The organism is Sulfitobacter sp. R18_1 (genome assembly GCF_017743915.1).
Taxonomy (GTDB): Bacteria; Pseudomonadota; Alphaproteobacteria; order Rhodobacterales; family Rhodobacteraceae; genus Sulfitobacter; species Sulfitobacter faviae.
Genome location: NZ_JAGHRG010000013.1, coordinates 54877 through 109776, shown reverse-complemented (window position 1 = coordinate 109776; position 54900 = coordinate 54877). Strand labels below are relative to the sequence as shown.

Sequence of the window (54900 nt, the reverse complement as noted above, 5' to 3'; positions counted from 1 at the left end):
CCAAGGGGGAGAGCTAGGGGCCGCTAGCTGTCTTTCGCCGCCCCAAAGCGCCGGTTCAGCTTGCGCATTCCGCCGATCCAGCGGTCATAATCCTGCGCTTTGCCCTGCATATAGTCGCGCACCTGCGGATGCGGCAGCACCAGAAAGACCTCATCGCGGATCGCCTGCACGCAGGCTTCGGCCACCGGCTCAGGCTCCAACATGCCGTCAATCGCGGCGACATGATCTTCCAGCCCGCGCATCATCTCAGTCCGGACCGCCTGCGGGCAGAGCACAGAGACCTTGATCCCGTCGTCGCCATAGCTCATCGCCAGCCATTCGGCGAGGCCCACGGCGGCGTGTTTCGTGACCCCATAAGGCGCCGCGCCGACCTGATTGAGCAGCCCCGCCGCCGAGGCGGTGTTGAGCAGATAGCCACCCCCGCGCGCCCGCATCAGCGGCACCAGATGCCGCGCTGCGCGCACATGGCTCATCACGTTGATCTCCCAAATGCGCTGCCACTCGGCATCCGGCACTTCGACACCGCCCTCGACCGAGATCCCGGCGTTGGAGCAGAAAAGATCAATCGGCCCGATATCACGCTCGACGCTGTCGATCAGCGCGACGATCTCCGCCTCTCGCGCGACATCGACGCGGAAGGCCGTGCCGCCGACCTCAGCCGCCGTCGCCTCGGCCCCCGCGCTGTCGATGTCCACGCAGACGATATGCGCAGGCGCTTCCCTAGCAAAGCGCAGCGCCAAGGCCCGCCCGATGCCGCTGGCGGCCCCGGTGATGACGATGACGCGGCCCGCGAGATCCATATCAGCTGTCGCTGCCAGAGCCGCGCGCGTTCGACGCCTGAAAGGCCTTCACCTCGGCCCGGGCGATCACCTGATGGTGCACCTCATCTGGCCCATCGGCAAAGCGCAGCGCGCGCTGCCACGTGTACATGCCCGAAAGCGGGCTCCACTGGCTCATACCCGTCGCCCCATGCACCTGCATAGAGGCGTCGATGATCTCGCAGGCTTTTTCCGGCACCAGCGCCTTGATCATGCTGACCCAGATGCGGGCCTCTTTATTGCCCAAGACATCCATCGCCTTGGCCGCTTTCAACACCATCAGCCGCATCGCTTCGATGTCGATCCGCGCGCGGCTGATCGTTTCCATGTTCTTGCCGAGGTCGATGATCTTCTTGCCAAAAGCCTCGCGCCCCAGCCCGCGTTCGATCATCAGGTCCAGCGCCTTTTCCGCCGCCCCGATCGAGCGCATGCAGTGGTGAATCCGCCCCGGCCCAAGCCGCACCTGACTGATCTCGAACCCGCGCCCTTCGCCCCAAAGCACGTTTTCGCGCGGCACGCGCACATCGGTGAAGCGGATATGCATATGCCCATGCGGGGCGTCGTCATGGCCAAAGACATGCATCGGGCCGAGGATTTCCACCCCCGGCGTGTCCATGGGCACGAGGATCTGGCTCTGCTGGCGGAAAGTCTCGGCCTCGGGGGAGGTTTTCACCATGACAATCATGATCTTGCAGCGCGGATCGCCCGCGCCCGAGATATAGAACTTCTCGCCATTAATCACCCAATCGTCGCCATCCAGCACCGCGCTCGTCGAGATGTTTCGCGCATCCGAAGAGGCGACATCAGGCTCCGTCATCGCAAAGGCCGAGCGGATCTCGCCGGCCAGCAGCGGCTTCAGCCAGCGCTCTTTCTGCTCGGGCGTGCCGACACGCTCCAACACCTCCATATTGCCGGTATCCGGGGCGGAGCAGTTCAGGCTTTCCGGCGCCAGCGGGCTTTTGCCCAGTTCGGCGGCGATATAGGCGTAATCGAGGTTCGCCAGCCCCTCACCGGTTTCGGCATTGGGCAGGAAGAAGTTCCACAATCCCGCCTCCCGCGCTTTTTGCTTGGCCCCGTCGAGCAATTCCAACTGACCGGGCGCATAGGACCAGCGGTCGGCGCGGCCTTCGCCAAGGCGAAAGAACTCTTCGGTGATCGGATCGACATTCTCGCGGATGTGCTTGATGACCGCCGCCATCAGTGGCTTGGCCTTCTCCGACATTTCGAGATTGTTCATATCCAAAGTCTGATCGATCATCCTATGCTCCCGGTGATGATGGTTCGCGGTGCTGCCCGGTTCCTCCACAGGCGGCCCTTTGGGGGGAGCCTATGCAATCGCCGCGGCCTTGCCAATCGCGGGCAGGGGGCGGCAGGCTTTACGCCACGTCATTAAGCCGTTGAAACCCGCGCGCAGGCGCTTAAGTTCAGCCTATGACAGATGCATTGATCAAAGACGTCCTCACCCGCACCCGCCGCATCGCGGTGGTCGGTGTTTCCCCAAATCCGGCGCGGCCCAGCCACTATGTCGCTGAATACCTTGCACAAAAGGGGTATGACGTGGTGCCGGTAAACCCGGTGCACGCGGGCAAGGAAGTCTTTGGCAAGACCATCGTCGCCACTCTGGCCGAGATCGACCCGCCGGTGCAAATGGTTGATATTTTCCGCCGGTCCGAGGATGTGCCCCCCGTCGTGGACGAAGCGCTGGAGGCTTTTCCCGAGCTTGAGACCATCTGGATGCAAATGGGCATCACCAATGCTGAAGCGGCGGCCAAGGCCGAAGCACGCGGCGTGGATGTGATCCAAGACCGCTGCCCCAAGGTGGAAATCCCGCGCCTGCTAGGCTGATTATTTCCGCGCGGCCTTTTCGGCGATGCCGGAGGACGATTGCCGCCGGGCCAACTCATCCAGCACATCGCCTAGCGGTACATCCCGCGCGGCCAGCATCACCAACAGGTGGTAGAGCACATCGGCGGCTTCCGAGGTCAGACCTTTGCGGTCATCCTTCACCGCCTCGATGATTGCCTCGACCGCCTCTTCGCCGAACTTTTCAGCGCATTTCTCTGGCCCCTTGGCCAGCAGTTGCGCGGTCCAACTGCTTGAAGGATCAGCGTTTTTACGGCTCAGAATGGTGGCGTATAGGTCATCAAGTGTCATGAAAGCCTCATTGGAATGCCTGCGGCGGCCATATGCTGTTTGGCCTCCTGCACGGTATATTCGCCAAAGTGAAAGATGGAGGCGGCCAACACCGCCGAGGCACCACCTTCGATCACCCCATCGACAAGGTGATCCAAATTGCCGACCCCACCGGAGGCGATCACCGGCACCGACACGGCATCGGAAATGGCGCGGGTCAGCGGCAGGTTGAACCCCTGTTTGGTGCCATCGCGGTCCATCGAGGTCAGCAGGATTTCACCTGCGCCCTTTGCGGCCACGGTGCGGGCGAATTCCACGGCATCGATGCCCGTGGGCTTGCGCCCGCCATGGGTGAAAATCTCCCATTTGCCGGGGCTTACGGTCTTGGCGTCAATCGCGCAGACGATGCACTGGCTGCCAAAGTGATCCGCCGCTTCGGCGATCACATCGGGGTTCGCCACGGCGGCGGAGTTGAAGCTGACCTTATCGGCCCCCGCCAACAGCAAGGCCCGCACGTCAGCCACGGTCCGCACGCCGCCGCCCACGGTCAGCGGGATATAGCAATGCTCGGCGGTGCGGGTGACCAGATCGAACATCGTGCCGCGGTTTTCATGGGTGGCGTGGATGTCGAGAAAGCAAAGCTCATCCGCCCCCGCCGCATCATAGGCGATCGCGGCATCCACGGGGTCGCCCGCATCACGCAGGCCGACGAAGTTCACACCCTTCACCACGCGGCCATCGGCCACGTCGAGACAGGGGATGATGCGGGTCTTTAGCATGGCTCAGCCCTTCAACATCTTCATGGCGTCGGCCAGATTAATCGCGCCATCATAAAGCGCGCGCCCCGAGATCGCGCCCTCGATAACGCCCGTATCACGCAGCGCGGCGAGGTCCTCAAGCGACGAGACCCCACCCGAGGCAATCACCGGGATCGAAACGGCCCGCGCCAGATCGGCTGTCGCTTCCACATTCGGCCCGCCCATCGCGCCATCACGCATGATATCGGTGTAGATGATCGCAGCCACACCCGCGTCCTCAAAGGATTTCGCGAGGTCAGTGGCCATGACATCGGTCTCGGTCGCCCAACCCTTGGTCGCGACCTTTCCATTCCGCGCGTCGATCCCCACGGCAACCTGCCCGGGAAAGGCGCGCGCCGCCTCGCGAACCAGTTCGGGGTTCTCAACCGCCACGGTGCCCAGAATGACCCGCGCGAGGCCCTTATCCAACCAGCCCTCGATCGTCGCCATATCGCGAATGCCACCGCCCAATTGCGCAGGCACCTTGCAGGCTTTCAAAATCGCCTCCACCGGGGCGGCGTTCACCGGGGTCCCGGCAAAAGCGCCATTAAGGTCAACAAGATGCAGCCAATCACAGCCCGCTTCAACAAAGCTAAGCGCCTGTGCGGCGGGATCGTCGTTGAAAACGGTGGCGCGGTCCATGTCGCCATGCACAAGGCGCACGGCCTGACCGTCTTTGAGATCGATAGCGGGGTAAAGGATCATGGTCGGGCCCTTGTTAGAGAAGTCGCTTTCCTTTTGCACGTCGCCAGGGATTTTGCAACGCGACCCTAGGTCAGTCTTGCCCGATTGAGAGTTGTGGCTAACACTAAAGCCAGATCGGGAGGAGAGATCATGAAACAGCTTTTTGCAGCGGCCCTTCTGGGCCTTGGCCTGACCGGCGCCGCCCATGCCGCGGATCCGGCAGTCGGTACTTGGAAAACGCAAGTGGACGACGGCGCCTATGCGCATGTCAAAATGGCCCCCTGCGGCGGGGCAATCTGCGGCACCATCGCGCGCACCTTCAACGGCAGCGGCGAATATAAATCTCCCAATATCGGCAAAACGCTCGTCATCGACATGAAGCCTCAGGGCGGCGGCAAATACGCCGGTAAAGTCTGGCGCCCGTCGAACGGCAAAATCTACATCGGAAAGATGAACGTCTCAGGCAACTCGCTGAAGCTCTCGGGCTGCGTCGCGGGCGGGCTGATCTGCTCGAAACAGACCTGGGCGCGCATCAAGTAAGGGCAGTTCACGTCTGCCAAGGTCGGAAGGCGCGGGGCCAGACCTTCGCGCCTTCTTTGCGTTTTGCGTGAGGAAAGCACAGCGCAGAGGTATTTGTAAAAGGATGAAGTTGAAGAGGGTCTTTCTTCATCTTCATCCTTTCTTAAATACCTTCCGACGTTTCAATAGACGCGGCGTGGGTTAAGGCGCCCAAGTCAGGAAGTTCGAGATCAGCCGCAGGCCGGTGGTTTGGCTTTTCTCCGGGTGAAACTGCATGCCCAGCATCGTGTCGCGGCCGATGATCGCCGTGACTTCGCCGCCGTATTGGATATGGGCCAGACGTTCGGCGGGGTTGGCGACGGCCATGTGGTAGCTGTGCACGAAATAGGTGTGATCGCCGGTTTGCAGCCCTTCGAAGACCGGGTGGTCGTGGTCGATCACCAAGTCGTTCCAGCCCATATGGGGGACTTTGAGCTTCGGGTCTTTCGGGGTGATCTGGGTCACCTCGCCATCGATCCAGCCCAGACCGGGGGTGTCTTCATATTCGCGGCCCATGCTGGCCATCAGCTGCATGCCGACGCAGATGCCGAGGAAGGGGCGGCCCTTTTCCTCGACCGCCTCGACCATCGCATCATAGAGACCGCCAGCCCCTTTCAGGGCGGCCATACAGGCCGGGAAAGCGCCATCGCCGGGGAGGACTAGACGGTCGGCGCGGGCCACGACCTCGGCATCCGAGGTCACCATGACTTCGCCTGCGTCATGCTCGCGGGCCATACGCTCGAAGGCTTTATGCGCGGAGTGCAGGTTGCCGGATTCGTAGTCGATGATTGCTGTGAGCATTGGTTTACAAGGCACCCTTGGTGGAGGGGATGGCGTCCGCTTTGCGCGGGTCGGTCTCTACCGCTTCGCGCAGGGCGCGGGCAACGGATTTGAAAGTGGCTTCGGCGATGTGGTGGCTGTTGAACCCGTGGAGCGCGTCGACATGTAGGGTGATGCCGCCGTGGGTGCTCAGCGCTTGGAAGAACTCGCGGACCAGTTCAGTGTCGAACTTGCCGATGCTGCTGGTGGGGAAATCCACGTTCCAGATCAGAAAGGGCCGCGCGGAGAGGTCGAGCGCGCAGCGGATTTGTGCGTCGTCCATCGCCAGCAGGCAGGAGCCGTAGCGGCGAATGCCGCGTTTGTCGCCGAGCGCTTGGGTCAATGCTTGGCCCAGCGTGATGCCGACGTCTTCGACGGTGTGATGATCGTCGATGTGCAGATCGCCCTTGGCACGCACCTTGATGTCGATCAGCGAGTGGCGCGAGAGTTGGTCGAGCATATGGTCAAAGAAGCCGACGCCGGTTTCATTGTCATAGCTGCCGGTGCCGTCGAGGTTGATCTCGACCGTGATGTCGGTTTCGGCAGTGGTGCGGGTCAGGGTGCTGCGACGCATGGGGCATCTCCGAAGGCAATTGCTGCGCCCTTATAGCAGGGCCTGCCGCCGCGCCAAGCCCAAGCGGTGAAACGCCTTTGGGCAGGGGCAGCGCGATCGGGGATTGCGGGGGCAGGGCCCATATGTCAGCTTGAACCAAATCCCAGAAAGAGGCGCGACATGACCACCTGCGTATTCATCCAGATCCGCTGCCGACCGGGCACGACCTATCGTGTGGCCGAAGAGATCGCCCTGCGCGAAATCCATTCCGAACTTTATTCCACCTCAGGCGAATATGACCTGTTGATGAAGCTTTATATTCCCAAGGGCGAAGATGTGGGCGTCTACATCAATGACAATCTGTTGGACATCGAAGGCATCGAGCGGTCTTTGACCACGATGACGTTCAAGGTCTTTTGAGGTGGCGCGCCGGTTTATCCTGACAGCAGCCGTCTGTTCTGTTTTGTCGATCGCCGCGCTCGTGGCCTCTTCTGGTGCAGCCTCGGCGGGCACGCGGGTCTATGAGGGGCGCGAAGCCGCGGCCCTGCGCTGTGCCAATACGTTGGCGCTGACGGCGGTGGCACTTTCCGCGGCGGAGTTGATTGGCGAGGGGGAGAAGAATGTGATGCTGGGCGTGACCGTGCGCATTCTTGATCGTCATGTTGAAGGGACCTGGGCGCAGAAACGCGCCGCGATGGAGGTGATGCGCGACCGGCGCAGCGTGCCTGACACGCTTGAGGATTACCGCCGCATCGCCGAACGCTGTTTGGTGCAATTCCCCATCAACTGAATGCGAAAACCCGCCCATGAGGCGGGTTTTTCTTGAGGCGATTGCCTTGTCGTCAATGGGCGGCGGAGACGGAGGGTTTCTCGGTCGGGGGGGTGTCGAGCTTGACCTTTTGCCGCATCGCCACGCGGCGAATGGCGCGGTCGAATGTCTTTCTGACCCGCTGAGTGCGGCTGGCATTGGGCTGGATCGGCCCCCCGACGGAGAGCATCACCGCCATCGGGCTGTTGTCGTCATGGCGCAGGTCCATACCGTCCAGCTCCCCTTGGATGAGCACCTCGATCTCGGGCCAAGCGGGCAGGCTGTCACCTGTCACGATGCACAGCAGCGTGCCGGATCCGTTATGGGTCATCAGCAGTTGGGGGCAATCGACCACGCGCGAAATGGCCTCGGCCGCAGCGGCGATGGCGCGGGCGAATTCGCCGGTGTTGCAGGTCGCGTAAAGCTCATCGATATGTTCGATCTTGGCCGCGAAGACCTGACAGATATCAAGGTGTTGGCGCGAAAGCTGCGACAGGTAATTGCCCAAGGAGAAGGGCAGCACCAATTGATCGACCCCATTGATATGCACAGGATCGGCCAGCGCAAAATCGTGGACACCGGGCTCGCCCGCGTCTTTCAAATGCTGCGGATCAAGGCGCGGGGCGCGTTGGGTGTTCTCCAACATGCGCTCGGCGATATGCACGCGGGTTGCAATGTCCTTCACGTCGAAAGGTTTGGTCACATAGTCGTTGGCCCCGGCGGCAAAGGCGCTTTCGATCGCGGTCGCGTCGGCGCGCGATGTCACCATTAGGATCGGCGTGTCCTGATAGGCTTCCAGCGTGCGGATGCGGCGGCATAGGGTGATGCCGTCCATCTCGGGCATCTCGATGTCCAAGAGCAGGCAGTCGAAATGTTCTTTGGTGGTTTCAAGCAGTTCCAGAGCGGCAGTGCCGGAGGCGGCCAATGTCAAATGGGGGTACTCGGCTTCGCGGAACACAACGGGCAGCAATTCGCGGATAAATGGGTCATCGTCGACAGCAAGAATTTTCATTTTTGGCACCTCTTTCGTGGGGCAGACGGGCAGTCCGGGTGTCTTTATAATCTGTTCATATCTAGTCGTATAAACCCGGCGAAATTGTGACGCTTCTGCACCAATACCTTGTGCCGTTGCATAAATTATTAACCATATTTTGAAGCCTCGCGAAACCATTGAATTGGCGAAGAGAGATGGCCGTGGCCCCTTTTTTTCCCGCATTACGGGAGGTGATTGCGTGGAAATTGTGCAGGCTTTCAGGCGCCATCGGGCACATCCCGGTGCGAAATCGGGGCGAGAATTTGCGGTTCTTGTGATCGCGCGAATTTCGCGCTGCGACTCGCTGACCGAAATGAATGGGCGGGGGAACTTTATCGGCTGTGGTGCGTAACGCCCAGTTGACGCTTTGCCTGTCGCGCGCTCAACTGCGGCGCGATACGTGAAGAGGATCAGTTAAATGCGTTTGCCCGATGATGTTTTGGCGGAATTCTTGTTGCCCACGCGGGAGCTTAGGGAGGATCTGCCTTTCTTCACCAAAGTGCTGGGCATGCGGCTTGAGACGATCTTTCCCGCGGATGATCCTTCGGTGGCCAGTTTTTCGGGCCACGGGGTGCGCGTGAGGCTTGAGCGGGGGGCGGATGTGGCGCCGGGGCATCTGCGCCTGCTGACCGATGCGCCCGACAGCATCGCAGAGGGCGAGCGGGAACTCACCGCGCCCAATGGCACAAAGATCGAGATCCTGCCGCGTAGCCCGCGCGTGGACCAGCCCGAGACACAGCATGAGTTCGCCGTGCGGCGGCTGGCGGACGAGGCCCCTTGGGTGATCGGCCGCGCGGGGATGCATTACCGCGATCTGATCCCGTCGCGCCTCGGCGGCTCGATCATTGCCAGCCACATCCGCATCCCCGACGGCGGCCCGGTGCCGGATATGGTGCATTACCATACCGTGGGCTTCCAGCTGATCTATTGCTACCGCGGCTGGGTCGATGTGCTCTACGAGGATCAGGGCGATGTGATCCGGCTCCATGCCGGCGATTGCGTGACCCAGCCACCCGGCATCCGTCATCGTGTGGTCGAGGCCTCGCCCTCGATCGAAGTGATTGAGATCGGCGTGCCTGCGGAACATGTCACCACCATCGACCACGAGATGACCCTGCCCAATGGCAAAGGCGACCCGGCGCGCGAATGGGACGGGCAGACCTTCGTACATCACGTGAAGGAGGGGGCCGCGTGGCAGAACTTCCGCGTCCCCGGCTTCGTTGCGCGCGACACCGGGATCACCAAGGGCACCAAGGGCGTGGCCGGCATTCAGGTGGCGCGTTTCGACGGCGGCACGCCGCCGCCCGCGAAGCACGACGCCGACATTCACTTCAGCTTCGTCATGGAAGGCAGCATGACCCTGAACGCCGAAGGGCAGGAGCCGCGCAAATTGGAGGCAGGCGATGCCTTCGTCATCCCGCCGGGCATGGTGGCGCAATATAGCGACTGCTCGCCCGACCTCGAATTGCTTGAAGCCGGGCTGCGCGGCGATTTCTCGACGGCGCTCTTAGCCTAGGCGCGCGGCCACCTCGGCCTGCACCTTCTCGGCTGCGGCCTCTTTCACGGGGCCGTAGCCGCGGATTTCCATCGGCGCGGAAAGCACCGCCAGCGCCGCATCATGGGGCAGGGCGGGGGCCTTTGCCATGACCTCCTCGTACCAGCCGATCAGACCGACCTCGAGCTTGCGGTCGGCGCCGTAGCTGAATGGGTCGGCCCATGTGCCGCGCAGCGGTTTCATCGCCGCCAGAAGGTCGAAGGCGCGCCCCATCCAGGGGCCGAACTTGCGCTTGTTGGGGCGTCCGCGGCCATCTTTGCCGGTGGGCCAAGCGGGCGGGGCGAGGTGGTAATGCACCTTGTAGTCGCCCTCGAACGTATCCGCGATCCGCTCCTCGAAACCGCTCTGCCGGTGCAACCGCGCGACCTCGTATTCGTCTTTGTAAGCCATCAGCTTGAAGAGCGATTTCGCCGCCGCGCGCATCAGATCGTCGGCGCCTTCGGGCAGCTTGCCCGCCAGCGCATCGAGCTTGGCCTTGTAGCGCTGGGCGTAGGCGGCGTTCTGATAACCGCTAAGGAATTCCATACGCCGCGCGATCAGGCCTTCGACACTGTCGTCGGGCGCAGACGCGGGGGCGAAATGCGCCTCGATCGCCTGCGGGTTGCCCGCCATGACCCGGCCAAAGCCAAGGGCGGCGCGGTTCTTGTCCGGAACAACACCGTTCAATTCGATCGCCTGTTCAAGGGCCGTGAGCGAGACCGGCACCAGCCCCTTCTGCCAAGCGAACCCCAACATCATCACATTGGCAAAGACCGCGTCGCCCATCAGTTTCTCGGCCATGGCGTTGGCGTCGAAGGCGGCAAGGTTCTCGGCCCCCACGGCCTGCGCGATCACTGCCTCGCGGTCGTCGATGCGCAACTCGGCGTCGCGGTTCAGCACCAGATCGCCGGTGGGCATCTCGGCGCGGTTCAGCACGATCTGCGTCCCGCGCCGGTAGTGAGCGGATGCCTTGGGCGCGGAGCTGACAACCATGTCGCAGCCGATCACCGCATCGGCGCCGCCCTGATCGATGCGCACCTGATGCACCTCCTCGGGACGTTTCGCCAGACGGACATAGCCCAGCACCGTGCCGAACTTCTGCGCGAAGCCGGTGAAGTCGAGCACGCTGGAGCCCAACCCCTCGAGATGCGCCGCCATGGTGATGAGCGCGCCGACGGTCACCACCCCGGTGCCGCCGACGCCGGTCACCAGCAGGTTGAACGGCTGGTCGAGCTTGGGCAATTCCGGAATCGGCAACTGCGCCGAGAGCCCCGCCACGTCCAGCCCCGCGCCCGAGCGTTTGCGGCGGCTGCCGCCCTCGACGGTGACGAAGGAGGGGCAGAAGCCGTTGAGGCAGGAGTAATCCTTGTTACAGGTGGACTGGTTGATCTGCCGCTTGGTGCCGAACTCGGTCTTCTTCGGCTCGACGCTGAGACAGTTCGACTCGAGGCTGCAATCGCCACAGCCCTCGCAGACCAGATCGTTGATCATCACGAATTTCTTCGGGTCGTCCATCAGCCCGCGCTTGCGCTTGCGGCGTTTCTCGGTGGCGCAGGTCTGTTCGTAGATCAGCACGGTGACGCCGGGGATCTCGCGCAGCTCGCGTTGCACGCGGTCCAGATCGCCGCGATGGTCGAAACTGGTGCCCTCTGGGAAGTCGCCCTTTGGCAGCAGTTCGGGCCGGTCGGAGACCAGCGCGATGCGCTCCACCCCCTCGGCGCGGCAGGCCTGCGCGATGGAGGCGACGGAAACGGGGCCGTCCACTGGCTGGCCGCCGGTCATCGCCACCGCGTCGTTGTAAAGAATCTTGTAGGTGATGTTGGTCTTCGCCGCGACCGCCTGTCGGATCGCCAGCGAACCGGAGTGATACCACGTGCCCTCGCCGAGGTTTTGGAAGACGTGCTTGTTCCCGTTGAACATCGAAGTCGCGATCCACGGCACGCCTTCGCCGCCCATCTGGGCGAAACCCGCCGTCTCGCGGTCCATCCAAGACGCCATGACATGGCAGCCGATGCCGGAGTTCGCCTTCGACCCCTCTGGCAGCTTGGTGGAGGAGTTATGCGGGCAGCCCGAACAGAAATAGGGGGTGCGGGTGGCGCCCTCGACGTTCAGCAGCACGGGCGGCTGGTCGGTCAGCGCGCGGGCTTTTTCGAGCAGCTTCTCTTCGGGGAAGAAGGCATCGAGGCGCGCGGCGATGATCGGCACCAGCTTCAGCGGCGACAGCTCACCGGTCCAGGGCACCAGTTCTTCGAGGTTCTCGTCATGTTTGCCGACCATCCGCGCGGGCTTGGAGCCGGGCCAGTCGTAGAACGCCTCCTTGAACTGGCTTTCGATGATGCCGCGTTTCTCTTCGATCACAAGCACTTCGCGCTTGCCCTTCACGAAGTCGAGCGCATCGTCCAGCGCCAGCGGCCAGACCATGCCGATCTTGTAGATGTCGATGCCCAGACGGCGGCAGGCGGCCTCGTCGAGGCCCAGAAGGCGGAGCGCCTCCATCGTGTCGAGATGGCCCTTGCCGGTGGTGACGATGCCGAAGGAGGCGTCCTGCGTCTCGTAGATATGCCGATCGATCGGATTGGCGCGCATGAAGGCCTGCACGGCGTCGAGCTTATGGTGCAGCCGCGTCTCGATCTCGGGGGAGGGGAGATCGCCCAAGCGCACGTGCAGCCCGCCCGGGGGGGCGGTGTAGTCAGGTTGCTTGAACACGCGGTCCGGGGTTAGCTCGACCGAGGCGCCGCTCTCCACGGTTTCCGAGATCGCCTTGAAGCCGACCCATGTGCCCGATAAACGCGACAGCGCGATGCCGTATTCACCGAAGGCTTGGTATTCGGCGACGGAAGCCGGGTTCAGCGTTGGCATGAACCACGACATGAAGCCCACGTCGGACTGGTGCGGCATCGACGACGACACGCAGCCGTGGTCGTCGCCCGCCACCACCAGCACGCCGCCCTTGGGCGCGGAGCCATAGGCGTTGCCGTGTTTCAGCGCGTCGCCCGAGCGGTCCACCCCCGGCCCCTTGCCGTACCACATGGAGAATACGCCCTCGACTTCCGCCTGCGGGTCGAGATGGGCCTGCTGCGCGCCCAAGACCGCGGTGGCGCCGAGGTCTTCGTTCACCGCTGGCAGGAATTTCACGCCCGCCTCGGCCACGCGGTCCTTGATGCGCCAGTATTCCAGATCGAGCCCGCCCAGAGGTGAGCCACGGTAGCCCGAGACGAACCCGGCGGTGTTCAACCCAGCCGCGCGATCACGCCGGGCCTGATCCAGCATGATGCGCACCAGCGCCTGTGTCCCGGTCAGAAAGACGCGGCCTTCGGTCTGATCATAGCGGTCATCAAGTTTATAAGTGGTAAATTCGCGCGGTTGTTCTGTCATGGGGGTCTCCTCACTGAGGAGTGTACCGCAGGATGCGCGAATTTTTGCACCGGTTTTGCTGGCTTTGTCGCGGATACCCGAATAAATCATCCGCAAGAGCTTTTCATAATGAAAGATTTACCCGATGACTGGAATGGATGCGACGGACCGGCAGCTTGTCTTCCTGCTCCAGCAGGATTCGCGCCTGCCCAACGCACAACTGGCCGAAAAGCTGAACATTTCCGCTTCCGCCTGCTGGCGGCGGGTCAAGGCGTTGGAGCAGGCGGGGGTGATCAAACGCTACGCCGCCGTGGTCGACCCCAAGGCGATGGGGCTGGGGTTCGAGGCGATGGTGCATGTGCATCTGACGCGGCATGATGCCTCGGCCCTCGCCAGTTTCATCCGCGCGATCCAAAGCCGGACAGAGGTGACGGAGTGTTTCGCCACCACGGGCCAAGCGGATTATCACCTGCGCGTGCTGTGCCGCGATATCGACGCCTATAACGCCTTTTTGGAGAGCTTTCTGTTCCTGCATCCCGCGGTCAATTCGGCCACGACGAATGTGATCCTGCGGCAGATCAAAGCCGACGCGCCGATCACCGGTTGAGGCGATCAGGGCGGCGTTTTCTGCGTTGGACATTTGCCGCATGCGTGCTTCATAAAGCAGCAGAAATCACACCCGAAGGAGAGACCCATGATGAGAACCCGTGCCGCCGTTGCCGTGGAAGCCGGCAAACCGCTTGAAATCATGGAGGTGAACCTCGAAGGCCCGAAACGGGGCGAGGTCTTGGTCGAGATCAAGGCGACCGGCCTGTGCCATACCGATGAGTTCACCCGCTCGGGCGACGACCCCGAAGGCATCTTCCCTGCCATCCTCGGCCATGAGGGGGCGGGCGTCGTGCTGGAAGTGGGCGAGGGCGTCACCACGCTGGAGCCGGGCGATCACGTCATCCCGCTCTACACGCCAGAATGCCGGGAGTGCGAGTATTGCCTGAGCGGCAAAACCAACCTCTGTCAGGCGATCCGTGTGACCCAAGGCCAAGGCAAGCTGCCCGATGGCACGACGCGGTTCTCGATGCTGGATGGCACGCCGATCCACCACTACATGGGCTGTTCGACCTTCGCCAATCACACCGTGGTGCCTGAAATCGCGTTGGCCAAGGTACGCAAAGACGCGCCTTTTGACAAGATTTGCTACATCGGCTGCGGCGTCACCACAGGCATCGGCGCGGTGATCAACACCGCCAAGGTTGAGCTTGGCGCGCGTTGCGTGGTCTTTGGACTGGGCGGCATCGGGCTGAACGTCATTCAGGGGCTGCGCATGGCCGGGGCGGATCAGATCGTGGGCGTCGACCTTAATGACGACAAGGAAGAGGCCGCGCGTTACTTTGGCATGACCGATTTCGTGAACCCTTTGAAAGTTGACGGCGATCTGGTGGGGCATCTGGTCGAACTGACCAAGGGCGGCGCCGATTACTCTTTTGACGCCACGGGCAACACCAAAGTCATGCGCGACGCGCTGGAATGCGCGCATAAGGGCTGGGGCGAGAGCATCATCATCGGCGTGGCACCCGCGGGGGCCGAGATTTCGACGCGGCCATTCCAATTGGTGACGGGCCGGGTTTGGCGCGGGACCGCCTTTGGCGGGGCCAAGGGGCGGACGGATGTGCCCAAGATCGTCGACTGGTACATGAACGGCAAGATCGAGATCGACCCGATGATCACCCACAAACTGACTCTGGATCAGATCAACGAAGGCTTCGATCTGATGCACAAGGGTGAATCGATCCGCGCGGTCGTCGAGTTTTAAGCGTTGGGCTGGAGGGCTGCGCGCTCTCCAGCCTAGACCTCTGCCGTGAGGGAGAGGAACAGGTCGACATCCATATAGGTCTCGACATGATCGGCCAGCGCGTCCAGCGCCTCTTCCACGCCAGTTTCAAAGTCCAGCGATGAGGAAACGCCGAAGCCGCCAAGATAGGCACGGCGGAAGGCATCCGAGCTGAAAATCCCATGCATATAGCAGCCCTGCACCCGGCCCGAGGGGGAGGCGGCGCCCTCGGGCGTGCCGTCGAAAGTCAGCCACGCGCGGGCGCAGTCGGGGCCGGTGGTCTCGCCGATGTGGATTTCATAGCCCGTGAGATCGGTGCCGCTGGCAGGATGCTGGCCGGATTTTTCCGCCAGATGTTTCAGCGGGGCCATCGTGGTTTCCACGTCCAGATGCCCCAGCCCCGCCACCCGCGCCGCCGGGCCTTCGATCCCTTGCGGATCGGTGATGGTCTTGCCCAGCATCTGATAGCCACCGCAAAGACCCAGCACATGGCCGCCTTGCCGAATATGGGCGGCAAGGTCGATGTCCCACCCCTCGGCCCGGAAGGCTTCGAGGTCGGAGATCGTGGATTTACTGCCGACCATGAGCACCAGATCGGCCTCGGCGGGCAGGGGGCTGCCGGGCATGATCATTCGCAGGTCGACGCCCGGCTCGGCGGCCAGCGGGTCGAGGTCATCGAAATTGGCGATCCGGGGCAGGCGCGGCACGGCGATGACACAGCCCGAACCGCCCGAGCGGGCGCGGGCGGGCAGGTCCATCACGTCTTCGGCGGGCAGGCGGTGGGCTGCTTCGAACCACGGGATCACCCCAAGGCTCGGCCAGCCGGTACGCGCGGCGATGTCATCGCGCCCCGCGTCAAAGAGGCTGCGGTCACCGCGGAATTTGTTCACCGCAAAGCCGCGGATCAGCGCGTTGTCTTCGGCATCAAGCACGGCCTGTGTGCCGACGATCTGCGCGATCACCCCGCCGCGGTCAATGTCGCCCATCAGCACCACCGACACCCCGGCGGCGCGGGCAAAGCCCATATTGGCGATGTCGCCCGCTCGCAGGTTAGTCTCAGCCGGAGAGCCCGCGCCCTCGATCACGATCAGGTCGCAGCTTTCGGCCAAACGGTGAAAAGATTGCAGCACCGCGGGCATCAGGCTGGCTTTGTTGCGGCCAAATTCCCGCGCCTCTTGCTGACCTGCGATCCTGCCTTGCACCACCACCTGCGCGCCGGTGGCGCTCTGGGGTTTCAGCAGCACCGGGTTCATATCCGTATGCGGGGCCACGCCCGCCGCGCGGGCCTGCAACGCCTGCGCGCGGCCAATCTCGCCCCCGTCTTCAGTGACGGCGGCGTTGTTGGACATGTTCTGCGGTTTGAATGGGCGCACCCGCAGGCCACGCCGGGTGCAGGCGCGGATCAATCCGGCGACGATCATCGACTTGCCGACATTGCTGCCGGTGCCTTGGATCATGATGGCTTTGGTCATGTCTGCTCGCCCTTGGTTTCGCGCAAATTGGCGCAAATCAGGGGCAGGGGAAAGCCCATCGCCGAGGGGCAGACACAAAAAAACGCAGCCCGAAGGCTGCGTCAATTGCGCCGCTTGGCGAATATGTCTTAGGCGGCTTCGGCCTGAAGCGCGGCATTGCGGCGCTCGGATTCTTCACGCGACAGGGCGACGGAGGTCCGCACGCCTTTGCCGACGAATTCCATCAAACCTTCGACGACCCGCTCGTTGGGGTCGATACCGGCACAGCTCAGAACCTCGCGGCCATCGCGCGAGCGGGCCCAGCGGGCGATCTGTTCCGGGCCGTTGCCATATTTCTTGTCGTCGGCAATTGCGTCATCCAAAGCAGCTAGCACCACAGCAGCAAAGAGCTTGCGTGCGCGGTTGCCTTGCTCGTTGTTGAAAGCGGTGCCATCAACGAAATCTTTCATCTCGTCGTCCTTTCGATTATTCTTGCTCTTGTCATTCGGGCGTGGAGGCCCTTATGACGGATATCTTTTGATTCGGATACCTCTATTTAGCATATCTCCCATGCAGCTTGCGCATATCTAGTTGGTGTGGCAGCAGAGAATAACGCCTGCTTGCAGGGAACCATCCCTCCCGATATAGACCCGAACATCATATCATCAACCTTATGTCGTGGTTTTGTCACATGCCCAAGATTAACGGAAACGAGATCCGCCCCGGAAACGTCCTTGAACATAACGGTGGCCTCTGGGCGGCTGTGAAGGTCGATCACGTGAAGCCCGGCAAGGGCGGCGCCTTTGCCCAAGTCGAGATGCGCAACCTGCGCAACGGCTCCAAATTGAACGAACGCTTCCGGTCCGCCGATAAGGTCGAGCGCGTGCGTTTGGAGCAAAAAGACCAGCAATTTCTGTATGAAGACGATGGTATGCTGGTGGTGATGGACACTGAAACCTATGAGCAGGTGCAGCTGCCTGCCGAGCTTTTGGGAGAGCGTCGCCCCTTCTTGCAGGACGGCATGATGATCGTGGTCGAGTATCACGAGGAAGAGGCGCTGAACGCCTCCCTGCCGCAGAAGGTGACCTGCAAAGTGGCCGAAACTGAGCCGGTGGTGAAGGGCCAGACAGCGGCGAATTCCTTCAAGCCTGCCGTGCTCGACAACGGTGTGAAGATCACCGTGCCGCCCTTCGTGGGCCAAGACGAAGACATCGTCGTGAACACGGAAACCATGGAATATGTCGAACGCGCCTGACGCAACGTCATCTTTGGTAAAGGAGATCAGCCCCGGTTTTGCCGGGGCTTTTTGTTTCGTGGGGGCCTTTTAGCGGCGCGCGGTTCTCAGGTCGCGGGGCCGGGCCAAGTGACCTCTGCACCTTCGGCCTGCATCGGGCCTTTGGCGCGGTCGAACCGCAGATGCGCCAAAGCCTGACCGCCCGCTTGGGTGTAAAGCGTGCCCGCGGGTTTCCCCTCTGCCGTGATTGCCGTGCCGGGGGCGGCGCTGCCGCTGACCTCGACCCGGGTCAGCCCTTTGCGCAACTCGGTCTTGTGTTTCATCCGGGCGGTGACCTCTTGGCCGACATAGCAGCCTTTGCGGAAATCCAACCCGTTGATCCGATCAAACCCCGCCTCAAGGATAAAGGTATCGGGGGTGAGTTCGATCCCCGTCTCAGGGATCAGATGGGCCACGCGCAGAGCGTCCCAATCGGTCGCGTCCTCGGTTTGCGGCATGTCGCGATAGGCCCGCCAGCCCATCTCAGGATGCCGCGGATCGGCTAAGGCGTCGTCGGGCGCAGGCCCGGTGCCGCGTTGCAGGTGCAGATCGGTGGGCGCGATTGTTACCTTCGCGCGCAGTTTGTACATCGACAGCCGCTGGGTCAGCATGTCGCCAAGGCTTTCATCCACGTCCAGCAGAACGTCTTCGCCATCGGCGATCAGAAAGAAATCGGCCATATATTTGCCCTGCGGCGTCAGCAGGGCGGCATAGACCGGGCCTTGGTCCAGTTTGCCGACATCATTGGTCACGATTCCTTGCAAAAAGTCGTGGGTGTCGGGGCCGGAGAGGCGCAGAATGCGGCGCGGGGTCATGCGGGTGTCCTTTGATTGCTGGCCATGACATATAACCTGTCAAAGCCATCCAAAAGGGGCAACCATGCGCGCGCCGATCTCTGTCGTCATTCCCATCCTCAACGCGGCCACGGCGCTGCCCGCTTGCCTCGCCGCGCTCGTCGAAGGCTTGCAGGCCGGGTTGATCCGCGAGGTGATCTTGAGCGATGGCGGCTCCACGGATGGCACGCGTGCGCTGGCCGAAGGCTGGGGGGCTGAGGTCGTCTCGGGCGCGCCTTCGCGGGGGGGGCAGTTGCGGCGTGGGTGCGACGCGGCGCAGGGCGCATGGCTCTTGGTGCTGCACGCCGACACGGTGCTTGCCTCGGGCTGGAGCGATGCGGTGCAGGACCACATGGCGCGCAGGGCCGATGGGGCGGGGTGGTTCCGCCTGCGCTTCGATCAGCGCGGTCTGGCGCCGCGCTTGATGGCGGGCTGGGCGAACCTGCGCAGCGGTCTTGGCCTGCCCTATGGCGATCAGGGGTTGCTGTTGCCCCGCGCGCTTTATGACGCAGTGGGCGGCTATCCCGATCAGCCGCTGATGGAGGATGTGGCGCTGGCCCGCGCCCTGCGCGGCCGCTTGACCCGGCTCAATGGCGTCGCCGTGACCAGTGCTGAGAAATACCGCCGTCAGGGCTGGCTGCGCCGGGGCGGGCGCAACCTCTGGACACTGACCCGCTATGCGATGGGGGCCAGCCCCGAGGCGCTCGCCGAAAGCTACCGGCGTTCGTGAAAGGGGCGCGGCTTTGCCCACGCCCCGCGCATTCAGTTAAAGAGCGCCGCCCCGATCCGTTGGAGCAGATTGGGCTGGCGCGCCCTTTCGCGGCGTTTCTTCGCGGAGAGGGCACTGAGGCCGCGGGCATCCGATACGGTCTTTCCGTCGCGATATTGCAGGCGGTAGAGATCGGCATAGATGCCGCCGCGTTCCATCAGCTCGTCATGGGTGCCCTCATCGGTGACGCGGCCCCGGTCCATCACCACGATCTTATCCGCGCTGCGGATGGTCGACAGCCGGTGCGCGATGACGATGGTGGTGCGGCCCTTGGCGAGGCGATCAAGCGCATCCTGCACGACCTGTTCCGATTGCGCATCGAGCGCGCTGGTGGCCTCATCCAACAGCAAGATCGGCGTGTCGCGCAGCAGGGCGCGGGCAATCACCACGCGCTGGCGCTGCCCGCCCGACAGGGCCGAGCCGCGCGGGCCGACGCGGGTTTCCAGCCCCTGTTCCAACTGCGGCAGGAAGTCCGCCACATGGGCGGCTTTCAGCACCCGGTCAAGCTCTTCATCGGTGACATTCTCTCGGCCCAGCACGATGTTTTCGCGCAGGGTTTCATCGAACAAAAGCGCTTCCTGCGTCACGACAGAGAAGAGGCCGCGCAGGTCCGGTATGGTCATTGCACTGGTGTCGATCCCGCCGATCCGCACGCTGCCGCTTTGAGGGTCCACCAGCCGGGTGAGCAGGTTGAAGATGGTCGATTTCCCCGCCCCCGAGGCCCCGACCAGCGCGGTCGTCTGGCCCGCTTTCGCGGTCAGGTCCAAGCCGTTCAACACCTTCGTGTCGCCATAGGAGAGCGAGACATCCGTCAGGGTCACATCGGGCGGGCCATCGGGCGCGGCCTGCGCTTTGTCCGGGCTGCGCAGGTGCAGGGGCGCGTCGAGCAATTCCTTGATCCGTTCCAGCGCGGCGGCGGCCATCTGCCATAGGCCGCTGATCGCACCAAGTCGGCGCAGGGGAGAGAACATGAACCCCAGCGAGGTGAAGAAGGTCATAAACTCACCAATGGTCTTATTGCCCGCGATGATCTCGGACCCGCCGTAGACGATCACGGCCATGAAGCCGATGCCCGACATGATGTCGATCATCGCCGGGATCGCGGAGTTGCCAAAGGCGGCGCGGACTTCGGTGCGGATAAAGGTGCGCGTCAACTCGCGGTATTGCCGGGCTTGGTAGTCCTCTAGCGCGTTGAGCTTGATCTGCACGATGCCGTGAAAAACCTCGTCCAGCCGGGTCGAAAGGCTGGCCCCGATGTCGCGCGCCTCGCGCGAGCGGGCGCGGACGAAACGCTGGGCGATGGCGGCGGGCAGCACCATCAGCGGCACGCCGACCATCGCCAGAAGCGCCCAAATCGGGTCAATCGCGATGGCCACGCCCATGAGGATCACCAGCCCCACCAGATCGCGCCCCGCGCCGGTTATGAACGCCCGCCAAACATTACCTACCGCATTCACATCCGATTGCACGCGTTGCACCAGAAAGCCGGGCGGGTGGTTTTGGTGAAAGGCGCCGTCTTGCTGCATCATCCGGTCAAGCAGGTCGATGCGCAGGTCCGCCGCCGTGCGCTGTGCCACGCGGGTCAGCAGCACCTTTTGCACCACCGTGGCGAGCGCCCGCAGCGCAAAGATCGCCACCAGCACCAGCCCGACCCAGACCAGCGCCCCGCGGTCGCCGCCGACGAAGACGCGGTCGAACATCGGCTCCATCAGTTTCGCCAGCACGCCCAAGGTCGAGCCTTCGATGATCATGAAGATCACCGCGATGGCCATCAGACCGGTGTGTTTCTTTAGATAGTCCCGCCAAAGCCAGCGCATCAACTGCGCAGAGGTGTAACTGTCATCATTCATACCGGTGCCTGATCCTTTTGGGCAGTCGGATCCCGTGTACGAAAGCCGCGCAGGCAGGGCAAGCCATCGCGCAGGTCGGGCAAGGCGGGCAGGGGGAGGCCTGCGCGCCTGGAAGGGGGGCTCGGGCGCGCACCTTACCTAAGGTCCGATCGCGTGTTGACCCCGGCCTGCCGGGCAGTAAGCTGCGCCCGACCGTCCCCCGGTCACGCATTTTCAAAACGGCAGCCAATATCATGACAAAGCAGAATAAACTCGCCCCCGGTCGTTCGTACCTCGCCATTCCCGGCCCCTCGGTCATGCCCGACGCGGTGCTGAGCGCGATGCACCGCGCCGCTCCCAATATCTATGAGGGTGAGTTGGTTGAGATGATGCCGGCACTGGCGGCTGATTTGAAACGTGTGGCGCGTACAGATCGTCATGTGGCGATGTATATCAGCAACGGCCACGGCGCTTGGGAAGCTGCGCTGAGCAATGTCATAGCCCCCGGCGACCGGGTGCTGGTGCTGGCCACGGGGCGTTTCGGCCATGGCTGGGCCGAAATGGCAACGGGGCTGGGGGCGGAGGTGGATATCCTCGACTTTGGCCGCAACGCGCCGGTTGATCTGACGCAGGTGGCCGAGCGTTTGAAGGCCGACAGCGGCCACCAGATCAAGGCGGTGATGGCGGTTCATGTGGACACCTCAAGCTCGGTCCGCAACGATGTGCCGGGCCTGCGCCGTCTGTTGGATGAGGCGGGCCATCCCGCGCTCTTGATGGCCGATTGCATCGCGTCATTGGGCTGTGAGCGCTTTGAGATGGACGCCTGGGGCGTCGATGTCATGGTCACCGCTTCGCAAAAGGGGCTGATGGTGCCGCCGGGCATGGCCTTCGTCTTTTTCAACGACCGGGCCGAGGAAGCCCGTGCGCGTCTGCCCCGCGTGAGCCGCTATTGGGATTGGTCGCCGCGCGCCCATGCGCAAGAGTTTTATCAATACCACGGCGGCACGGCACCGACGCATCACCTTTATGGCCTGCGCGCCGCCCTCGATATCCTCCATGAGGAGGGGATCGAGCAGGTCTGGCAGCGCCATGAAACGCTGGCCCGCGCGGTCTGGGCGGCCTGTGAGGCGTGGTCGGCTGAGGGCAGCCTACGGTTCAACATCGAAGACCGCGCCCTGCGCAGCCATGCCGTCACCGCGCTGCGGCTGCAAGCCCCCCATGCGACCGAGTTGCGCGATTGGGTGCAGAGCAATCTGGGGCTGACACTGGGCGTGGGGCTGGGCATGGCCTTGCCGGGGGAGCCTGCGTGGCACGGGTTCTTCCGCCTTGGCCATATGGGCCATGTGAACGGCCATATGATCATGGGGCTGCTTGGCGGGATCGAAGCCGGGCTTTCGGCGCTGAAGATCGACCACGGCCCGGGCGCCTTACAAGCGGCGGCGGAGGTGATCGGCGGGGCTTAGGCCCCGCGCGCGTGCGTTAAGGCCTCGGGCAAGGCGGCGGCGAAGTGATCCAGCTCCTCCGCCGTGCTGCAACTGATGCGGATGCAGCGATTTTGCGGCGCAGCGAAGGGCATCCGCACGAAGATCCCCCGCGCCACCAGTGCATCGAGAACCGCCTTGGCGAAGGCACCATCGCGGCCACAGTCGACCGCAACGAAATTGGCGGCAGAGGGGAGGGTGCTCAGCCCGTTTTCTTCGGCGATTTGGGCGATCCGGCGGCGCGCCTCGGCGATCTTGGTCTGAACCTCTTTCAGGTAGCTCTGATCTTGCACCGCCGCCAAAGCCCCCGCCTGCGCCGCGCGGTTCAGGCCAAAGTGATTGCGGACCTTGTGAAAGGCGGTGATCAACTCGGGCGCGGCGATGGCATAGCCGATCCGCGCCCCGGCAAGGCCGTAGGCTTTGGAGAAGGTCCGCATCCGGATCACCCGTGGGTCTTCGGCGGAAAGCGCGGGCGCGGTGCCCTCGGGGGCGCATTCGATATAGGCTTCATCCAGCAACAGCAGGCTGCCTTGGGGCAGGTCGTCGAGCGCGCGTGCCAGTTCCGCGCCCTCATGCCAAGTGCCCATCGGGTTGTCGGGGTTGGCGAGGTAGACGAGTTTGGCGTCGACCTCTGCCGCTTTGGCGAAAAGCGCTGCCGGGTCTTCGTGATCGTCGCGGTAGGGCACTTTGTGCAGCACGCCGCCAAAGCCCGCAACATGGTAGTTGAAGGTTGGGTAAGCGCCTTCCGAGGTTACCACCGCATCGCCTTCGTCCACCAGCAGGCGTACGAGATAGCCCAGCAGCCCGTCGATGCCTTCGCCGACGATGATATTGTCGGGCGTCACGCCATGCAATTCGGCCAATGCCGCGCGCAGCTCCACGCTTTCTGAATCGCCATATTTCCACATCTCCGTATCAGCCATAGCCGCGATGGCGCGAGGCGAAGGGCCAAAGACGTTTTCATTGGCACCAAGCCGCGCTTTGAACGGGCGGCCAAGGACGCGCTCCTGCGCTTCGGGGCCCACGAAGGGGACATTGGCGGGCAGGCGTTGGGCGAGGGGGGTGAGGCGTGCATATGTCATGCGCCAAGGTGTAGGGGCGGGCCCGTGAGAGGGCAAGTGCCGCAGCGCCTGCCGCCACGTTTTGCTGGTGCCGCGCGGTGATCTGCGGTGAACTGCGCCAAACATTCAGGAGAACAGCCATGCCCCGCGTCACCACCCGGATCGAAGACCATATCGCCCATGTGACCCTCACGCGCGCCGACAAGATGAACGCGGTGGATGATGAGATGATCGAGGCGATCATCGCAGCAGGGCAGGAGGTTGCGGCCTCGGACGCCCGGGTGGTGCTGCTCTCGGGTGAGGGCAAAGGCTTTTGCGCGGGCATTGATATTGGCGGGCTGTCGGGGATGCTGGGGCAGGATGTCGAGGCGTTGATCATGCCCCGCAGCCATGGCGAGGGCACGACGAACAAATGGCAAGAGGTGTCGATGGTTTGGCACCGTTTGGAAATCCCGGTCATCGCGGCGCTGCATGGGGTGGTTTTTGGCGCCGGGATGCAGCTGGCGCTTGGGGCGGATATTCGGATTGCCGCGCCGGATACGAAGCTCGCGGTGATGGAGATGAAATGGGGCATCGTGCCGGATATGGGCGGTATGGTGTTGCTGCCGCGGTTGGTGCGGTCGGACGTGTTGCGGCGGCTGACCTATACCGCCGCGCCCGTGGATGCCGCGCAGGCCGAGCGTTGGGGGTTGGTGACGGAGGTCGCCGAAGACCCGCAGGCGGCGGCGCTGGAACTGGCGCAGGTGATCGCGGGCAAGGGGCCGAATGCGATCCGCACGGCGAAGCGGTTGATCGGATATGCGGAGACGGGGGCGTCGGATGCGGATGTGCTCTTGGCCGAGTCGCGTGAACAGGCGGCGCTGCTGGGCAGGCCCGAGCAGATGGAGGTGATCGCGGCGGAGTTCGGCAAGCGGCCCGCGGTGTTCAAGTAAGCCGGCAAGCGCGGCATTGGCCTTGCGCCTGACAGCCCGGAATCAAGGCCGCAGGCCGCCGGGCAGCGCCAGACCGCCCGAACGGGCTGGCGCTTTGGCAATCGAAGTGCATTCCTGCGAACTTGGCGTAGGCGCGGCGGGGATAAAATGCCTAGCTGAATTGATAGAGGCGCCACCCCGCGGTCTGGCACTCCCTGGCTTGCGCGCCGATTGCCTGTCTCGCAACAGCCCGGAATCAAGGCCGCAGGCCGCCGGGCAGCGCCAGGCCGCCCGAACGGGCTGGCGCTTTGGCAATCGGAGTGCCGTCCTGTGAACTTGGCGTAGGCGCGGCAGAGATAAACTGCCCAACTGCCCCCTATGCAGCGCCATCCCGCGGTCTGGCGCTGCCCGGCTTTGTTGGTCTCAGCCCAGTTCCGCCAGCCGGTCCAGTGCGGCCTGCAATTGGTCCGCCTCTTCCTGACGTGCCGCGAGGTTCGCCTGCGCTTCAGCCACCACCTCTTCCGGCGCAGAGGCCGCGAACTTGGGGTTATTCAAACGCCCCTTCAGCCCACCGATCTCCTTGCCCAGCTTGTCGAGCGATTTCTGCAGACGCGCCTTCTCAGCATCAATGTCGATGAGACCGGCCAAGGGCAGGCCGAAGCTCGCCCCCGGGGCCGCGATCGAGACCGTGCCTTTCGGGAAGCTGTCGCTCCGCTCAAGGCTCTCGACCCGCGCCAGACGCTTGATCATCACCTCGTTGCGGTCCCATGCACCTTGTGCCGCCTCGTCCATCTCGGTCACCAGCATCGGCACCTTCAGCCCGGCGGGCACATGCATCTGTTGACGCGCGGAGCGGATGCTCTCGATCAGGCCGATCACCCAGTTAAGCTCCCGGTCTGCGTCGGCATCGAGCAGATCGGCGGTGGTGTAGGCGGGCCAATCGGTGAGGGCCAGAAGCTCATCGCGCTTGGCGGTGGTCTGCCACAGCTCCTCGGTGATGAAGGGCATGATCGGGTGCAGCAGCACCAGACATTGCTCCAACACCCAAGCCATGGTGGCGCGGGTTTCCGCAGCCTCGGGCGCGTCGTCCTGCAACAGCGGCTTGGAAAGCTCCACATACCAGTCGCAGACCTTGCCCCAGACAAAAGCGTAAAGCGCATTGGCCGCATCATTGAACCGGAAATTGCCAAGTGCGGCGTCCACTTCCTCGCGGATGCGGGCGGTCTCACCCACGATCCATTTGTTCAGCGTTGCTTGCGGTTTGGGCATCGCGGCGGGCATCGCCTCGAAGACGCCGTTCATCTCGGCAAAGCGATGCGCGTTCCACAGCTTGGTGCCGAAGTTGCGATAGCCCGCGATGCGCTGCGTGGAAAGCTTCAGGTCGCGGCCCATGGCGGCCATCGAAGTCAGGGTGAAGCGCACCGCGTCGGCGCCGTAGTCGTCGATCAGCTCCAGCGGGTCGAGCACATTGCCCAAGGATTTAGACATCTTCTTGCCCTTCTCGTCGCGCACCAGCGCGTGGACATAGACGGTGTCGAAGGGTTTTTGGTCGACCACGGCATATTGCATCATCATCATCCGGGCGACCCAGAAGAAGATGATGTCGAAACCGGTGACCAGCACGGAAGTGGGGAAGTATTTCTCCAGCTCCGCGGTTTGCTCGGGCCAGCCCAGCGTGCCGATGGGCCAAAGGCCGGAGGAGAACCACGTGTCGAGCACATCCGGGTCACGGCGCAACTCGACGACTACCGAACCGGGATCGTACGGTTCTCTGGCACTCTCTGGTTCCACGCCAATTGTAACCTGTTCACCGTAGAAACTCTGTGCAAGCTTTACGGCCTCTGCTTCGGAAGAAGCGCAGAAGGTTTCGCTTTCCCTATAATCGTAAGAGCCGTCTTTTTTCTTTGGCCCATACCACACTGGGATCTGGTGCCCCCACCACAACTGGCGCGAGATGCACCACGGCTCGATGTTCTCCAGCCAGTGGAAATAGACCTTGCGGTCCTGTTCGGGCAGGATCGTCACTTCGCCCGAGCGCACGGCGTCGATGGCGGGCTGCACGATCTTGTCGGTGGCGACGAACCACTGGTCGGTCAGCATCGGCTCGATCACCACCTTGGAGCGGTCGCCGAAGGGCTGCATGATCTTCTTGGCTTCGACGAGCGGCACGAGGTTCTCTTCCTCGGTGCGCATCTCGCCGCCCTCGCCGGGTTCGACGGGGGCCTTCTTGGCGGCGCGGCCAAGGCGGGGATCGGTCGCCTCGGTCATCACGGCGAGCCCCTCGGCGGTCACGTCCTCAACCACGCGCTTGCGGGCTTCGAAACGGTCGAGGCCGCGGTAGGCGTCCGGCACGAGGTTGATTTCGGTCGCATCCTCGGGCGCGGCTTCGGAACCATCGGCGATGGCCTGAGCGCGGGCGGCGGCCTGATCGTAGGGCAGGCCATCGGTGCGCATCCGGCCTTGGGTGTCCATCAGCGCGTAAAGCGGGATGCCGTTACGCTTGGCCACACCATAGTCGTTGAAGTCATGCGCGCCGGTGATTTTCACAGCACCGGAGCCGAAATTCTTGTCCGGGTATTCGTCGCTGATGATCGGAATGAGGCGGCGCTGCGCCTTCGGGCCAACCGGGATTTCGCAAAGTTTCCCGACGATTGAGGCGTAACGTTCATCCGATGGATGAACTGCAACAGCACCGTCGCCCAGCATGGTCTCGGGCCGGGTGGTGGCGATGGAGATATAATCGCGCTCTTCCTCGAAGAGCACGTTGCCGTCCTCGTCGCGCTCGACATAGGTATAGGTTTCACCCCCCGCCAGCGGGTATTTAAAATGCCACATGTGGCCGTCGACCTCGGTGCTCTCGACCTCAAGGTCAGAGATCGCGGTCTCGAAATGCGGGTCCCAGTTGACCAGCCGCTTGCCGCGGTAGATCAGCCCCTTGTTGTACATATCCACGAAGACCTTGATGACGGCGTCGTGGAAATTACCCTCTTCCCCCTCGGGCGCACCGGGGGCGCCGGACATGGTGAAGGCGTTGCGCGACCAGTCGCAGGAGGCACCCAGACGGCGCAGCTGGTCGATGATCGTGCCGCCGGATTTCTGCTTTTGCTCCCAGACCTTGGCGGTAAACGCCTCGCGGCCCAGCTCGCGGCGGCCCGGCTGGCCGGTGGCGGCCAACTCGCGTTCCACCACCATCTGCGTGGCAATGCCCGCGTGGTCTTGTCCCGGCTGCCACAGCGTGTCGAAACCCTGCATCCGGTGCCAGCGCACGAGGATGTCTTGTAGCGTGTTGTTGAAGGCATGCCCCATGTGCAGCGAGCCGGTGACATTCGGCGGCGGGATCATCACCGAGAAATGCTCATCCCGCTGCGCATTCGCGCCCGCTTTGAACGCGCCCTTGGTCTCCCAATCGGCGTAGATGCGGCTTTCCGCCTCGGCGGCGTTGAAGGTCTTTTCGAGTGCCATGGTCATGATCCCTTTTGTTGCGCCCCGTTTAGCGCTCTGGCGCGGTAAGGGAAAGACCCCTGACAGGCGCTTGAGGCGCGGGGGCAGGGCTCAGCCGCTGCGGTCGATCTTGGTGCTGAGGTGGATCAGGCTCTCACTGCCCTTGACGCCGCGGGTCTCGCCGATGCGGTCTAGGGTCTCGTCCAACTCCTGCGTGGTTTGCGCCGCGATCTGCACCAGTAGGTCAAAGCGGCCCGAGGTGGTGTGCACCACCTGCACCGCAGGAAGGCTGCGCAGCCGTGCTAAGACGGCGGGGCCCGCGCGCAACTCGATATTGACCAGCGCCGTGGCATGCAGCGGCGCGCGGGCCGCTTCGCCCAAACGCAGCGTATAGCCGAGGATGGCGCCGCAGCGTTCCAACCGTTCCAGCCGGGCTTGAACGGTGGTGCGGGCAAGACCCAGACCGCGCGCCAGATCGGCGACCGGCTGGCGAGCATTGGATTGCAGCGCCGCGATCAAAGCGCGGTCGGTATCGTCAAGTTGTGCTGTCATATCGTCACTTTGCCCAAATTTCGCATCACTTTAGGCGGTATGACACGATGAATCGACCAAAATCCGCGCTTCACTGGAGAAAAGCAGTGAAGAGGCCCCCATGCAGCATATCGCCCCCCTTTCCGACAGTCCCGCCGCCTATTTGGCGAAATACAGCCCCGATAAGCCGGTGTTGTTTCTGGCCCCTTCGGTGCTGCAAGCCACTGCGCGGCGGTTTCAGGCGGATTTCGACGGGCTGGTGACTTATGCGGTCAAGGCGAACGACCGGGCGGAGGTGCTGTCGAACCTTGTCGCGGCAGGGATCACCACCTTTGATGTCGCCTCCCCGGCAGAGATGGCGGCGGTGCGGGCGGTCTGCCCGCAGGCGGTGCTGCATTACAACAACCCCGTGCGCTCGACCTCAGAGGTGGAGGCCGGGATCGCGGCGCGGGTCTATAGCTGGTCGATCGACGATATGTCGGAACTGGCCAAGCTGCGCGACGTGCCGCGCGACAATGAAGTTGCGGTGCGCTTTGCCTTGCCGGTGAAGGGTGCGGCCTATGATTTCGGGTCAAAATTCGGCGCGGCCCCTGAGCAGGCGGCGGATCTGTTGCGCGCGGTGGCTGAGATGGGGTTCACTCCGTCCATGTGTTTCCACCCCGGCACGCAGTGCAATGATCCGCAGGCTTGGGTGCAATATGTCCATGCGGCGGCTGATATTCTGCGGATGGCCGATGTCTCGATCGACCGGTTGAACATCGGCGGTGGTTTTGCCGTAGACCGTGGATTTGACGCGCCAGACCACCGGGCCGTCTTCGCCGCCGTCAAAGCGGCGCTGGATGAAAGTTTTGGCGCGGATGCGCCTGCGCTGCTCTGCGAGCCTGGCCGGGCGATGGTGGCCGATGCCGCCGTGTTGGCCACCCGCATCAAGGGGGTGCGCAACGACGGGCGCACTGTCTTTCTGAACGATGGTATCTATGGCGGGCTGCCTGATCTGCGCGACATGGGGCTTTCGGGGCTCGTCGATGTGGTTGGCCCCGATGGCATGCGGCGTCAGGGGGCGACCAAGCCGCGCGTGGTCTTCGGCCCGACCTGCGATTCGCTGGACCGTCTGCCCGATGGCCTGCCGCTGCCCGAAGATGCGCAAACCGGGGATTACCTCTTGTTCGGCGGCATGGGGGCCTATTCCATCGCCATGTCGACCGCCTTTAATGGCTATGGGTTGGCAGGGGTGACACTGGTCTCAAGCCTTGAAGGCGCGCTTGCCCGCAAGGCGGCCTGAGCCTCTGGACACTGGCGGCGCGCCCGCTACTGTTGCACTGAAAGAGGCAGGGCAGCAGGGGCGGCGTCAAATGGAAAAGTTCGGAAAAAGCCAGCCGGTCAAACGGGTGGAAGACCACCGCTTCCTGACCGGTGCGGGCCGCTATGTCGATGATATCGCCCCCGCCGAGGCGCTGTATGGCGTCTTTTTCCGCGCGCCCGTGGCCCATGGGGTGATCACTGAGTTGGACGTAGCTGACGCCCGCGCGGCGGATGGCGTGCATCTGGTGCTGACCTGCGCCGATCTGGAAGCGGCGGGAATGAATATCGCCTTGCCGCATACGGTCGTCGACAACCGCGATGGCAGCAAAGGTACGGCGCCGCTGCGCCCGATGCTGGCCAAGGACCGCGTGCGCTATGTGGGCGAGCCGGTGGCGCTGGTGGTGGCCGAGAGTTTGCAACAGGCCCGCGACGCGGCGGAGATGATCCTTTTCGAGGCCGACGATCTGCCCGCAAAGATGGATATCGCCCCGGGCGGTGAGACCCTGCACGCAGAGGCCCCCGACAACCGCGCCTTTGACTGGCATATGGGCGATGAGGCCAAGGTTGAGGCGGCTTTTGCCAAGGCCGCTCATCGCGTCAAGCTGGAGGTGGGGGACAACCGCATCATCGTCAACTCCATGGAGCCGCGTGGCTGCTATGCCGAATGGACCGAGGGCCGGTTGCATGTGGCGCTGGGCGGGCAGGGCGTCTGGGCGCATAAGGGATTTCTGACCAAAGCCTTCGGCCTGCCCGAAGACGCGGTGCGCGTGACCAATCCCGATGTCGGCGGCGGTTTCGGCATGAAGGCGATGACCTACCCGGAGTATTTCTGCGTGGCCCAAGCCGCGCGGGCCTTGGGCCGTCCGGTGCGCTGGATGTCAGAGCGGACCGAAGCCATGCTCACCGACAACGGGGGGCGCGATCTGGTGTCTTGGGCCGAGTTTGCCTTTGACGAGAACCACAAGATCACCGCCTACCGTGTCGATACACGCTGCAACCTTGGGGCCTATAACAGCCAGTTCGGCCAGCCGATCCAGTCGCAGCTCTTCTCCAAGGTCTTGATGGGCGTCTATGACGTGCAAGACACCTATCTGCATGTCGAAGGGTTCTACACCAACACCGTGCAAGTCGACGCCTATCGCGGGGCCGGGCGGCCCGAGGCGATCTATGTGCTGGAGCGGCTGATGGACCGCGCGGCGCGAGAGTTGGGCGTCGATCCGTGGGCGTTACGGCAGATCAACTTCATCAAGCCGGAGCAATTCCCCTATACCACTGCCACGGGCGAGCTTTACGACGTGGGCGATTTCGCGCGGCTGCTGGCTCGGGTGGGGCAAGAGGCCGACCGCGACGGTTTTGCCGCGCGCCGGGCGGCGGATGCCAAACGCGGCCTGCTGCGCGGTCAGGGGCTGTGTTACTATATCGAGAGCATTCTGGGCGATCCCTCCGAAGGGGCCAAAGTGGTTTTCGAGGGCGATGGCCGGGTGACGATCTATGTCGGCACCCAAAGCAACGGGCAGGGGCATGAGACGGTCTATGCGCAGTTCCTCTCGGACCAGACTGGCATCCCCGCCGAGCGGATCGACGTGGTGCAGGGCGACAGTGATCTGATCAAGAAGGGTGGCGGCACCGGCGGCTCACGCTCGGTCACCACGCAGAACACGGCGACCTTGGCCACCGTGGCGAAGATCACCGAAGTCTTCACCGCCTTTCTGGCCGAAGAGTTGGGCGTCGCTGCTGCGGATATCAGCTTTGACGACGAACGCTTTCGCGCGGAAGGGTCGAACATCAGCCCGACCATGCTGGAGGTGGCCGAGATGGCCCGCGCTAAGGGCCGGGACGATCTGCTGAGCCACCACGAACGCGCCAGCCTGCCGGGGCGCAGCTATCCCAACGGGGCGCATGTGGCCGAGGTGGTGATCGACCCCGAGACGGGGGTGGTGACGCTCGACCGCTACACGGTGGTCGATGATTTCGGCAATCTGATTAACCCGATGCTGGCCGAGGGGCAGGTCCACGGCGGGGTGGCGCAGGGCATTGGCCAAGCAGTGCAGGAGCGGGTGGTCTATGACGAGGACGGCCAGCTTTTGACCGCCACCTTCATGGATTACGCCATGCCCCGCGCGGCGGACCTGCCGATGATCTCCTTCACCTCCGAACCGGTGCCCTCCACGGCCAATGTCATGGGCATGAAGGGCTGCGGGGAGGCGGGCACCGTCGGTGCCTTGGCGGCGGTGTCGAATGCGGTGCAGGATGCCCTGTGGGAACGCGGCGTACGGCAGGCGGATATGCCGTTCACCCCGCACCGTGTCTGGGAGATGCTGCAAGGTGCCGCAATCGCAGCCGAGTAAAACCCTGTTCCAACGGCTCTTCGGGCGTTTCTGGCGGCGGCCTGAAAGCGACTTCGGCCCGCGCCGGGGGGCGGTGACCCATGTTATCATCCTCGACGGGACCATGTCCTCGCTCGAACTGGGGCGCGAGACCAACGCGGGCATTGCCTATGGCCTCTGCCGCGAGATGGGCAGCGCCCTGTCGATCTATTACGAGCCGGGGCTGCAATGGCGCGATTGGCGCAGCGCTTTGGATGTGATCTTGGGCCGCGGGATCAACCGGCAAATCCGCCGCGCCTATGGTTATCTCGCCTCGCGCTACCGGCCCGGAGATCGGATTTTCCTGCTGGGCTATTCGCGCGGCGGCTATGCGGTACGCTCCCTCGCCGGGGTGATCGACCGGGTGGGGCTTCTGCGCGCCGAGGTGGCGACAGAGCGTAACATTCGCGATGTTTACCGCCATTATGAGGCGCATCATCTGAGCAAGGCGGGCGAACTCTTTGCCCGCGCCAACTGCCACCCCGAGGTTGAGATCGAGGCGATTGGCGTTTGGGACACGGTCAAATCGCTGGGCCTCAACGCACCGCTGTTCTGGCGGTTCTCGCAGCCGCTGCATATGTTCCACAACCACGACCTGAGCCGCAACGTGAAGAACGGCTTTCAGGCGCTGGCCCTGAACGAGACCCGCGTCGCCTATGCCCCAGTGCTATGGACCACGCCCGAGGGCTATGACGGGCGGCTGGAGCAGGTCTGGTTCCCCGGCACCCATGGCGACGTGGGTGGCCAGTTGGGCGGGTATGAGGCCGCGCGCCCCTTGGCCAATATCCCGCTGGTCTGGCTGCTGTCGCGGATGGAGGAAAGCGGCCTGCCGCTGCCCGCAGGCTGGGCCACGCGCTTCGATCAAGACCCAGCCGCCCCCTCTATCGGGCGCTGGCGCGGCTATGGCAAGATGCTGGTGACCCGCCGCCGCCGGGTGGTGGGCGCGGACCCGTCCGAGCGGTTGCACGAAAGCGTGGAGCAGCGCCGCGAACAAGCCGCGCCGCAACCGGGGCTGCTGGCCCGGATGCAGGGGGTGATTTCCAGCCTCTAACCGGGGTCGCGGTCCGAAGGGTGGTTAATGCCATCGCTATAGGGCAGCGGCTCCATCTCCCAAGGCAAGACCCCTTCGATCGCACCAAGGTTCACGCCGCATTCATCGGGGTTCGAGCGGCGGCGGTGGTGGGTGTAGATGCCGCAGGTCTTACAGAAATAGTGCTGCGCCGTATGCGTGCCCCAAGTGTAGAGCGTGAGGTTCTCGGCCCCTTCCAGCACGGTCACCGTCTCGGCCGGCGCCGTCACCGTAGCGGCGGCACGGCGGCGACAGAAGGAACAGGTGCAGCGCGAGGCCGAGGCCAGACCGCGCGGAAACAGGGCTTCGATCACCACGGCCCCGCAGTGGCAAGAGGCGCGGCGGGTTTCTGAGGTTTCGGTCAATTGCGTCTCACTTTCGGAATGCGGCTTTCGGCTAGATCATAGTCGGCGGCGGCATGGGGCGGATGGCCGTCGGTCTGCCGCCAAAAGGCAAAACCGCCCCGGCGCAGCCACAGCGGCAGGGTCAGAACCAGCCCCGCGATAAACCCGCCTGCATGGGCCCAATAGGCCACGCCGCCGGTGCCCGGTGTGGCGCCGATCTCCCCGATGAACTGCATGCCGAACCACAGGCCCAGCATGATCCAAGCCGGGATCGCGAAGATGCGGAAAAACACGATGAAGATCACCAGAATGTCGACCTTGGCGCGCGGGAAGAGCAGCAGGTAGCCCCCCATCACCCCCGCAATCGCGCCCGAGGCCCCGACCATAGGCACCCATGAGAGCGGTTCTGTCACCACTTGGCCCAGACCCGCGGCGATGCCGCAGGCAAGGTAGAACAGCAGATAGCGACCATGGCCCATCTCATCCTCGACATTGTCGCCAAATATCCACAAAAACAGCATGTTACCCGCCAGATGCATCCAGCCGCCATGCAGGAATTGCGAGGTGATGAGGCCGAAATACCCTTCCCCATGGCTCAGGCGCGCGGGCAGCAGGGCGTAGCTGTAGTAAAACTCGGCCAAGGCGCGCTCATCCGCCATCAGCGACAGGGAAGACAGGAACACCCCGATGTTGAGCGCCATCAGCGCATAGGTGACGAAGGGCGTTCGGCCCGAGGGGTTGTGATCACGGATCGGGAACATGCGGGCCAGCCTTTGCCAAGTCGTCCGCAGCGTCAAGCGGCGCGGGGGATCGTCATGACCTTAGCTGCGCCCGCGGGGGCTTCTGTCAAGCGGAACCGAGCAAATCCCGGGCGATCCGCTTAAAAATACCGGCGCCGACGGGGATCAGATCATCGGGGAAATCGTAGTCGGGATTGTGCAGCGCGGCATAGTCCACCCCCGGCCCAAGGCAGAGCATCGCCGCCTTGGCATCGCGCCCGAATAGGCCAAAATCCTCGGAGGCGCGCATCGGCAGGTTTTTCTGCCCATGCGACACGCCGAGCGCGTCCATCGCCGCGGCGGCGATCGCGTAGGCGTCGGGGTGGTTGATGGAGGCGGCGAAATGGTCCGATTCCGCGAAAGCTGCCGTCAACCCATGGGCCTCGGTCACGCGCGCGACTTCGGCGCGCAGGGCCGCTTCGATTTCGGCCAACGTCGCGTCGCGGGTGCTGCGCAGGGTGGCGTAAAACGCGGCTTCGCCCGGGGCGACGCCAAAGGTCGGCTCACCCATGCGCAGATGGGTGAGGGTGACGAGGCGGAAGTCATCATCAAGCGGCCCGCCGGGGCCGAGCGCTTGCAGCGCCGGGATCAACTCGGCCAGCGCAGGCGCAGGGGAGGTGCCGTCCTCGGGGCTGGCGGCATGGGCGGTCTTGCCGTGCAGGGTGACGGAGATGCCTTTCGAGGCGCAGTTGATCAGCGCGGGCGCGGTGTCGACATGGCCAAAGGGGCGGCCCGGCTCGACATGGATGGCAAAGGCGTAATCGGCGGCGATCTCGGCATAGTTGGGATCGTTCACCACCGCCCGCGCGCCGCTGCCGTCCTCCTCGGCCGGTTGGAACATCAGCACCACGCGGCCCTTTGCGACGGGGCGGCGCGCGATCATCCGGCCGAGCGCCAAGAGCATGGTCATATGGCCGTCGTGGCCGCAGACGTGGGACTTGCCCGGCAACTTAGAGACCCAAGGAATGTCATGTTCCTCGGGGATCGGCAGGGCGTCGAGTTCCGCGCGGAAGAGCACCGTGGGGCCGGGCGCATCGCTGTCGAAAATCGCCGCCACCCCATGCCCGCCAAGGCCGGTGAGGATGCGCGTAGGCGCGAGCTTTTCCAGTTCCGCCGCGATGGTCCGGGCGGTTTCCACTTCCTCGCCCGAGATCTCGGGGTATTGGTGGAGCGCCCTGCGAAACTGCGTCAGTTCTTCGATATCGCGGTTCGTCAGCATGGCGCTCCCCCTAATTGTGCGGCCCGTTCAGGCCATCATCCCCAAGAGCTGTGCATTGCCGCCCCAGGCGGTGGTGTCAACACAGACATGCCGCTCGGCGCGGACGCGCGCGGTGTCGGGCTTGCCGCGCAGAAGCGGGATGATCGCCCCCTCGCGGGCCGCCAGCGCCTTGTCGATCTGCCGCGCCGTCTCCTCATCGCCCCACCAGAGGACGCCGCCATAGGCCGGGCCGGTGGTGAGCGCTTCGGGGTCGATAGGGCCTGTGGCCTCAACCGCGACACCGCCGAGGGCGCGCACCGCCTTGGCCTGTGCGCTGGCCGCCTCGGCCCCCGGACCCATGCAGAGAAGGGCGGGCCGGGGCAGGGTCGACAGGCGGTTGCTCTCACCGGTCGGTCCGGGCATCGACTGGGTCTCCAACACGGATGGCTGATGCGCGGGCAGGGCGGGCAGCGTGGTCTGCTCGCTGTCCCATGCGCCCGAGGCTTCGCGATGGTCGGGGGCGGCGAAACGGGGCAGATAGTTCGGCCCGCCCGCCTTCGGCCCGGTGCCCGAGAGCCCCTCGCCGCCGAAGGGCTGGCTGCCGACGATGGCGCCGATCTGGTTGCGATTGACGTAGATGTTGCCCGCCTCGATCCGCTCGGACACATGCTGCACCCGGTCGTCGATCCGCGTGTGCAGGCCGAAGGTGAGGCCGTAGCCGGTGGCATTGATCGCGTCGATCACCGCGTCGAGCTCATGGCTCTTGAAGGTTGCCACATGCAGTACCGGGCCGAAGATTTCCCGCTTCATGTCGCTGATGCCGTTCACCCGCAGGATCGCTGGGCCGACGAAGGTGCCGCCTTCGGGCGCTTTTAGTTCGGCGATCAGCCGGCCGTCCGCGCGGGCGGCCTCGACATGGTCGACGATGGTCTGGCGCGCGGCATCATCGATCACAGGGCCCACGTCGGTCGACAGATGCCAGGGATCGCCCATGCGCAGCGCCTGCATTGCGCCCTTCAGCATGGTGATCAGGTCCTCGGCGATGTCCTCCTGCACGTAGAGGCAGCGCACGGCGGAGCAGCGCTGGCCCGCGGATTGGAAGGCGCTTTCGACGATGGCCTGCACGGCCTGCTCGGGCAGGGCGGTGCTGTCGACGATCATGGCGTTAAGACCGCCGGTCTCGGCAATCAGCGGGGTGCCGGGGGCGCAATGCTCGGCCATGTTGGCGCGGATGCGCAGGGCGGTGGCGGTGGAGCCGGTGAAGGCCACGCCGTTGATGCGGGCGTCGCCCGTGAGCGCCGCGCCCACCTCGCCGCCGCCCGGCAGCAGTTGCAGCGCCGCGCGCGGCACGCCGGCCTCGTGCAGCACCTTGACGGCAAGCTGCGCGATCAGCGGGGTCTGCTCGGCCGGTTTGGCCAGTACGGCATTGCCAGCGGCCAGTGCTGCCGTGACCTGCCCGCAGAAGATCGCCAGCGGGAAGTTCCACGGCGAGATGCAGGTGAAGATGCCCGCGGGCGGCTCGTTGGTGGCCTGTCCGGCGTAGTAGCGCAGGAAATCCACCGCCTCACGCAATTCGGCCACGCAGTCGGGCAGACCCTTGCCAGCCTCGCGGGCGAGGATGGCGAAGATCTCGCCGTAGCGGTCCTCGAGCATGTCGGCGGCGCGCAAAAGCGTGGCGCGGCGGGTGCTGAGAGGCGCGTCCCAAGGCGCGGCAGTGTCGAGCGCCGTGGCCACATCGGCCTTGGAGGCAGGGCGTACGGTCCCAGGGGAGGTGCCCCCGGTGGGATTGGCGACGGTTTCATCCGCCTCGGGCGCAGCTTCGCCCGCCAGCAGCGGAGCGGCTTCCCATGTGGCGTCCGCAAAGGGGGCGCGGGCTTCTTCGATCGCAGCGAGGGTTGGGGTATGCGCAAGATCGAAGCCCCGCGCATTGGCGCGCTGCGGTTGGAACACCTCCGGCCCTTTCGGGATCGTTGGGGCGTTGTCCTGAAGTTGGTCGAAGGGGTCGGCGGCCACAACTTCGGGCGGCACGTCCTCGTCGACGATCTGGTTCACGAAGCTGGAGTTCGCCCCATTCTCCAAGAGACGACGGACGAGATAGGCCAGCAGATCACGGTGCGCGCCGACGGGAGCGTAGATGCGGCAGCGGGTGCCGTGCTGGCGCATGACGATGTCATGCAGGGTTTCGCCCATGCCGTGCAGGCGCTGGAACTCGTAGGCCTCGGGGTCGTCGGCCATATACAGCACGGCGGCGACGGTATGGGCGTTATGGGTGGCGAACTGCGGGTAGATGCGGTCGGTCATGCCCAGCAGTTTGCGGGCATTGGCGATGTAGCTGACATCCGTGGCGGCCTTGCGGGTGAAGACGGGGAAGCCGTCGATCCCCTCGACCTGCGCTTGCTTGATTTCGGTGTCCCAATAGGCGCCTTTCACCAGCCGCACCATGATGCGGCGGTCATGGCGCTGCGCCATGTCGTAAAGCGTGTCGATCACCACGCCGGCGCGCGGGCCATAGGCCTGCACGACCACGCCGAAGCCGTCCCAACCGGCCAAGGCGGGCTCGCCCATCACCGTGTCGATGACTTCGAGCGAGAGTGCCAAACGGTCGGCCTCCTCTGCATCGATGTTGAGGCCCATTCCGGCGGATTTTGCCAAAAGCGCCAGCGCCCGGAGGCGAGGCACCAAATCGCGCATCACGGCCTCTTCCTGCGCTAGCTCGTAGCGCGGGTGCAGGGCCGAGAGCTTGACCGAAATGCCGGGGTTCTTGCGGATGTCGTCATGGGTGCAGGCATCGGCGATGGCCGAGATCGCGCGGGAGTAGCTCAGATGGTAGCGCTTGGCATCGGCCTCGGTCCGTGCGGCTTCGCCCAGCATGTCGTAGCTATAGGTGAAGCCCTTCTTCTCCATGCCGCGGGCGCGTTTCATCGCGGCCTGAATGTCCTCGCCCAAAACGAACTGGCGGCCCATCTCGCGCATGGCGCGACTGACGGCGGTGCGGATCACCGGCTCCCCCAGACGTTTGATCGCGGCCCGCAAGTGGCGCACCGGGCCGGGCTGGTCGTCGTCGAGCACGCGGCCCGTCAGCATCAGCGCCCATGTCGACGCGTTGACGAGGCTGGAGGTCGAATGCCCCATGTGGCGGCCCCAGTCCGAAGGGGCGATCTTGTCCTCGATCAGCGCGTCGATGGTCTCGGCATCCGGCACGCGCAGCAGCGCCTCGGCCAGACACATGAGCGCCACGCCTTCCTCAGTGCTAAGCCCGTATTCGGCAAGGAAGACTTCCATCATGCCGGGGGCCGAGGTGCCGCGGATGTCACGCACCAGACCCGCCGCATCGGCGGTGATCTTGGCGCGGTCCTCGGGCGAAAGATCGGCCTGCGCCTTGAGCTCGGTCAGCAGCGCGTCAGGCCCGGCATAGGTGCGCGCGTCGATGGTTTGGCGAAGGGCGGGGGCGTGATCGAGGGCCATGGCAAGCTCCAGTTGATGTTTGGACCAGAATACCGCATGTTGAGAAGGCTAATCGACTTAATACGTATGTCATGATAGTCGTTACGACTGAACTAGCGGGGAATCACATGTCAAATGAACTTTTCAATCTGGACCGGTTCGACAGTGCGATTCTATCGGTGTTGGCCGAGGACGGGCGTATCAGCATCACCGATCTTGCCCGCCGCATCGGCCTGTCGAAATCCCCCACCCAAGCGCGGCTGCGCCGGTTGGAGGAAAGCGGCGTGATCCTTGGCTATCGCGCCCTTTTGGACCCGATCCGGCTGGGGCTGGATCATGTCGCCTTTGTCGAGGTGCGCCTGAACGACACGCGCGAGGCGGCCTTGCGGGCCTTTAACCTCGCCGTGGCCAAGGTGCCCGAGATCGAACAGGCCCATATGATCGCGAGCCATTTTGACTATCTGATCAAGGTGCGCACGCGGAACATGTCGGAATATCGCCGCTTTCTGGGGGAGGTGATTTCAACCCTGCCGCATGTGGCCAGCACCTCGACCTATGTAGCGATGGAGGCGGTAAAGGAAACCATGCTGGCCGATACGGCCTGACGCATCGTGCCAGAACCATGGGGCCGGGGGCATTCGCCCATTTACACCGCCTGCGTGATGCTTATTGTGCGCCCCGATGCGGGCGTGATGGAATGGTAGACATACCAGACTTAAAATCTGTTGGGGCGTAGCCCCGTGTGGGTTCGAGTCCCACCGCCCGCACCACTGTTTTCAAAGACTTAGCTTGCCTTCGCCAGCGTCACAGGCTCTGCCAATTGCGTGGCGCCGGGGATGAAGACGGTAAAGGTCGTCCCCTGACTGAGCGTGCTTTTGACCGTGATGTCGCCACCATGGGCAAGGGCCAGTTTCTTGCAGATCGCGAGCCCCAGCCCGGTGCCGCCCTCGGCGCGGTCGTCGGCATCTTCGATCTGGGTGAAAGCCTCGAAAATGCGGTCCAGATCCTGCGCGGCGATGCCGACGCCATTGTCTTCGACCTCGAAAACAAACCCGCCCGCGTGCAGGCGCGCGCGCAGATAGATGTCCCGCGCCTTGGAGAATTTCAGCGCATTGCCGACGATATGGCCCAACAGTTGCAGGCTGCGGCGGCGGTCGGCGGTGACGGTGAGGGGCGGGGTGTCGATATGCAGCGTGGCGGTCTTGTCATGCGCGGCGCCGTGGTGCTCTTCGACCACTTCCTCCAAAAGCGCGCGGGTGTCGAAGGCGGTCTTGTCGAGCGCGAGGTCGTTCAACTCCATATTCGTATAGTCGAGGATGTCGTTGATAATGGTCAACAATTGCCCGCCCGCGAATTTGATGCGCTGGCCGTAGAGTTCCGCCTGATCGCCCATCTTGGAGAAATGCTCGGACACCGGTTTTTCATCCGGGCCCAGCTTGGCGAGGTTGTGGCGTTTGAGTTCCGACAGGAAGGTGGCGTAGCCGATCACGATGGTCAGCGGGGTGCGCAATTCGTGGCTCAGCACGCTCATGAATTCCGATTTCGCACGGCTGGCGCTTTCGGCGGCATCGCGGGCCTGACGCAGTTCTTCGACGCTTTCGTTGCGGGTGCGGTTTTCGACCACATAGCTAAAGAGCGCGGCCAGTGCGATGATGGCGGCGGTGCCGGCGATGATGAGCGCGATTAATCTATATTCAACCGGGTTGGCGTAAAGCGGCTGCGCGGCCAGCGGGGTGACCTGAAAAGCAGCCATGCCGGTGAAATGGAGCAGGATGATCGCCAGCGCCAAAAGCGCGGTCATCCACAGCACGCTGCCCTTGCCCCCACGGCCCGCTGCGCCAAGCGCGAGGGTCGCAAGGACAACCGCGATGATGACGGAGGCGGTCAGATAGCCCATGTCCCAATGGATCGCGCCCTGCACGCGATAGGCCACCATTCCAGTATAATGCATGGCGGAAATCGCCAGCCCAAAGATCGTCCCGCCCAGAACCGTGGCCCGCCGGGATTTCAGCAGCCCGGCGATGACGACGCCCAGAATCGAGCCGACGATGGCGATGATCAGCGACAGGAAAGTGAGCGAGAAATGGAACGTCGCCGGCGCGTCGAGCTGATAGGCAAGGATCGCGATGAAATGGGTGCACCAGATCGTCACCCCCGCTGTCATCGCGGTCAGATAGCACCAGATCAACGCTTGGCGACGCGGCTGTTCAAGCACATGCCGATAGAGCCGTGCCACCACCCAGCTGCCAAAGAAACAAAGAAGTGCTGCAAGCAGCACGAGCCCGAGGTCGTGATCGTGATGAATTGTATGGGCGACCCGGAACATCTTTATCCTATCTGATATTAACACTTGGTTAATTGCTGTCGGAATAGGGCGAAAATAAGTCTCTCGCAAGTTCACACTGTGCCTACATTTTTTAACTCCGTGGTAAGACCTTGCCGCTAATCCTCCCCCAAGGTCGGCAGTGGGGCGGGATGAGGCAGAGGCGGGAGATGGCAGGGTCAGGGAAAGGAGGGCGATCGTTTAACCTCTTGCGGCGCATGGTTTTTTGCCTGCGGGGCTATGTTGCTCGGATGCTGGGCTCCGCTGTGCGGTGCGGCGCGTCTGGGCCCAACGTGCCGCGTGAGAGGGGGAGCATGTCAGACGGAGATACCGCTGCTGCGGAGGACAGCCTTACCTTAGGGCAACTCCCGCTCATCTCCATCGTTTTCGCGGCAGAGCGGCGCATGTTTAGGCAGAACCTTGATGGTGGGCGCAAGGGAGGGCTTCGCGGGGCGCTTATGCCCTCTCTCGGCCCCGCGGGCGGGAAGGGGGCGGCGGGCAATCGCCTCCTATCCCCCGTCAAAGCCGATATGGCCGAAATCGACGTGGTATTCTCTCCCGATGGGCGCGTTTGCCATGCCAATGAGGCGGCCTGTGGTGTCACCTATGGGCTGGGGGATTGTCTGATCGGGCAACATATCAGCGATCTGTTCGGGCCGCGGCTTTGCGATGGGGCCGAGATCGACACGCTTTGGGCGCAGGCGCTTGAGGGGCTGGCGCCGCAGGGCGGCTTTCAGATGCACCCGGGGGAGGAGACGGCCCGCATTGTCCACGGATGGCTCACGGCGGAGCGGGATCCCGAAGGGCGGGGGCATGGCGTTCGGTTTCGGGGTGTCGAAGCGGCGGCGAATAGCGTGGGGCCAGTGCGCGCGGTCTCAGTGGGAAAGCGCGCGCGGCGCGGTTAGCGCAATGCCCGTGCCGCAAAGTGAACCAGCGGCGCATAACCCGCGCCGCTGTTCCTACATCTCTGATCAGTCGCGCGTACCGGCGAAACGTTCGGCCCAGCTTTCGCGGTCGTCATCGCTGATCTTGGCAAAAAGCACCTCGGGCACTTCAAAGCCGTGGCCGGGGGCAAGCTTGCCCAAGGTCGTGGGCACATCGTCGGGCCAAGGCATGTCTTCGACCTTCATCGCCGCCAGCATCGAGGCCGAGGCCGTGGGGATGAAGGGTGCGGAAAGCACGGCGTAGAGCGGGATCAGGTTCAGCGCCAGCCGCACCTGCGCCGCCGCGCGGTCGGGGTCGGTCTTGAAGGTGGTCCAAGGCGCTTGGGCTTGCAGATATTCGTTGCCCGCCGCCCAAATGCCGCGCAGTTCGGCGGCGGATTTGCGGACCTCCATCGCCTCCATCAACGTCTCGTAACGGGCGACGCGGGCGGTGATGTCTTCGATCAGCGCCTGTTCCGCCTCGCCGTATTCACCGGCCTCGGGCACCGCTTCGCCGAACTTCGAGCGGCAGAACTTGGTGATCCGGCTGACGAAATTGCCCAGCACGTCGGCCAAGTCCTTGTTCACCGAGGCTTGGAAGTTCTCCCAAGTGAATTCGGCATCCGAGGTCTCGGGCGCATGGCTCAAGAGCCACCAGCGCCAGTAATCCGCCGGCAGGATTTCCAGCGCCTGATCCATGAAGACGCCACGCCCACGCGAGGTGGAGAACTGACCGCCGTCATAATTGAGGTAATTGAAGGACTTGATGTAATCTACCAGCTTCCACGGCTCGCCCGAGCCCTTGATCGTGGCGGGGAAGCTAAGCGTGTGGAAGGGGACATTGTCCTTGCCCATGAATTGGGTGTACCGCACGTCTTCGGCGCCGCGGTCGGTGCGCCACCAGCTTTCCCAATCGGTGCCCTTGCCCGCATCGACCCATTCCTGCGCGCAGGCGATGTATTCGATGGGCGCGTCGAACCAGACGTAGAAGACCTTGCCCTCCATGCCCGGCCAGTCCTGATCGCCGCGTTTCACCGGCACGCCCCAGCTGAGGTCGCGGGTGATGCCGCGGTCTTGCAGCCCGTCGCCGTCATGCAGCCATTTCTTGGCGATGGAGGTGGTCAGCACCGGCCAATCGGTCTTGCTGTCGATCCAGGCGTCGAGTTCGTCCTTGAGTTGGCTTTGCTTCAAAAACAGGTGCTTGGTCTCGCGCATCTCCAGATCGGTGGCGCCCGAGATGGTCGAGCGCGGGTTGATCAGGTCCTCGGGGTCGAGTTGCTTGGTGCAATTGTCGCATTGATCGCCGCGCGCATCCTCGAAGCCGCAGTTGGGGCAGGTGCCTTCGACATAGCGGTCGGGCAGGAAGCGCCCGTCGGTGGGCGAATAAATCTGCCGTTGGGAGACCTCTTCGATCAGCCCGCGGTCGGCCAGCGCGCCCGCGAAATGCTGCGTGAGCTTGTGGTTCTGCGGGCTGGACGAGCGGCCAAAGTGATCGAAGGACAGGCCGAACCCTTCGGCGATGCGGGCCTGTGTTTCATACATCTCGGCGCAATATTCATCGACCGGCTTGCCCGCTTTCGCGGCGGCAAGCTCGGCGGGGGTGCCGTGCTCGTCCGTGGCGCAGAGGAACAGAACATCCTGCCCCCGGCCACGCTGATAGCGCGCGTAGAGGTCCGCGGGCAGCTGGCTGCCTACGAGGTTACCCAGATGTTTGATCCCGTTGATATAGGGGATGGCGGAGGTGATGAGGTGGCGTGTCATATAAATATTCCCGTGCTTGGCGCAGCCTTATCGCAAGGGCTGCGCCAGTTCCAGCAAAAGACGGGACCGGTCAGTCGCGGTCCCGCGCGCGGCCCAAGAGCCGCCCGATGAGAAAGCTGGTTCGTGGTGCGTAGACGTAGGGCGTCCGTTCGGCCAAGGTGGGGCGCGCGCGCATCCGGGCAAGGCCAAAGACCACCAGCCCCCCATGCGCCGCCGCGATCATTGCGAAAAGCGCCGCCGCGCCGAAATTATCGATCAGGACCGAGGCGAGATAGGGCGCGCCGATGGCACCCAGAGCGAAAAAGAACATCAGGGCGGCGGAAAGCTCTACCCGCTCGTCGGAACTGGCAAAGTCATGGGCATGGGCGGCAGAGACCGAATAGATTGGAAAGGTCGTGGCGCCGAAGAGCCCGGCGGAGAGCATGATCCCCGCCGTGCCATAGCCCGCGCCCATCACGGTGACCGCACAGCCGCCCATCGCAGCGACCGAGAGCCAGATCAGCACCCAGCGGCGGTCGAACTTATCGGCCAGCATCCCCATGGGGTATTGCGCCAGCGCACCGCCCAGCACGAAGGCGGCAAGGAACCACGCGATCTGCGGCGCGCTGAGGCCGACTTCTTGGCCGTAGATCGGCCCGACCATGCGGAAAGATGCGCTGGAGACGGCGGCCACGATGACCCCCGCCGCCGCCAGTGGCGAGCGGTCAAAGGCAAGGCGCGGGCGCAGCCGTGGCTGGCTCGGCGTCTCGGGCGGGCGGACCTTGGTCAACGTCAGCGGCAAGAGGGCGGCACAGCAGCCGATGGCCAGCAGGTTGTAAGAGACGTAAGACGCCGGGGCGAGCACGCCCACGATCAACTGAGCGGCGAGCGAGCCGCTCATGTCCACCACCCGGTAAACGCCCATGGTGCGCCCGCGGGTCTCATTGGTGACCTTGGCCTGCATCCATGCTTCGATCACCGTATAGCAGCCCGCCACGCACATGCCTGACGCGACGCGCATCAGCCCCCATGCGTAAGGGTCCACCACCATCATATGCGCCATCAGGCCGATTGATCCGGCAGCTGTGAAGGCGGCAAAGGCGCGGCTGTGGCCGACGCTGCCCATCAACCGAGGCGCCCACCAGCAGCCGATGAAAAACCCCAGAAAATGGGCCGAGCCAAGCATACCGATTTCCTGTCGGCTGAACCCAAGCTGCGCGCCCGACAACACGTCGATCGGCCCCACACCTCCGGTGGAGAGTTGCAGAAGGATGACCGAGAAGAACAGGGCGGCGAAGGATATGAGCAGGCGCATGGGCGCAGATTGCGTCCATTGCTGCCCAAACGGAAGGCCGAAAGCACCGAGGCCGCGCTTTTGTCGGGGTGCTAGGATCGGCGCGGGGCAATTGCCCTTGCGAAGGCCGGGCAGGCGGCTAGGTTGCGGGCAAATCACAAGCGAGGACCAGAAGATGAAGATGAAAAAGCTCGGCTCAAGCGATATCGAGGTCTCGCATTTCTGTTTGGGCTCCATGACATGGGGCACCCAGAACACCGCCAAGGAGGGCCATGCGCAGATCGACCGCGCGCTGGAGGCCGGGATCAACTTCATCGACACGGCCGAGATGTACCCCGTGAACCCGATCAGCGCCGAGACGATTGGCCGGACGGAAGAGATCATCGGCCAGTGGTTCGCCCGCGACAAGCGCCGGGACGAGGTGGTTCTGGCCAGCAAACACTCCGGCGAGGGGATGCAGCACGCCCGCGACGGCGCACCGATTTCCTCCGACACGATTCCCGGCGCCATCGAAGGCTCGCTGAAGCGCTTGCAGACGGATTACATCGACCTTTACCAATTCCACTGGCCCAACCGCGGCAGCTATATGTTCCGCAAGAACTGGCACTACGACCCGTCGAACCAGAACCGGGCCGAGACCATTGCGCATATGGAGGACACGCTCGGCGCGCTGCAACGTGAGGTCGAACGCGGGACGATCCGCGCCTTTGGCCTGAGCAACGAAAGCGCTTGGGGGCTGACCCAATGGGCCGCCGTGGCCGAACGCGTGGGCGGGCCGCGCCCGATCTCGGTGCAGAACGAATATTCGCTGATGTGCCGTCTGGCCGATACCGATGTGTCCGAGACCTGCGTCAATGAGCAGATCGATATGCTGGCCTTCTCTCCACTGGCCGCGGGGTTGCTGACCGGGAAATATCAGGGCGGGAAGAACCCCGCCGGGTCGCGTCTGTCGCTGAACGAAGACCTGGGCGGTCGGGTCACCCCCCGCGCCTTTGAGGCGGTCGCGGCCTATCTTGGCGTGGCCGAGAAACATGGGCTCGACCCGGTGCAGATGGCGCTGGCATGGTGTGCGACACGGCCCTTCATGGGCTCAGTGATCTTTGGCGCGACCAGCCTTGAGCAGCTTGACGTGGCGCTTGGCGGGGCGGAGCTGAGCCTCAGCGATGAGGTGATGGCCGACCTCGATGCGGCGCATAAAGCCCATCCGATGCCCTATTGATGGGCCGCCTTGGGATGCATTTGGCGCGGCGGGGGGCCATGTTGCTGCTCTTGGCCGCCCTCGCGGCGTGTAGCGGCGACGAGGCACCGCCCTCGCAGACCGGGTTTCGCGATGCGGAGGCTTTGATCGGGGCCACCAGCCGCTATGACGCGGCGCGTTTTGGCGGCGAGTGGCAGGTCCGGGCGGCATTCCCCGGTGACGCCGACCTGAAGGCAGTGACCTTCGCGCCGGAAGGGCCGTCCCTGATTGAACAGCGCCAGATCTGCGACAGCGCCGGATGCCGCAACACCCGTACCCTTTGGGCGTTAAGCGCAGAGGGGCCGGGCCGCTACACCATGCGCGCCGCCGTCGGCGGGGCCGAGCGGCCTTTCTGGGTGCTTTGGGTCGACGAAGGGTTCCGCACGGCGGTCATTGGCAGCCCCGATGGCGGATATGGCTGGATCCTTGACCGTCAGGCGACAGGCGGGGAGGACCGGATCGCCGCAGCACAGGAGATTTTGGCCTTCAACGGCTATGACCTCGCGGCCCTAGAGATTAGGCCCTAAGGCACTGGCCCTGCCGCCCGCCTTCGGCCTATAGGCTGTTATGGACAGTGCTTTTGCCCCCGATCTGTGGATCCTCGTCACCCTTGCCGCCGCCGTCTTTCAGACCGGGCGCTTCATGCTGCAAAAGCATCTGGCGACCGATACGCTCTCGGCAGGCGGGGCGACCTTTTCGCGGTTTCTCTATTCCGCGCCCTTCGTGGCGCTGTTGCTGCCGCTCTATCTGGCGCTGAGCGGGCAGGGAGTGCCGCCGCTTGAGGCGGGGTTCTGGCTGTATGGGGCGATGGGCGGCACGGCGCAGATCATGGCGACGGTCTGCGTGGTGCTGTTATTCAAGCAGCGCAATTTCGCGGTGGGCATCACTTTCAAGAAGACCGAGGTGATCCAGACCGTTCTGATGGGCTGGATCGTGCTGGGCGAGGGCGTCTCGGGTGCGGGCTTTGCGGCCATCGCCCTTGGTGTGCTGGGGCTGCTGTTGCTGTCCGGCGGGGCCGAGGCGCGGGGGCTGCGCCTCAGCGATCTGCGCAACCGTGCGGCGGGGCTGGGCATCGCCTCGGGTTTTCTCTTCGCAATCTCGGCAGTCTGTTATCGCGGCGCCTCGCTCGCCGTGGCCTCGGGCGATCCGCTGTTGCGTGCGGGCGTGACGCTGGCGGCGGTGGTGCTGATGCAGACGCTGATCATGGCCCTTTGGCTGCGCCTGCGCGAACCGGGGCAGTTGCGCCGGGTCTGGGCCGCGCGGCGGGTGGCGGTTTGGATTGGGCTAACCTCAATGGGCGGGTCGCTCTGTTGGTTTATCGCCTTCACCCTGCAAAACGCGGCCTATGTGAAAGCCTTGGGGCAGGTGGAACTGATGCTGAGCATCGCGGCCACGACCCTCTTCTTTCGCGAGCGGATTTCGCGCCGGGAGTGGGCGGGAATGTCGGTGCTGGCCCTGTCGATCCTGACGCTGGTTTTGGTGACCTAGCCCGTCATCGGGCGGCCATGCAGGCGCAGGAACAGGCTCTCTTCGTCGTTGTTCTTGAAAAACGGGACCGAGGCAGGCGGGCTGGTGTCACGCGCCCGGGCGGCGACCTCGGCCAATACGACCTCGGTGATGAAGGGCATGTCGAAAGACCGCGCCCGGCTCAGCGGCACCCATTGAAGATGTGACAGCTCATCACAGGCTGCGTCGAAATCATCGGGGTCGCTGGCGATGTCGTCGGCATCCACCAGAAAGAAACGCGCGTCGAAGCGGCGCGGACGGCCCGGCGGTGTCAGGGCGCGAAACACGAATTGCAGGGCGGAGGCATCGGGCAAATGGCCTGTGGCTGCAAAGCTCTGCCAGTCGGGCGGCACATCGCCCTGCCATGCGCCTTTGCGGCCCAGCACCAAACCGGTCTCTTCCCAAAGCTCACGAATGGCGGCAACGGCGATGGCATGGGCGAGCGACGGCTCGGCATCATCGCAAAGCCTGCCGTGGCAAAGCGCGTTCACCGGGGCGGCAAGGGGCACATGGGCATCGCCCGCGTCCACCGCCCCGCCGGGAAAGACGAATTTATTCGGCATGAAGGCCGCCTTCGCTCCGCGTTGCCCCATCAGGATATGCGGGGTCTCATGGCGGTCGCGTAGCACGATCACCGTGGCGGCGTTGCGGATTTTGGTCTTGTCGATGGTCATGCGGTAGCGCTCCGGCAGTCAGGGGCCGAAGGGCAGGCCGCCTTAGTTTGACCGGCCGAAGCCGCCCATCCTTTTGGCCCATTGAAAGCCGATCATGGCCCCCTTCAGTCTGGGCAGAAGGTAAAGCGACAGCGCCGTGCAGCCAACCGCAAAAATGGTGAACAGGGTCAGAGGTTCGGGCCGCCAGACCACATAGGCGATGTGCAGCCCCGGCGCCAAAAGGTGACCGACCAGCAGAATGGTCAGATAGGCCGGGCCGTCATCGGCGCGGTGGTGGTGGAACTCCTGACGGCAAACCGCGCAGTCGTCGTTCACTTTCAGATAGCCATGCAGCAGCTCTCCGCCCCCGCAGGAGGGGCATTTGCCACGCCAGCCGCGCAGCATGGCAGGCAGGCGGGGCCGCTCTTCGCTGGCGTCGGTCTCTGCGGTGTCGGGGGACAATTGCTGGGTCTGTGACATGGGGCGATCCTCTGGTTGAGGGATAGATGCAGTCTGGGGCGTGAAATGAAAAGACCGGAGGTTGCCGTTGCGGCGCCATGTCGCGCAGGGCGGGGCTTGGCCGATTTTCTCGAAAAAAGTTTGAAAACCTGCGACGGAAGTTTCGGGCCCCGCCGTTTGACCCTGTGATCGCGGCGCAAAAGCGTGAGACGATCTTTAAAAAACGAGGAGTATCAAGATGACCATTCGTACCAATATGAAGATCGCAGCCCTCAGCGGATTGTTGGCCGTGGGTGCCGTGGCCGCCACCGCTCAGCAAAGCGGGCAGGACCGGTTCCAGCAGCTTGACGCAGATGGCAACGGTGCGATCACGCAGGCAGAGTTTCAGGCCCATGCCGAGGCGCGTTTTGCCAAGGTTGATGCCGATGGCGACGGTTTCGTGACCGACGAAGAGCTGAAGGCCGCAGGCGATGCACGCCGCGCCGATCGCGCCGCCAAGATGGTTGAGCGTTTCGACACCGATGGCAACGGCAGCCTCGACGCCTCCGAATTGGAAGCCATGGGCGATAAACACGGTGGCAAGCGCGGCGGCAAAGAGGGCGGCAAGCACGGTCATAAGGGCGGTGATAAGGGCGCCCGCATGATCGAGCGTATGGACGCCAATGACGACGGCAAACTCTCGATGGAAGAGATGACGCAGCGCCACGATCCGGCCAAGATGTTCGAGCGTCTGGACAAAGACGGCAACGGCAGCATCAGCGCCGAAGAGTTCGAAGCGGCGAAAAAAATGCATGGCAAGCGGCACCATAAGGGCCACAAAATGCACCATGACAAGCCGCAGCAGGACTAAATGAAGCTTTGGGCGCGCTTGATCATGGCGCGCCCGGACCTTAGCCATGGACGGGATGCAGGATTTGCCCAACGCGCAGCAAGATGCGGATGCCGAGTTGTTGCAACGCTATGCCAATGGCGATGCGGCGGCGGCGCGGTTGCTGACCGCGCGGCTGGTGCCGCGCCTCCACGGCCATGCGCTGCGGGTGCTCGGTGACCGCGCCGAGGCCGAGGATGTGGCCCAAGAGGCGATGCTGCGGCTCTGGCGTCAGGCGCCGAAGTGGCGCAGGGGCGAGGCCAAGGTGACCACTTGGCTTTACCGTGTCGTGGCCAACCTCTGCACCGATCGTCTGCGCCGCCGGGGTTCGGGGGTGGCTGGGCTCGATGATGTGGCGGAACCTGCCGATCCGACTCCCGGTGCCGCGCAGCAGATGCAGCAGGCCGCCCGTGTGGACGCGCTGCAACAGGCGCTGGCCACTTTGCCCGACCGCCAGCGCCAAGCGGTGGTGTTGCGCCATATCGACGGTATGGCCAATCCCGAGATCGCAGAGGTGCTGGGCATCGGGGTCGAAGCGGTGGAAAGCCTGACCGCGCGGGGCAAACGGGCATTGGCCGCGCAACTGTCGGCACAACGGGACGCATTGGGGTTTGAAAATGAGTGACTTCGACGATCTGGAAGATTTCTTTGCCGCGGCCCGGGCCAATCCGCCACAGGTCTCGGCCGATTTGCAGGCGCGCGTTCTGGCCGATGCCGAAGCGCATATGCCCAAAGCGCCGCGCCAGCCGTGGTATCAAGCGCTCTGGCAACTCTTAGGCGGTGCGGCGGGGCTGAGCGGTCTTGCCACTGCCGCGGCTGTCGGGGTTTGGGTCGGCGTGGCACCGCCCGAGGGCATGCCGGATTTGGCCGGGCAGTTCGTGACCGGCACATGGGAGACCGAGACCTCGGACCTCACGGCGGCTGACACAGGCAGCGAATTCGGTGGATTTGGCTGGGACATGGAGGAAAGTTGAGATGACACAGGAACCGACACCGCGGCGCAGGCGCCTCATGCGGGTGGCCCTTGGCCTGTCACTGGCGCTGAACGTGATGATCCTCGGCGCGCTTGGCGGGGCGATGTGGCGTCACGGCGGGCCGGGGCCGCATGGCGGGGGTGATTTGCCGGGGCTGCGCAGCTATGCCTCGCCCTATGTGCAGGCGCTGCCGCCCGAAGCGCGGCGCGGGTTGCACGGGAAAATGCGCGCCAGCGGCAAGGCGCATCACCTCGACCGGGAAGCGCGGCGCGCGCTTTACGACGAAATGCTTGCCGCGCTTCGGGCCGAGCCGTTTCAGGCGGATGTGGCCGCCGCGGTGCTCGCCGCCCAAGGCGAGGCCGCCGCGGGTGTTCAGCAGGTCGCCCATGACGCTTGGTTGGCCGAGGTCAGCGCAATGGATGCCGCCGCCCGTCAAGACTATGCCGACAAGCTGCAACAGCGGCTGGAAGCGGGGCCGCCCCGCAAGAAAGGCAAACGCGACGGCAGGCCCGAACGGTGAGCGGGCCGGGTGCCGCCCAGTGCCCGGTCTTGCCCTTTGCCAGACGGCGGGCTAGGCCGAGGGCGAATGACCCCGGCAGGGGGCGGCGTTAACCGGCCCCTTGCCCCTTAGAAAGCCCGGCCCATGACCGACACCTCTCAGACGATGCATAGCGGCGCGGAAACCGTGCTGGCCACGGCCAAGGCGTCACCCGCGCGGCGGGCGGTGGGGCTGTTGTCACTGGCGGGGCTGGGGCTGCTGCTGATCTATTCCGCGCTGACCCGCTCGCCCGATCCGGCCTGGCAAACTGTGTTGGTGCTGGTGGGGCTTGGTTTCATCGCGATTGCCGAGGTGATGCGCCGCGCCACCGCCAGCGCGGTGGAGCTGACCGAAGAGGCGCTGCGCGATGCCGATGGCCGGGTGATCGTCCGCATGGACGAGATCGCGCGCATCGATCAGGGCGCTTTCGCGGTCAAACCCTCGAACGGTTTCCTGCTCAAGACCAACCGCCGCGTGGCGCGGGGCTGGCGCTTGGGCCTGTGGTGGAGCCTTGGCCGCCGGATTGGCGTGGGCGGCATGACCCCGGCCAATGAAACCAAGCTCATCGCCGAGATCATCCGCGCCAAACTGGCCGAGCGTGAGGCCGCTTAACCGTCCGACCAGACCGTGCGTGGCGCATAACGCGGGCGGGTGAAGACGAAGTTGTGAATGTCGCGCCGCTCCAGCCCGGTTTTGAACAGCGGCTCGAAATCACGCCATGTCTCGACCAGCGTGACGCGTTCGTTGTTGGGCATGACGGGCAGCTTGTCATGCCAATTGCGCACATCGTCGCTGGTCAATGGCTGGACCGTTCCGCGCACTTGTGACCAATCCGCGTGGTAACGGTCGTTCGCCTGATCATACCAGATCGAACTGACCCGAAGGGCCGTTTGCCCGGTGCCGCGGGTGAGATACTCGAAAAGCTGTTGCATCCCGCGCAGATAGTCCGCGTCAATCGCCTGCGTCTCGCGCGAGATGGCATCGCCCACGGTATAGGCCGCCGTCTGGTTAAGGTTGTACATCCGGAAGGTGTCAAAGGTCGAATACATGGCCAGATAGGCCCAGAACATCAGCGGCAACATGATCACCGTCTCGACGGCGATGGAGCCGTCTTCGCGCCCTTTGAACCGGGCCAGCAAACTGCGGAAAACGCGCATCAATTCGGCTCCTGTACGAAGGCCGCGCTTGAGACCATGGAAACACGGCCCGCGCCGTCTTTCTCAAGGGCATAGCCAAGGCCGGTGGTCGGAAAGAAGGGCTCAAACCGCGCGCAGGCGCGCAGCAGCATCAACTGATGCTCGACCCCAAGGGTCCAGCCGCGCACCGGTCTGGGGTCTTCGGAAGTGTCAACGCAATCGGGCGACTGGTCGAAACTGGCGAAATTGCGCGGGTCCACGCGGATCATCTCAAGGCGCAGGGTCTCTTCGCAGTCATCCAAAAAGATCGCGGCCTCGCAGATTTTGTCCTTGATGGTCTGATGCGTCATCGGGGTATTGGTGTTCAGCCGGATGTAGCGCACCGTCATGTCGAGCCCCCGGTCAAGGAACATGTGGCGGATGGCGTAAAAGCTCATTTCGACGGACATGAGCAGGCAGCCGAAGAGCAGCGGCGACAGGATGGCGAATTCCATCAGCATGGCCGAGCCATCCTCATCGCCGCGAAACCGGCGCCATGCCTTGATGCAGCGCTGTATCATTGCGTCAGCCTCAACTGGTTGATCTGGCGGGCGATGGCCTCGAATGCGCTGACGATCTCGACCCCTTCGACGCGGAAGAAATGGCTGTCGGAGGAGGCGCAGTTCTTCATCACCGATGCGCCATGGTCGGTCACTTCAAAGCCGATCGACCAGATCACAATGCCCTTGGCCTTGGCCGCGTCGCAAATGTTGTCGAGCAGAGCGTCGGCCTGCGATGCGCTGTATTTCGTCCAGTACCAGCGGTGACGCTCGCTTGAGCGGACATTGCGGTTCAGCCACCAGTAGAAGGGATAATCGCTCCAATGGCGGTAGTGGTCCCGGTTGGCGTAGACTTGGGGGTTGATCCGGCGGGTGGTCACGTTCACCCCGTCGGTCATCAAGATCACCGTTTTCAGCGTGTCGATATCGCCGTAATCAGCCGGGCGCCCTTGGAAAGCCGCATCGCCGCCGATGGTTTGATTGATCGCGCGGAAGGACGGGTCGAGCAGGGCCACGCCCCATTTCATGCCCAGATGAATGGCGGTGTTTGCGCGGGGCTGGAAATTGGAAATCCGGGCTTTCAGCGCGGCGGCGTTCTGCGAATAGGGCGCGACTTCTTCGTAGTCCTGCTTCGGGCAGCCGGGGTTGTAGATGTTGTCATAATGGCCGGTGTTGTCGCGGTGATAGCCGTTCCAGCTATAGCCCGCCTCGAAGTGCTGCATATGCTCATAGCTGCGGGTCTGGCTGATGGCGGTGAGGTCAAACTCGCTGTCGTCGAAATCAACGCAATGGGAGAAGGAATGCAGCTGGGTGACGTTCAACTCATCCATGATGTCCTTCCCGACGTTGACCTGCGCGGTATAGGGCACGACGGAGATTGAGATCAGGTCCGCGTTCTCGGGCTTCAGCACGGTGTCGATGAAGGCGTCGCTTGCGTCATGCAGGTTGGCCATCTTGCCGTTCTCCCGCATGGAGCCGGAGATATCGAGCACCATGGAAATCTCGACTTTGTTCACCTTTTCCTCCGCCGTGGATTTGGCAGGGACATGCAGCCGGTCTTGGCCAAATTTACTCATGAACATCGTGTTGAGCGTGCGCGAGGCATCGACGGTGACGCGGCGGTAGTTCAACCCTTCGTCGACCGTCACGCTGGATACATATTCCGCCAGCCCCGCCTTGTCGAAATAATCGCGGGCCACGGCCTCGGGGCTGAGCGTTTGGTCAAGGTCAGCCGCCGCCAGCACGGCGCGGTCGGCCACGGCCTGCACCCTTGCGCGTTCGCGCTCATGGCGCATCAGGTCCACGCCGATGCCCCCCATGAGGATCATCAGCAGGATCATCAGAATGGCAAAGACCGTGACCAGCCCGTCTTCTTCGCGCGCGAAGCGGCGCAGCAGCGCGGGCAGGGGCTGCGGGGGATTTTCCGAACTGTGAGTGCTATCGCGCATCGTCATCAACCTCTCTTCCTTTGGCGTCCTGCGGGCGCCAAAGGGAATGGGCGGCATTTGCCTTGCCCTGTAGTGCTGCGGGAAAGTGTCCAGAGTTTGGCGCGTCTGGGGCAATAGGCGGCGCTTGGGGCCGGTTTTCGGGGGCGTTTCGGGCCGATTTCCACCGGGCGGGGAGGGTGGCGCGGGCCGCCCCTACCCACGGTTGATAAAGTTTCGCAAATCGCGAGGAATTGGGTCGCGCCCCGCCATGAGGCGTCCTAC

The 54900-nt window shown here is 63.9% G+C and carries 53 protein-coding genes and 1 tRNA gene (1 of these 54 only partly in view); 26 read left to right on the top strand and 28 right to left on the bottom strand.

The window, feature by feature from the left end; translation table 11 throughout:
• Positions 1-17: the end of an acyl-CoA thioesterase II gene (locus J7392_RS21635; RefSeq protein WP_209219373.1), read on the top strand. 859 nt of this gene lie to the left of the window's left edge; only the last 17 of its 876 coding nucleotides appear in the window; the start codon falls outside the window, past its left edge; the stop codon is at positions 15-17.
• A 6-nt stretch (positions 18-23) separates the two neighbouring features.
• On the opposite strand, the gene J7392_RS21630 is transcribed toward J7392_RS21635, so the two are convergent.
• Entirely contained in the window at positions 24-800 is a 777-nt protein-coding gene (locus J7392_RS21630; RefSeq protein ID WP_209219372.1) for an SDR family oxidoreductase, read from the bottom strand.
• A gap of 1 nt (position 801) precedes the next feature.
• On the bottom strand, positions 802-2055 hold the full coding sequence (locus tag J7392_RS21625) for an acyl-CoA dehydrogenase family protein (protein ID WP_209219388.1): 1254 nt from the start codon (positions 2053-2055) through the stop codon (positions 802-804).
• 194 nt (positions 2056-2249) lie between these two features.
• Between J7392_RS21625 and J7392_RS21620 the strand changes: the two genes are divergently transcribed.
• Positions 2250-2663, top strand: coding sequence for a CoA-binding protein (locus J7392_RS21620; protein ID WP_209219371.1), 414 nt, complete (start codon positions 2250-2252; stop codon positions 2661-2663).
• On the opposite strand, the gene J7392_RS21615 is transcribed toward J7392_RS21620, so the two are convergent.
• The 3 genes from J7392_RS21615 to hisA are packed head-to-tail and all read right to left on the bottom strand — an operon-like array spanning position 2664 to position 4453.
• On the bottom strand, positions 2664-2972 hold the full coding sequence (locus J7392_RS21615) for a phosphoribosyl-ATP diphosphatase (protein WP_209219370.1): 309 nt from the start codon (positions 2970-2972) through the stop codon (positions 2664-2666).
• Positions 2969-3730 carry an imidazole glycerol phosphate synthase subunit HisF gene (gene hisF, locus J7392_RS21610; RefSeq protein WP_067265192.1) on the bottom strand — a complete coding sequence of 254 codons (762 nt, stop codon included), beginning with the start codon at positions 3728-3730 and terminating at the stop codon, positions 2969-2971. The genes J7392_RS21615 and hisF overlap by 4 nt, the downstream gene beginning before the upstream one ends.
• Positions 3731-3733: 3 nt before the next feature.
• A complete protein-coding gene (gene hisA / locus J7392_RS21605) occupies positions 3734-4453 on the bottom strand; it encodes a 1-(5-phosphoribosyl)-5-[(5-phosphoribosylamino)methylideneamino]imidazole-4-carboxamide isomerase (protein WP_209219369.1) in 720 nt (239 codons plus the stop codon).
• A gap of 129 nt (positions 4454-4582) precedes the next feature.
• Here hisA and J7392_RS21600 point away from each other — a divergent pair, with 129 nt between their 5' ends.
• Positions 4583-4972 (top strand): DUF2147 domain-containing protein, encoded by a 390-nt coding sequence (locus J7392_RS21600; protein WP_209219368.1) that lies wholly within the window; start codon positions 4583-4585, stop codon positions 4970-4972.
• Positions 4973-5152: 180 nt separating this feature from the next.
• On the opposite strand, the gene hisH is transcribed toward J7392_RS21600, so the two are convergent.
• Positions 5153-5791 carry an imidazole glycerol phosphate synthase subunit HisH gene (hisH, locus tag J7392_RS21595; RefSeq protein WP_209219367.1) on the bottom strand — a complete coding sequence of 213 codons (639 nt, stop codon included), beginning with the start codon at positions 5789-5791 and terminating at the stop codon, positions 5153-5155.
• 4 nt (positions 5792-5795) lie between these two features.
• A complete protein-coding gene (hisB, locus tag J7392_RS21590) occupies positions 5796-6383 on the bottom strand; it encodes an imidazoleglycerol-phosphate dehydratase HisB (protein ID WP_209219366.1) in 588 nt (195 codons plus the stop codon).
• Positions 6384-6542: 159 nt separating this feature from the next.
• On the opposite strand from hisB, the gene J7392_RS21585 reads away from it, so the two are divergent.
• Positions 6543-6782 carry an Lrp/AsnC family transcriptional regulator gene (locus J7392_RS21585; RefSeq protein ID WP_007120503.1) on the top strand — a complete coding sequence of 80 codons (240 nt, stop codon included), beginning with the start codon at positions 6543-6545 and terminating at the stop codon, positions 6780-6782.
• Position 6783: 1 nt separating this feature from the next.
• The gene (locus J7392_RS21580; RefSeq protein ID WP_348540723.1) at positions 6784-7152 is read left to right on the top strand and encodes a hypothetical protein; all 369 of its coding nucleotides are present in this window, start codon (positions 6784-6786) and stop codon (positions 7150-7152) included.
• Between the two features lie 52 nt (positions 7153-7204).
• Here J7392_RS21580 and J7392_RS21575 read toward each other — a convergent pair whose 3' ends face one another.
• Entirely contained in the window at positions 7205-8182 is a 978-nt protein-coding gene (locus tag J7392_RS21575) for a response regulator (RefSeq protein ID WP_209219365.1), read from the bottom strand.
• Positions 8183-8621: 439 nt separating this feature from the next.
• On the opposite strand from J7392_RS21575, the gene J7392_RS21570 reads away from it, so the two are divergent.
• On the top strand, positions 8622-9719 hold the full coding sequence (locus J7392_RS21570; protein WP_209219364.1) for a cupin domain-containing protein: 1098 nt from the start codon (positions 8622-8624) through the stop codon (positions 9717-9719).
• On the opposite strand, the gene J7392_RS21565 is transcribed toward J7392_RS21570, so the two are convergent.
• Positions 9711-13112, bottom strand: coding sequence for an indolepyruvate ferredoxin oxidoreductase family protein (locus J7392_RS21565; RefSeq protein WP_209219363.1), 3402 nt, complete (start codon positions 13110-13112; stop codon positions 9711-9713). The genes J7392_RS21570 and J7392_RS21565 overlap by 9 nt on opposite strands.
• Positions 13113-13236: 124 nt before the next feature.
• Between J7392_RS21565 and J7392_RS21560 the strand changes: the two genes are divergently transcribed.
• Both J7392_RS21560 and J7392_RS21555 read left to right on the top strand, forming a co-directional pair.
• Positions 13237-13698: an Lrp/AsnC family transcriptional regulator gene (locus J7392_RS21560; protein ID WP_209219362.1), complete on the top strand. Its 462-nt coding sequence runs from the start codon at positions 13237-13239 to the stop codon at positions 13696-13698.
• A gap of 90 nt (positions 13699-13788) precedes the next feature.
• A complete protein-coding gene (locus J7392_RS21555) occupies positions 13789-14901 on the top strand; it encodes an S-(hydroxymethyl)glutathione dehydrogenase/class III alcohol dehydrogenase (protein ID WP_209219386.1) in 1113 nt (370 codons plus the stop codon).
• A gap of 32 nt (positions 14902-14933) precedes the next feature.
• Here the strand turns inward: J7392_RS21555 and J7392_RS21550 are convergent, their stop codons facing one another.
• Positions 14934-16391 carry a cobyric acid synthase gene (locus J7392_RS21550; RefSeq protein WP_209219361.1) on the bottom strand — a complete coding sequence of 486 codons (1458 nt, stop codon included), beginning with the start codon at positions 16389-16391 and terminating at the stop codon, positions 14934-14936.
• A 128-nt stretch (positions 16392-16519) separates the two neighbouring features.
• The gene (locus J7392_RS21545) at positions 16520-16840 is read right to left on the bottom strand and encodes a DUF6280 family protein (RefSeq protein ID WP_007120494.1); all 321 of its coding nucleotides are present in this window, start codon (positions 16838-16840) and stop codon (positions 16520-16522) included.
• Positions 16841-17061: 221 nt separating this feature from the next.
• Between J7392_RS21545 and efp the strand changes: the two genes are divergently transcribed.
• Positions 17062-17625, top strand: coding sequence for an elongation factor P (efp, locus tag J7392_RS21540; protein WP_067265157.1), 564 nt, complete (start codon positions 17062-17064; stop codon positions 17623-17625).
• 86 nt (positions 17626-17711) lie between these two features.
• Here the strand turns inward: efp and J7392_RS21535 are convergent, their stop codons facing one another.
• Positions 17712-18458 carry a folate-binding protein YgfZ gene (locus tag J7392_RS21535; RefSeq protein WP_209219360.1) on the bottom strand — a complete coding sequence of 249 codons (747 nt, stop codon included), beginning with the start codon at positions 18456-18458 and terminating at the stop codon, positions 17712-17714.
• A 64-nt stretch (positions 18459-18522) separates the two neighbouring features.
• Here J7392_RS21535 and J7392_RS21530 point away from each other — a divergent pair, with 64 nt between their 5' ends.
• On the top strand, positions 18523-19206 hold the full coding sequence (locus tag J7392_RS21530) for a TIGR04283 family arsenosugar biosynthesis glycosyltransferase (RefSeq protein ID WP_209219359.1): 684 nt from the start codon (positions 18523-18525) through the stop codon (positions 19204-19206).
• A 32-nt stretch (positions 19207-19238) separates the two neighbouring features.
• On the opposite strand, the gene J7392_RS21525 is transcribed toward J7392_RS21530, so the two are convergent.
• Positions 19239-21095: an ABC transporter ATP-binding protein gene (locus J7392_RS21525; RefSeq protein WP_209219358.1), complete on the bottom strand. Its 1857-nt coding sequence runs from the start codon at positions 21093-21095 to the stop codon at positions 19239-19241.
• A 233-nt stretch (positions 21096-21328) separates the two neighbouring features.
• Here J7392_RS21525 and J7392_RS21520 point away from each other — a divergent pair, with 233 nt between their 5' ends.
• Complete coding sequence (locus tag J7392_RS21520; RefSeq protein WP_209219357.1) at positions 21329-22537, top strand: aminotransferase class V-fold PLP-dependent enzyme; 1209 nt, start codon at positions 21329-21331, stop codon at positions 22535-22537.
• Here the strand turns inward: J7392_RS21520 and J7392_RS21515 are convergent.
• Positions 22534-23637 (bottom strand): pyridoxal phosphate-dependent aminotransferase, encoded by a 1104-nt coding sequence (locus J7392_RS21515; RefSeq protein ID WP_209219356.1) that lies wholly within the window; start codon positions 23635-23637, stop codon positions 22534-22536. The two genes, J7392_RS21520 and J7392_RS21515, sit on opposite strands and share 4 nt — an antisense overlap.
• Positions 23638-23756: 119 nt before the next feature.
• Here J7392_RS21515 and J7392_RS21510 point away from each other — a divergent pair, with 119 nt between their 5' ends.
• Positions 23757-24548 carry a crotonase/enoyl-CoA hydratase family protein gene (locus J7392_RS21510; protein WP_209219355.1) on the top strand — a complete coding sequence of 264 codons (792 nt, stop codon included), beginning with the start codon at positions 23757-23759 and terminating at the stop codon, positions 24546-24548.
• Between the two features lie 402 nt (positions 24549-24950).
• Here J7392_RS21510 and J7392_RS21505 read toward each other — a convergent pair whose 3' ends face one another.
• Positions 24951-27989, bottom strand: a complete 3039-nt coding sequence (locus J7392_RS21505; protein WP_209219354.1) for a valine--tRNA ligase — start codon at positions 27987-27989, stop codon at positions 24951-24953.
• Positions 27990-28079: 90 nt separating this feature from the next.
• On the bottom strand, positions 28080-28520 hold the full coding sequence (locus J7392_RS21500; RefSeq protein ID WP_209219353.1) for an Lrp/AsnC family transcriptional regulator: 441 nt from the start codon (positions 28518-28520) through the stop codon (positions 28080-28082).
• 100 nt (positions 28521-28620) lie between these two features.
• Here J7392_RS21500 and J7392_RS21495 point away from each other — a divergent pair, with 100 nt between their 5' ends.
• From J7392_RS21495 to J7392_RS21485, 3 genes are all read left to right on the top strand, one after another.
• Positions 28621-29781, top strand: a complete 1161-nt coding sequence (locus tag J7392_RS21495) for a type III PLP-dependent enzyme (protein ID WP_209219352.1) — start codon at positions 28621-28623, stop codon at positions 29779-29781.
• 70 nt (positions 29782-29851) lie between these two features.
• Entirely contained in the window at positions 29852-32149 is a 2298-nt protein-coding gene (locus J7392_RS21490; RefSeq protein WP_209219351.1) for a xanthine dehydrogenase family protein molybdopterin-binding subunit, read from the top strand.
• A gap of 73 nt (positions 32150-32222) precedes the next feature.
• A complete protein-coding gene (locus tag J7392_RS21485; protein WP_348540724.1) occupies positions 32223-33218 on the top strand; it encodes a DUF2235 domain-containing protein in 996 nt (331 codons plus the stop codon).
• Here the strand turns inward: J7392_RS21485 and J7392_RS21480 are convergent.
• From J7392_RS21480 to putA, 4 genes are all read right to left on the bottom strand, one after another.
• Positions 33215-33601, bottom strand: coding sequence for a GFA family protein (locus J7392_RS21480; protein ID WP_209219349.1), 387 nt, complete (start codon positions 33599-33601; stop codon positions 33215-33217). The two genes, J7392_RS21485 and J7392_RS21480, sit on opposite strands and share 4 nt — an antisense overlap.
• Positions 33598-34341, bottom strand: coding sequence for a rhomboid family intramembrane serine protease (locus J7392_RS21475; RefSeq protein WP_209219348.1), 744 nt, complete (start codon positions 34339-34341; stop codon positions 33598-33600). Before J7392_RS21475 ends, J7392_RS21480 begins: the two co-directional genes overlap by 4 nt.
• An 85-nt stretch (positions 34342-34426) precedes the next feature.
• A complete protein-coding gene (locus J7392_RS21470; protein WP_209219347.1) occupies positions 34427-35578 on the bottom strand; it encodes an amidohydrolase in 1152 nt (383 codons plus the stop codon).
• Positions 35579-35605: 27 nt separating this feature from the next.
• Complete coding sequence (gene putA, locus J7392_RS21465; RefSeq protein WP_209219346.1) at positions 35606-39022, bottom strand: bifunctional proline dehydrogenase/L-glutamate gamma-semialdehyde dehydrogenase PutA; 3417 nt, start codon at positions 39020-39022, stop codon at positions 35606-35608.
• Between the two features lie 107 nt (positions 39023-39129).
• Here putA and J7392_RS21460 point away from each other — a divergent pair, with 107 nt between their 5' ends.
• Both J7392_RS21460 and J7392_RS21455 read left to right on the top strand, forming a co-directional pair.
• On the top strand, positions 39130-39606 hold the full coding sequence (locus J7392_RS21460) for an Lrp/AsnC ligand binding domain-containing protein (RefSeq protein WP_067267484.1): 477 nt from the start codon (positions 39130-39132) through the stop codon (positions 39604-39606).
• 78 nt (positions 39607-39684) lie between these two features.
• Positions 39685-39771, top strand: a tRNA-Leu gene (locus J7392_RS21455).
• 14 nt (positions 39772-39785) lie between these two features.
• On the opposite strand, the gene J7392_RS21450 is transcribed toward J7392_RS21455, so the two are convergent.
• Entirely contained in the window at positions 39786-41327 is a 1542-nt protein-coding gene (locus J7392_RS21450; RefSeq protein ID WP_209219345.1) for an MHYT domain-containing protein, read from the bottom strand.
• Between the two features lie 311 nt (positions 41328-41638).
• Between J7392_RS21450 and J7392_RS21445 the strand changes: the two genes are divergently transcribed.
• A complete protein-coding gene (locus J7392_RS21445; protein ID WP_209219344.1) occupies positions 41639-42229 on the top strand; it encodes a PAS domain-containing protein in 591 nt (196 codons plus the stop codon).
• 66 nt (positions 42230-42295) lie between these two features.
• On the opposite strand, the gene metG is transcribed toward J7392_RS21445, so the two are convergent.
• Together metG and J7392_RS21435 are read right to left on the bottom strand one after the other, a co-directional pair.
• Complete coding sequence (metG, locus tag J7392_RS21440) at positions 42296-44008, bottom strand: methionine--tRNA ligase (RefSeq protein ID WP_209219343.1); 1713 nt, start codon at positions 44006-44008, stop codon at positions 42296-42298.
• A gap of 70 nt (positions 44009-44078) precedes the next feature.
• Positions 44079-45302: an MFS transporter gene (locus J7392_RS21435; RefSeq protein WP_067267478.1), complete on the bottom strand. Its 1224-nt coding sequence runs from the start codon at positions 45300-45302 to the stop codon at positions 44079-44081.
• Between the two features lie 154 nt (positions 45303-45456).
• On the opposite strand from J7392_RS21435, the gene J7392_RS21430 reads away from it, so the two are divergent.
• From J7392_RS21430 to J7392_RS21420, 3 genes are read left to right on the top strand one after another with little or no spacing between them, the layout of a single operon-like run.
• The gene (locus tag J7392_RS21430) at positions 45457-46500 is read left to right on the top strand and encodes an aldo/keto reductase (protein ID WP_209219342.1); all 1044 of its coding nucleotides are present in this window, start codon (positions 45457-45459) and stop codon (positions 46498-46500) included.
• Between the two features lie 38 nt (positions 46501-46538).
• Entirely contained in the window at positions 46539-47045 is a 507-nt protein-coding gene (locus J7392_RS21425) for a lipocalin family protein (RefSeq protein WP_247744701.1), read from the top strand.
• A gap of 40 nt (positions 47046-47085) precedes the next feature.
• Positions 47086-48006: a DMT family transporter gene (locus tag J7392_RS21420; RefSeq protein ID WP_209219341.1), complete on the top strand. Its 921-nt coding sequence runs from the start codon at positions 47086-47088 to the stop codon at positions 48004-48006.
• On the opposite strand, the gene J7392_RS21415 is transcribed toward J7392_RS21420, so the two are convergent.
• Both J7392_RS21415 and J7392_RS21410 read right to left on the bottom strand, forming a co-directional pair.
• The gene (locus J7392_RS21415; protein WP_209219340.1) at positions 48003-48698 is read right to left on the bottom strand and encodes an NUDIX hydrolase; all 696 of its coding nucleotides are present in this window, start codon (positions 48696-48698) and stop codon (positions 48003-48005) included. The two genes, J7392_RS21420 and J7392_RS21415, sit on opposite strands and share 4 nt — an antisense overlap.
• A gap of 42 nt (positions 48699-48740) precedes the next feature.
• Positions 48741-49157, bottom strand: a complete 417-nt coding sequence (locus J7392_RS21410; RefSeq protein ID WP_247744700.1) for a DUF983 domain-containing protein — start codon at positions 49155-49157, stop codon at positions 48741-48743.
• 217 nt (positions 49158-49374) lie between these two features.
• Between J7392_RS21410 and J7392_RS21405 the strand changes: the two genes are divergently transcribed.
• From J7392_RS21405 to J7392_RS21385, 5 genes are all read left to right on the top strand, one after another.
• The gene (locus J7392_RS21405; RefSeq protein ID WP_209219339.1) at positions 49375-49986 is read left to right on the top strand and encodes a calcium sensor EFh; all 612 of its coding nucleotides are present in this window, start codon (positions 49375-49377) and stop codon (positions 49984-49986) included.
• Between the two features lie 46 nt (positions 49987-50032).
• Entirely contained in the window at positions 50033-50629 is a 597-nt protein-coding gene (locus tag J7392_RS21400; protein WP_209219338.1) for an RNA polymerase sigma factor, read from the top strand.
• The gene (locus J7392_RS21395; protein ID WP_209219337.1) at positions 50622-50978 is read left to right on the top strand and encodes a hypothetical protein; all 357 of its coding nucleotides are present in this window, start codon (positions 50622-50624) and stop codon (positions 50976-50978) included. The genes J7392_RS21400 and J7392_RS21395 overlap by 8 nt, the downstream gene beginning before the upstream one ends.
• Before the next feature lies 1 nt (position 50979).
• On the top strand, positions 50980-51498 hold the full coding sequence (locus J7392_RS21390; protein WP_209219336.1) for a periplasmic heavy metal sensor: 519 nt from the start codon (positions 50980-50982) through the stop codon (positions 51496-51498).
• A 123-nt stretch (positions 51499-51621) separates the two neighbouring features.
• Positions 51622-52128: a hypothetical protein gene (locus J7392_RS21385; protein ID WP_209219335.1), complete on the top strand. Its 507-nt coding sequence runs from the start codon at positions 51622-51624 to the stop codon at positions 52126-52128.
• Here J7392_RS21385 and J7392_RS21380 read toward each other — a convergent pair.
• From J7392_RS21380 to J7392_RS21370, 3 genes are read right to left on the bottom strand one after another with little or no spacing between them, the layout of a single operon-like run.
• Entirely contained in the window at positions 52125-52673 is a 549-nt protein-coding gene (locus tag J7392_RS21380) for a hypothetical protein (protein ID WP_209219334.1), read from the bottom strand. The two genes, J7392_RS21385 and J7392_RS21380, sit on opposite strands and share 4 nt — an antisense overlap.
• On the bottom strand, positions 52673-53212 hold the full coding sequence (locus tag J7392_RS21375) for a pilus assembly protein (protein WP_168612391.1): 540 nt from the start codon (positions 53210-53212) through the stop codon (positions 52673-52675). Before J7392_RS21375 ends, J7392_RS21380 begins: the two co-directional genes overlap by 1 nt.
• The gene (locus J7392_RS21370) at positions 53209-54645 is read right to left on the bottom strand and encodes a Tad domain-containing protein (RefSeq protein ID WP_247744699.1); all 1437 of its coding nucleotides are present in this window, start codon (positions 54643-54645) and stop codon (positions 53209-53211) included. Before J7392_RS21370 ends, J7392_RS21375 begins: the two co-directional genes overlap by 4 nt.
• Between the last annotated feature and the right edge of the window lie 255 nt (positions 54646-54900).

What these genes read in the sequence shown, in the direction of transcription:
- J7392_RS21630 (WP_209219372.1), bottom strand. Translation starts at nt 800, where the DNA reads ATGGATCTCGCGGGCCGCGTCATCGTCATCACCGGGGCCGCCAGCGGC.
- J7392_RS21625 (WP_209219388.1), bottom strand. Translation starts at nt 2,055, where the DNA reads ATGAACAATCTCGAAATGTCGGAGAAGGCCAAGCCACTGATGGCGGCG.
- J7392_RS21620 (WP_209219371.1), top strand. Translation starts at nt 2,250, where the DNA reads ATGACAGATGCATTGATCAAAGACGTCCTCACCCGCACCCGCCGCATC.
- J7392_RS21615 (WP_209219370.1), bottom strand. Translation starts at nt 2,972, where the DNA reads ATGACACTTGATGACCTATACGCCACCATTCTGAGCCGTAAAAACGCT.
- hisF (WP_067265192.1), bottom strand. Translation starts at nt 3,730, where the DNA reads ATGCTAAAGACCCGCATCATCCCCTGTCTCGACGTGGCCGATGGCCGC.
- hisA (WP_209219369.1), bottom strand. Translation starts at nt 4,453, where the DNA reads ATGATCCTTTACCCCGCTATCGATCTCAAAGACGGTCAGGCCGTGCGC.
- J7392_RS21600 (WP_209219368.1), top strand. Translation starts at nt 4,583, where the DNA reads ATGAAACAGCTTTTTGCAGCGGCCCTTCTGGGCCTTGGCCTGACCGGC.
- hisH (WP_209219367.1), bottom strand. Translation starts at nt 5,791, where the DNA reads ATGCTCACAGCAATCATCGACTACGAATCCGGCAACCTGCACTCCGCG.
- hisB (WP_209219366.1), bottom strand. Translation starts at nt 6,383, where the DNA reads ATGCGTCGCAGCACCCTGACCCGCACCACTGCCGAAACCGACATCACG.
- J7392_RS21585 (WP_007120503.1), top strand. Translation starts at nt 6,543, where the DNA reads ATGACCACCTGCGTATTCATCCAGATCCGCTGCCGACCGGGCACGACC.
- J7392_RS21575 (WP_209219365.1), bottom strand. Translation starts at nt 8,182, where the DNA reads ATGAAAATTCTTGCTGTCGACGATGACCCATTTATCCGCGAATTGCTG.
- J7392_RS21570 (WP_209219364.1), top strand. Translation starts at nt 8,622, where the DNA reads ATGCGTTTGCCCGATGATGTTTTGGCGGAATTCTTGTTGCCCACGCGG.
- J7392_RS21565 (WP_209219363.1), bottom strand. Translation starts at nt 13,112, where the DNA reads ATGACAGAACAACCGCGCGAATTTACCACTTATAAACTTGATGACCGC.
- J7392_RS21560 (WP_209219362.1), top strand. Translation starts at nt 13,237, where the DNA reads ATGACTGGAATGGATGCGACGGACCGGCAGCTTGTCTTCCTGCTCCAG.
- J7392_RS21555 (WP_209219386.1), top strand. Translation starts at nt 13,789, where the DNA reads ATGAGAACCCGTGCCGCCGTTGCCGTGGAAGCCGGCAAACCGCTTGAA.
- J7392_RS21550 (WP_209219361.1), bottom strand. Translation starts at nt 16,391, where the DNA reads ATGACCAAAGCCATCATGATCCAAGGCACCGGCAGCAATGTCGGCAAG.
- J7392_RS21545 (WP_007120494.1), bottom strand. Translation starts at nt 16,840, where the DNA reads ATGAAAGATTTCGTTGATGGCACCGCTTTCAACAACGAGCAAGGCAAC.
- efp (WP_067265157.1), top strand. Translation starts at nt 17,062, where the DNA reads ATGCCCAAGATTAACGGAAACGAGATCCGCCCCGGAAACGTCCTTGAA.
- J7392_RS21535 (WP_209219360.1), bottom strand. Translation starts at nt 18,458, where the DNA reads ATGACCCCGCGCCGCATTCTGCGCCTCTCCGGCCCCGACACCCACGAC.
- J7392_RS21530 (WP_209219359.1), top strand. Translation starts at nt 18,523, where the DNA reads ATGCGCGCGCCGATCTCTGTCGTCATTCCCATCCTCAACGCGGCCACG.
- J7392_RS21525 (WP_209219358.1), bottom strand. Translation starts at nt 21,095, where the DNA reads ATGAATGATGACAGTTACACCTCTGCGCAGTTGATGCGCTGGCTTTGG.
- J7392_RS21520 (WP_209219357.1), top strand. Translation starts at nt 21,329, where the DNA reads ATGACAAAGCAGAATAAACTCGCCCCCGGTCGTTCGTACCTCGCCATT.
- J7392_RS21515 (WP_209219356.1), bottom strand. Translation starts at nt 23,637, where the DNA reads ATGACATATGCACGCCTCACCCCCCTCGCCCAACGCCTGCCCGCCAAT.
- J7392_RS21510 (WP_209219355.1), top strand. Translation starts at nt 23,757, where the DNA reads ATGCCCCGCGTCACCACCCGGATCGAAGACCATATCGCCCATGTGACC.
- J7392_RS21505 (WP_209219354.1), bottom strand. Translation starts at nt 27,989, where the DNA reads ATGGCACTCGAAAAGACCTTCAACGCCGCCGAGGCGGAAAGCCGCATC.
- J7392_RS21500 (WP_209219353.1), bottom strand. Translation starts at nt 28,520, where the DNA reads ATGACAGCACAACTTGACGATACCGACCGCGCTTTGATCGCGGCGCTG.
- J7392_RS21495 (WP_209219352.1), top strand. Translation starts at nt 28,621, where the DNA reads ATGCAGCATATCGCCCCCCTTTCCGACAGTCCCGCCGCCTATTTGGCG.
- J7392_RS21490 (WP_209219351.1), top strand. Translation starts at nt 29,852, where the DNA reads ATGGAAAAGTTCGGAAAAAGCCAGCCGGTCAAACGGGTGGAAGACCAC.
- J7392_RS21475 (WP_209219348.1), bottom strand. Translation starts at nt 34,341, where the DNA reads ATGTTCCCGATCCGTGATCACAACCCCTCGGGCCGAACGCCCTTCGTC.
- J7392_RS21470 (WP_209219347.1), bottom strand. Translation starts at nt 35,578, where the DNA reads ATGCTGACGAACCGCGATATCGAAGAACTGACGCAGTTTCGCAGGGCG.
- putA (WP_209219346.1), bottom strand. Translation starts at nt 39,022, where the DNA reads ATGGCCCTCGATCACGCCCCCGCCCTTCGCCAAACCATCGACGCGCGC.
- J7392_RS21460 (WP_067267484.1), top strand. Translation starts at nt 39,130, where the DNA reads ATGTCAAATGAACTTTTCAATCTGGACCGGTTCGACAGTGCGATTCTA.
- J7392_RS21450 (WP_209219345.1), bottom strand. Translation starts at nt 41,327, where the DNA reads ATGTTCCGGGTCGCCCATACAATTCATCACGATCACGACCTCGGGCTC.
- J7392_RS21445 (WP_209219344.1), top strand. Translation starts at nt 41,639, where the DNA reads ATGTCAGACGGAGATACCGCTGCTGCGGAGGACAGCCTTACCTTAGGG.
- metG (WP_209219343.1), bottom strand. Translation starts at nt 44,008, where the DNA reads ATGACACGCCACCTCATCACCTCCGCCATCCCCTATATCAACGGGATC.
- J7392_RS21435 (WP_067267478.1), bottom strand. Translation starts at nt 45,302, where the DNA reads ATGCGCCTGCTCATATCCTTCGCCGCCCTGTTCTTCTCGGTCATCCTT.
- J7392_RS21430 (WP_209219342.1), top strand. Translation starts at nt 45,457, where the DNA reads ATGAAGATGAAAAAGCTCGGCTCAAGCGATATCGAGGTCTCGCATTTC.
- J7392_RS21425 (WP_247744701.1), top strand. Translation starts at nt 46,539, where the DNA reads ATGTTGCTGCTCTTGGCCGCCCTCGCGGCGTGTAGCGGCGACGAGGCA.
- J7392_RS21420 (WP_209219341.1), top strand. Translation starts at nt 47,086, where the DNA reads ATGGACAGTGCTTTTGCCCCCGATCTGTGGATCCTCGTCACCCTTGCC.
- J7392_RS21415 (WP_209219340.1), bottom strand. Translation starts at nt 48,698, where the DNA reads ATGACCATCGACAAGACCAAAATCCGCAACGCCGCCACGGTGATCGTG.
- J7392_RS21410 (WP_247744700.1), bottom strand. Translation starts at nt 49,157, where the DNA reads ATGTCACAGACCCAGCAATTGTCCCCCGACACCGCAGAGACCGACGCC.
- J7392_RS21405 (WP_209219339.1), top strand. Translation starts at nt 49,375, where the DNA reads ATGACCATTCGTACCAATATGAAGATCGCAGCCCTCAGCGGATTGTTG.
- J7392_RS21400 (WP_209219338.1), top strand. Translation starts at nt 50,033, where the DNA reads ATGGACGGGATGCAGGATTTGCCCAACGCGCAGCAAGATGCGGATGCC.
- J7392_RS21395 (WP_209219337.1), top strand. Translation starts at nt 50,622, where the DNA reads ATGAGTGACTTCGACGATCTGGAAGATTTCTTTGCCGCGGCCCGGGCC.
- J7392_RS21390 (WP_209219336.1), top strand. Translation starts at nt 50,980, where the DNA reads ATGACACAGGAACCGACACCGCGGCGCAGGCGCCTCATGCGGGTGGCC.
- J7392_RS21385 (WP_209219335.1), top strand. Translation starts at nt 51,622, where the DNA reads ATGACCGACACCTCTCAGACGATGCATAGCGGCGCGGAAACCGTGCTG.
- J7392_RS21380 (WP_209219334.1), bottom strand. Translation starts at nt 52,673, where the DNA reads ATGCGCGTTTTCCGCAGTTTGCTGGCCCGGTTCAAAGGGCGCGAAGAC.
- J7392_RS21375 (WP_168612391.1), bottom strand. Translation starts at nt 53,212, where the DNA reads ATGATACAGCGCTGCATCAAGGCATGGCGCCGGTTTCGCGGCGATGAG.
- J7392_RS21370 (WP_247744699.1), bottom strand. Translation starts at nt 54,645, where the DNA reads ATGACGATGCGCGATAGCACTCACAGTTCGGAAAATCCCCCGCAGCCC.